Annotated in this window: 51 protein-coding genes (2 of these 51 running past the window's edge); 24 read left to right on the top strand and 27 right to left on the bottom strand. The window is 62.3% G+C overall.

Annotated features, from left to right (window positions below; all coding sequences use genetic code 11):
• From AC0IYH_RS05360 to AC0IYH_RS05410, 11 genes are all read right to left on the bottom strand, one after another.
• On the bottom strand, positions 1–512 hold the 5' portion of the coding sequence (locus AC0IYH_RS05360; protein ID WP_471833164.1) for an FAD/NAD(P)-binding protein. 883 nt of this gene lie to the left of the window's left edge; the window shows 512 of its 1,395 coding nt (coding positions 1–512); it begins with the start codon at positions 510–512; its stop codon lies off the left edge, out of view.
• A gap of 12 nt (positions 513–524) precedes the next feature.
• Positions 525–1,292 carry an ABC transporter ATP-binding protein gene (locus tag AC0IYH_RS05365; RefSeq protein WP_116629798.1) on the bottom strand — a complete coding sequence of 256 codons (768 nt, stop codon included), beginning with the start codon at positions 1,290–1,292 and terminating at the stop codon, positions 525–527.
• Between the two features lie 3 nt (positions 1,293–1,295).
• The gene (locus AC0IYH_RS05370; RefSeq protein ID WP_116629799.1) at positions 1,296–2,636 is read right to left on the bottom strand and encodes an ABC transporter substrate-binding protein; all 1,341 of its coding nucleotides are present in this window, start codon (positions 2,634–2,636) and stop codon (positions 1,296–1,298) included.
• Positions 2,637–2,653: 17 nt separating this feature from the next.
• Positions 2,654–3,703 (bottom strand): branched-chain amino acid ABC transporter permease, encoded by a 1,050-nt coding sequence (locus AC0IYH_RS05375; RefSeq protein ID WP_116629800.1) that lies wholly within the window; start codon positions 3,701–3,703, stop codon positions 2,654–2,656.
• 4 nt (positions 3,704–3,707) lie between these two features.
• On the bottom strand, positions 3,708–4,589 hold the full coding sequence (locus AC0IYH_RS05380; protein ID WP_116629801.1) for a branched-chain amino acid ABC transporter permease: 882 nt from the start codon (positions 4,587–4,589) through the stop codon (positions 3,708–3,710).
• Positions 4,589–5,359, bottom strand: coding sequence for an ABC transporter ATP-binding protein (locus AC0IYH_RS05385; RefSeq protein ID WP_471833167.1), 771 nt, complete (start codon positions 5,357–5,359; stop codon positions 4,589–4,591). The genes AC0IYH_RS05380 and AC0IYH_RS05385 overlap by 1 nt, the downstream gene beginning before the upstream one ends.
• The gene (locus tag AC0IYH_RS05390) at positions 5,356–6,252 is read right to left on the bottom strand and encodes an AMP-binding protein (RefSeq protein WP_471833169.1); all 897 of its coding nucleotides are present in this window, start codon (positions 6,250–6,252) and stop codon (positions 5,356–5,358) included. The genes AC0IYH_RS05385 and AC0IYH_RS05390 overlap by 4 nt, the downstream gene beginning before the upstream one ends.
• Before the next feature lie 112 nt (positions 6,253–6,364).
• On the bottom strand, positions 6,365–7,798 hold the full coding sequence (locus AC0IYH_RS05395; protein ID WP_471833170.1) for an LLM class flavin-dependent oxidoreductase: 1,434 nt from the start codon (positions 7,796–7,798) through the stop codon (positions 6,365–6,367).
• A complete protein-coding gene (locus AC0IYH_RS05400; protein ID WP_116629805.1) occupies positions 7,798–8,124 on the bottom strand; it encodes an acyl-CoA dehydrogenase in 327 nt (108 codons plus the stop codon). The genes AC0IYH_RS05395 and AC0IYH_RS05400 overlap by 1 nt, the downstream gene beginning before the upstream one ends.
• Before the next feature lie 11 nt (positions 8,125–8,135).
• Positions 8,136–9,332: an SfnB family sulfur acquisition oxidoreductase gene (locus AC0IYH_RS05405; protein ID WP_471833172.1), complete on the bottom strand. Its 1,197-nt coding sequence runs from the start codon at positions 9,330–9,332 to the stop codon at positions 8,136–8,138.
• A gap of 154 nt (positions 9,333–9,486) precedes the next feature.
• A complete protein-coding gene (locus AC0IYH_RS05410) occupies positions 9,487–10,050 on the bottom strand; it encodes an XRE family transcriptional regulator (protein WP_122771633.1) in 564 nt (187 codons plus the stop codon).
• A 92-nt stretch (positions 10,051–10,142) separates the two neighbouring features.
• Between AC0IYH_RS05410 and AC0IYH_RS05415 the strand changes: the two genes are divergently transcribed.
• From AC0IYH_RS05415 to AC0IYH_RS05455, 9 genes are all read left to right on the top strand, one after another.
• Complete coding sequence (locus AC0IYH_RS05415; RefSeq protein WP_471833175.1) at positions 10,143–11,072, top strand: DMT family transporter; 930 nt, start codon at positions 10,143–10,145, stop codon at positions 11,070–11,072.
• A gap of 124 nt (positions 11,073–11,196) precedes the next feature.
• Positions 11,197–14,118, top strand: a complete 2,922-nt coding sequence (locus AC0IYH_RS05420; protein WP_116629809.1) for a monovalent cation/H+ antiporter subunit A — start codon at positions 11,197–11,199, stop codon at positions 14,116–14,118.
• Complete coding sequence (locus tag AC0IYH_RS05425) at positions 14,118–14,462, top strand: Na+/H+ antiporter subunit C (protein ID WP_005789164.1); 345 nt, start codon at positions 14,118–14,120, stop codon at positions 14,460–14,462. The genes AC0IYH_RS05420 and AC0IYH_RS05425 overlap by 1 nt, the downstream gene beginning before the upstream one ends.
• Positions 14,459–16,141, top strand: coding sequence for a monovalent cation/H+ antiporter subunit D (locus AC0IYH_RS05430; RefSeq protein ID WP_471833178.1), 1,683 nt, complete (start codon positions 14,459–14,461; stop codon positions 16,139–16,141). The genes AC0IYH_RS05425 and AC0IYH_RS05430 overlap by 4 nt, the downstream gene beginning before the upstream one ends.
• On the top strand, positions 16,138–16,626 hold the full coding sequence (locus AC0IYH_RS05435; protein WP_116629811.1) for a Na+/H+ antiporter subunit E: 489 nt from the start codon (positions 16,138–16,140) through the stop codon (positions 16,624–16,626). The genes AC0IYH_RS05430 and AC0IYH_RS05435 overlap by 4 nt, the downstream gene beginning before the upstream one ends.
• Positions 16,623–16,901, top strand: a complete 279-nt coding sequence (locus AC0IYH_RS05440) for a K+/H+ antiporter subunit F (protein WP_003211751.1) — start codon at positions 16,623–16,625, stop codon at positions 16,899–16,901. Before AC0IYH_RS05435 ends, AC0IYH_RS05440 begins: the two co-directional genes overlap by 4 nt.
• Complete coding sequence (locus AC0IYH_RS05445; protein ID WP_471833180.1) at positions 16,898–17,236, top strand: Na+/H+ antiporter subunit G; 339 nt, start codon at positions 16,898–16,900, stop codon at positions 17,234–17,236. The genes AC0IYH_RS05440 and AC0IYH_RS05445 overlap by 4 nt, the downstream gene beginning before the upstream one ends.
• A gap of 93 nt (positions 17,237–17,329) precedes the next feature.
• Complete coding sequence (locus AC0IYH_RS05450; protein WP_471833182.1) at positions 17,330–17,848, top strand: dihydrofolate reductase; 519 nt, start codon at positions 17,330–17,332, stop codon at positions 17,846–17,848.
• A 451-nt stretch (positions 17,849–18,299) separates the two neighbouring features.
• On the top strand, positions 18,300–18,635 hold the full coding sequence (locus AC0IYH_RS05455) for a DUF6124 family protein (RefSeq protein ID WP_471833184.1): 336 nt from the start codon (positions 18,300–18,302) through the stop codon (positions 18,633–18,635).
• 71 nt (positions 18,636–18,706) lie between these two features.
• On the opposite strand, the gene AC0IYH_RS05460 is transcribed toward AC0IYH_RS05455, so the two are convergent.
• The 3 genes from AC0IYH_RS05460 to AC0IYH_RS05470 all read right to left on the bottom strand — a co-directional run bounded on the left by AC0IYH_RS05460 (position 18,707) and on the right by AC0IYH_RS05470 (position 22,771).
• On the bottom strand, positions 18,707–19,087 hold the full coding sequence (locus AC0IYH_RS05460; protein ID WP_471833185.1) for a hypothetical protein: 381 nt from the start codon (positions 19,085–19,087) through the stop codon (positions 18,707–18,709).
• Positions 19,088–19,666: 579 nt separating this feature from the next.
• Positions 19,667–21,049 (bottom strand): cysteine--tRNA ligase, encoded by a 1,383-nt coding sequence (gene cysS, locus AC0IYH_RS05465; RefSeq protein ID WP_471833186.1) that lies wholly within the window; start codon positions 21,047–21,049, stop codon positions 19,667–19,669.
• Between the two features lie 21 nt (positions 21,050–21,070).
• Positions 21,071–22,771 carry a glutamine--tRNA ligase/YqeY domain fusion protein gene (locus AC0IYH_RS05470; protein WP_471833187.1) on the bottom strand — a complete coding sequence of 567 codons (1,701 nt, stop codon included), beginning with the start codon at positions 22,769–22,771 and terminating at the stop codon, positions 21,071–21,073.
• Positions 22,772–23,019: 248 nt separating this feature from the next.
• Between AC0IYH_RS05470 and AC0IYH_RS05475 the strand changes: the two genes are divergently transcribed.
• Positions 23,020–23,523 (top strand): peptidylprolyl isomerase, encoded by a 504-nt coding sequence (locus tag AC0IYH_RS05475; protein WP_116629864.1) that lies wholly within the window; start codon positions 23,020–23,022, stop codon positions 23,521–23,523.
• A complete protein-coding gene (gene lpxH, locus AC0IYH_RS05480) occupies positions 23,520–24,269 on the top strand; it encodes a UDP-2,3-diacylglucosamine diphosphatase (protein ID WP_116629817.1) in 750 nt (249 codons plus the stop codon). Before AC0IYH_RS05475 ends, lpxH begins: the two co-directional genes overlap by 4 nt.
• A 130-nt stretch (positions 24,270–24,399) precedes the next feature.
• Here lpxH and AC0IYH_RS05485 read toward each other — a convergent pair whose 3' ends face one another.
• The 7 genes from AC0IYH_RS05485 to AC0IYH_RS05515 all read right to left on the bottom strand — a co-directional run bounded on the left by AC0IYH_RS05485 (position 24,400) and on the right by AC0IYH_RS05515 (position 35,384).
• A complete protein-coding gene (locus tag AC0IYH_RS05485; protein ID WP_116629818.1) occupies positions 24,400–25,929 on the bottom strand; it encodes a DHA2 family efflux MFS transporter permease subunit in 1,530 nt (509 codons plus the stop codon).
• Entirely contained in the window at positions 25,929–27,128 is a 1,200-nt protein-coding gene (locus tag AC0IYH_RS05490) for an HlyD/EmrA/EmrK family protein (protein WP_116629819.1), read from the bottom strand. Before AC0IYH_RS05490 ends, AC0IYH_RS05485 begins: the two co-directional genes overlap by 1 nt.
• Before the next feature lie 15 nt (positions 27,129–27,143).
• Positions 27,144–28,595 carry an efflux transporter outer membrane subunit gene (locus AC0IYH_RS05495; RefSeq protein WP_471833189.1) on the bottom strand — a complete coding sequence of 484 codons (1,452 nt, stop codon included), beginning with the start codon at positions 28,593–28,595 and terminating at the stop codon, positions 27,144–27,146.
• Positions 28,592–29,065, bottom strand: coding sequence for a MarR family winged helix-turn-helix transcriptional regulator (locus AC0IYH_RS05500; protein ID WP_101271828.1), 474 nt, complete (start codon positions 29,063–29,065; stop codon positions 28,592–28,594). The genes AC0IYH_RS05495 and AC0IYH_RS05500 overlap by 4 nt, the downstream gene beginning before the upstream one ends.
• A gap of 205 nt (positions 29,066–29,270) precedes the next feature.
• Complete coding sequence (locus tag AC0IYH_RS05505) at positions 29,271–32,942, bottom strand: translocation/assembly module TamB domain-containing protein (RefSeq protein WP_471833191.1); 3,672 nt, start codon at positions 32,940–32,942, stop codon at positions 29,271–29,273.
• Entirely contained in the window at positions 32,942–34,669 is a 1,728-nt protein-coding gene (locus tag AC0IYH_RS05510; protein ID WP_471833192.1) for an autotransporter assembly complex protein TamA, read from the bottom strand. Before AC0IYH_RS05510 ends, AC0IYH_RS05505 begins: the two co-directional genes overlap by 1 nt.
• A 64-nt stretch (positions 34,670–34,733) precedes the next feature.
• Positions 34,734–35,384, bottom strand: a complete 651-nt coding sequence (locus AC0IYH_RS05515) for a GNAT family N-acetyltransferase (RefSeq protein WP_471833194.1) — start codon at positions 35,382–35,384, stop codon at positions 34,734–34,736.
• A 168-nt stretch (positions 35,385–35,552) separates the two neighbouring features.
• On the opposite strand from AC0IYH_RS05515, the gene xthA reads away from it, so the two are divergent.
• Together xthA and AC0IYH_RS05525 are read left to right on the top strand one after the other, a co-directional pair.
• Positions 35,553–36,365: an exodeoxyribonuclease III gene (gene xthA, locus AC0IYH_RS05520; RefSeq protein ID WP_471833196.1), complete on the top strand. Its 813-nt coding sequence runs from the start codon at positions 35,553–35,555 to the stop codon at positions 36,363–36,365.
• 198 nt (positions 36,366–36,563) lie between these two features.
• The gene (locus AC0IYH_RS05525; protein ID WP_471833198.1) at positions 36,564–37,892 is read left to right on the top strand and encodes a substrate-binding domain-containing protein; all 1,329 of its coding nucleotides are present in this window, start codon (positions 36,564–36,566) and stop codon (positions 37,890–37,892) included.
• A gap of 132 nt (positions 37,893–38,024) precedes the next feature.
• Here AC0IYH_RS05525 and AC0IYH_RS05530 read toward each other — a convergent pair whose 3' ends face one another.
• A complete protein-coding gene (locus tag AC0IYH_RS05530; protein WP_116629826.1) occupies positions 38,025–39,254 on the bottom strand; it encodes an acyl-CoA dehydrogenase in 1,230 nt (409 codons plus the stop codon).
• Between the two features lie 151 nt (positions 39,255–39,405).
• Between AC0IYH_RS05530 and AC0IYH_RS05535 the strand changes: the two genes are divergently transcribed.
• The 3 genes from AC0IYH_RS05535 to AC0IYH_RS05545 all read left to right on the top strand — a co-directional run bounded on the left by AC0IYH_RS05535 (position 39,406) and on the right by AC0IYH_RS05545 (position 41,772).
• A complete protein-coding gene (locus AC0IYH_RS05535) occupies positions 39,406–40,341 on the top strand; it encodes a LysR family transcriptional regulator (protein ID WP_116629827.1) in 936 nt (311 codons plus the stop codon).
• 122 nt (positions 40,342–40,463) lie between these two features.
• The gene (locus tag AC0IYH_RS05540) at positions 40,464–40,856 is read left to right on the top strand and encodes a MerR family transcriptional regulator (protein ID WP_116629828.1); all 393 of its coding nucleotides are present in this window, start codon (positions 40,464–40,466) and stop codon (positions 40,854–40,856) included.
• Positions 40,857–40,872: 16 nt separating this feature from the next.
• Positions 40,873–41,772, top strand: a complete 900-nt coding sequence (locus AC0IYH_RS05545) for a hydroxymethylglutaryl-CoA lyase (protein ID WP_122771605.1) — start codon at positions 40,873–40,875, stop codon at positions 41,770–41,772.
• 597 nt (positions 41,773–42,369) lie between these two features.
• On the opposite strand, the gene AC0IYH_RS05550 is transcribed toward AC0IYH_RS05545, so the two are convergent.
• Positions 42,370–44,004 carry an AMP-binding protein gene (locus AC0IYH_RS05550; protein WP_471833200.1) on the bottom strand — a complete coding sequence of 545 codons (1,635 nt, stop codon included), beginning with the start codon at positions 44,002–44,004 and terminating at the stop codon, positions 42,370–42,372.
• Between the two features lie 150 nt (positions 44,005–44,154).
• Here AC0IYH_RS05550 and AC0IYH_RS05555 point away from each other — a divergent pair, with 150 nt between their 5' ends.
• The 4 genes from AC0IYH_RS05555 to AC0IYH_RS05570 are packed head-to-tail and all read left to right on the top strand — an operon-like array spanning position 44,155 to position 49,682.
• Positions 44,155–45,318 carry an isovaleryl-CoA dehydrogenase gene (locus AC0IYH_RS05555; protein ID WP_471833201.1) on the top strand — a complete coding sequence of 388 codons (1,164 nt, stop codon included), beginning with the start codon at positions 44,155–44,157 and terminating at the stop codon, positions 45,316–45,318.
• Between the two features lie 12 nt (positions 45,319–45,330).
• Positions 45,331–46,938: a carboxyl transferase domain-containing protein gene (locus tag AC0IYH_RS05560; protein ID WP_471833203.1), complete on the top strand. Its 1,608-nt coding sequence runs from the start codon at positions 45,331–45,333 to the stop codon at positions 46,936–46,938.
• Between the two features lie 15 nt (positions 46,939–46,953).
• Entirely contained in the window at positions 46,954–47,760 is an 807-nt protein-coding gene (locus tag AC0IYH_RS05565) for a gamma-carboxygeranoyl-CoA hydratase (protein WP_116629833.1), read from the top strand.
• A complete protein-coding gene (locus AC0IYH_RS05570; protein WP_471833205.1) occupies positions 47,757–49,682 on the top strand; it encodes an acetyl/propionyl/methylcrotonyl-CoA carboxylase subunit alpha in 1,926 nt (641 codons plus the stop codon). The genes AC0IYH_RS05565 and AC0IYH_RS05570 overlap by 4 nt, the downstream gene beginning before the upstream one ends.
• Here AC0IYH_RS05570 and AC0IYH_RS05575 read toward each other — a convergent pair.
• Positions 49,679–50,314: an XRE family transcriptional regulator gene (locus tag AC0IYH_RS05575; RefSeq protein WP_116629835.1), complete on the bottom strand. Its 636-nt coding sequence runs from the start codon at positions 50,312–50,314 to the stop codon at positions 49,679–49,681. The two genes, AC0IYH_RS05570 and AC0IYH_RS05575, sit on opposite strands and share 4 nt — an antisense overlap.
• 130 nt (positions 50,315–50,444) lie before the next feature.
• Here AC0IYH_RS05575 and AC0IYH_RS05580 point away from each other — a divergent pair, with 130 nt between their 5' ends.
• Both AC0IYH_RS05580 and AC0IYH_RS05585 read left to right on the top strand, forming a co-directional pair.
• Entirely contained in the window at positions 50,445–50,795 is a 351-nt protein-coding gene (locus AC0IYH_RS05580) for a DUF6124 family protein (protein WP_116629836.1), read from the top strand.
• A 465-nt stretch (positions 50,796–51,260) separates the two neighbouring features.
• On the top strand, positions 51,261–52,412 hold the full coding sequence (locus AC0IYH_RS05585; protein ID WP_471833207.1) for a M14 family metallopeptidase: 1,152 nt from the start codon (positions 51,261–51,263) through the stop codon (positions 52,410–52,412).
• A gap of 71 nt (positions 52,413–52,483) precedes the next feature.
• Here AC0IYH_RS05585 and AC0IYH_RS05590 read toward each other — a convergent pair whose 3' ends face one another.
• On the bottom strand, positions 52,484–53,023 hold the full coding sequence (locus AC0IYH_RS05590; protein WP_471833209.1) for a cytochrome b: 540 nt from the start codon (positions 53,021–53,023) through the stop codon (positions 52,484–52,486).
• Positions 53,020–54,102 (bottom strand): catalase family peroxidase, encoded by a 1,083-nt coding sequence (locus AC0IYH_RS05595; protein ID WP_471833211.1) that lies wholly within the window; start codon positions 54,100–54,102, stop codon positions 53,020–53,022. Before AC0IYH_RS05595 ends, AC0IYH_RS05590 begins: the two co-directional genes overlap by 4 nt.
• Before the next feature lie 168 nt (positions 54,103–54,270).
• Between AC0IYH_RS05595 and AC0IYH_RS05600 the strand changes: the two genes are divergently transcribed.
• Positions 54,271–54,777 (top strand): RNA polymerase sigma factor, encoded by a 507-nt coding sequence (locus AC0IYH_RS05600; RefSeq protein ID WP_471833235.1) that lies wholly within the window; start codon positions 54,271–54,273, stop codon positions 54,775–54,777.
• Positions 54,774–55,511, top strand: coding sequence for an anti-sigma factor family protein (locus AC0IYH_RS05605; RefSeq protein WP_471833212.1), 738 nt, complete (start codon positions 54,774–54,776; stop codon positions 55,509–55,511). The genes AC0IYH_RS05600 and AC0IYH_RS05605 overlap by 4 nt, the downstream gene beginning before the upstream one ends.
• On the opposite strand, the gene AC0IYH_RS05610 is transcribed toward AC0IYH_RS05605, so the two are convergent.
• Positions 55,508–56,483, bottom strand: the 3' portion of a protein-coding gene (locus AC0IYH_RS05610; protein WP_471833213.1) for a Csu type fimbrial protein. Its footprint extends 11 nt past the window's final position; only the last 976 of its 987 coding nucleotides appear in the window; its start codon lies off the right edge, out of view — the gene reads right to left on this strand; it ends in the stop codon at positions 55,508–55,510. The two genes, AC0IYH_RS05605 and AC0IYH_RS05610, sit on opposite strands and share 4 nt — an antisense overlap.

The following is a 56,483-nucleotide window of genomic DNA, read 5'->3' on the forward strand; positions in this document are numbered from 1 at the left end:
CGCGCCGCCGGGAACATGCCGGTGGCCAACACCGCCTGGGCGCCGCGCAGTTGCTGGCCGTTATCGAGGGTCAGCAGGGTCGCGTCGGCATCGACCTGCAGGTCGACCACCTCCGCGCGGATATGCTCCACGCTGGACGCCGACAGCGCCTTGGCTTCGGCCAGGCGCTGTTGCGTGTACAAACCAAAAATCCCGCGCGGCGGGAACAGTTCGCTGATCGGCACCGATTGCTCATGGGCCTGTGGCCAGCCGCCGGCGCCGATGTAATCGGTGAGCCATTGGGTCAGGTCGTCGGCATTGTCCGGGTCGACGCTCATGCGCGCGGCGTTGCCGTTCAGGGTGTGGCCCAGTTCGACCGCGCTGTAGGCCTCGCCCCGGCCGAGTTCGGCGCGCGGCTCGATCACCAGGATCTGCCGCTGGCCAGGCAGGCGCAGCAGTTGCACGGCGAGCATCGTGCCGCTCAGGCCGCCGCCGATGATCAAGACATCAGCGTTGCGGATGGTTTCAGTCATGCACATTCGCCCTTACTGTTTACCCAGATAAATATCATGCAGATCGCCGCGCGCCAGCAGTTCTGCGGCGCTGCCGCTCAAGGCCACGCGCCCAGTATCCAGCACGTAGCCGTGGGACGCATAGGTGAGCGCGACGTTGATGTTCTGCTCGGCGATCAGGAAGCTCACCTGCTGCTCGCGGTTGAGCTGCGCGATGATCGCGAAAATCTCCTGCACGATCATAGGCGCCAACCCCATGGACGGCTCGTCGAGCAGTACCAAAGCAGGACGGGTCATCAACGCGCGGCCGATGGCGACCATTTGCTGCTCGCCGCCGGAGGTCAGCCCGGCGCGGGTGTGGCGCTTGGTCTTGAGGCGCGGGAACCAGCTGTAGATGCGCTCCAGGTCCTGCTCCATGGCCTTGCGGCTCAGGCGCCGCACGAAGCCACCGCTGCGCAGGTTGTCTTCCACCGTGAGTTGGCCGAACACATGGCGGCCTTCCAGCACATGCACCATGCCCTGGCGCACGCGCTGGCTGGGGTCAATGCCTGCCAGGTCCTGCCCGGCATATTCGATCACGCCTCGGCTGACCTCGGCCCGCTCCGCGCGCACCAGCCCGGAGATAGCCTTGAGCGTGGTGCTCTTGCCGGCGCCGTTGGCCCCAAGCAAAGCAACGATGGCGCCCTTGGGCACGTGCAGCGACACACCCGCCACCGCCAGGATCGCGCCGTCATAGATCACTTCAATATCGTTGACCGTCAGTAACGACGGGTTCGCAGGCTCGCTGGCAGCTTGGCTCATGGCTTATTCGTCCCCGGTGCAGGTGCGTGGCGTGAGGCCTTTTTCCTTGGCGAACGCGGCGGATTTTTCATCGATCAACGGGCGCAGCAGCGCGCGGTCGGCAGCGATCCAGTCGCTGACCAGTGCCCAATTCGCGCCGTCCCATTGCTGCACCCGCGCCGAGCCGCCACCTTCATGGTCGCGGCACGACAGCTTGAGGTTCTGCATCAAGCCCAGGTAGCCCATTTCTTTCAGGCGCGCGTCGTCAATATTCAGATGCTCCAGGCCCCAGCGGCCTTCTTCGCCATTGAGCGGGCGCTTGCCGAACCTGGCCTGGGCGGTGCGGATCGCTTCCACGGCGACGGCGGCGTTCACCAGCCCGGAGTTGTAGTAGACGCTGCCGAAGTTTTTCAGGTCCTTGAGGTCGCTGTGGCCCTTGTCGAGGATGTACTGCTTGAGGCGTTTGTGGATCTCGAAATCGCTGCCTGCCGGGTAGGGTGTGAGGGCCAGGTAACCCTTGGCGGCGGCGCCTGCGGGCAGCACGTCTTCGCTGGAACTGGCCCAGATATCGCCGATGATGTGGTCCACCGGGAAGCCGAAGCGTGCAGCGGTCTTTACCGCCACCGGGGTGGACACGCCCCAGGTACGCAGGAACACCCAGTCCGGATTGGCCTGGCGCACCTGGCGCCATTGCGCCGATTGCTCATTGCCCGGGTCGGCGACCGGAATCTGGATATTTTCAAAGCCATATTTTTCCGCCAGCAACTTCAGCGGGCCGAGGGTTTCGCGACCGTAGGCCGAGTCGTGGTAGACCGTGGCGATCTTCTTGCCCTTGAGTTTGTCGAAGCCGCCTTCGCGCTGGGCGATGTAGTTCACCAGGGTCGAGGCTTCGCTGTAGAAGGTCAGCATCACCGGGAAATTGTAGGGGAACACCGTGCCGTCGGTGGCTTCGGTGCGCCCGTAACCAAGGGTGATCAGCGGGATCTTGTCGACTTCCGCGCGTTCACTGAGCGCATACGCCGCCGGGGCGCCGTTGGGCTGGTACACCGCGACCGGCGCGCCATCCAGGCCATGCTTGAAGCGCTCGTAGCACTCGATGCCCTTCTCGGCCGTCCACTCGGTTTCGCACTCCTGCCACACCAGCTTCACGCCGTTGATGCCGCCTTCGACTTCGTTGATATAACGCAGGTAGTCGATCATCCCGGCCCACACCTGCACGCCGCTGGAGGCGTAGGCGCCGACACGGTAGGTGGCCAGGGGAAAGAATTGCTGGTCCGGCGAGGCGACGGCCTGGGGCACAGCACCGGCTAGAGCGGCCAGCGCGAAGGCGGCGGAGACCAGGGAACGCTTAAAGGATGCACGCATGGGAGTTCTCTTATAAGTCAGAAACGTAGCGGCCATTGACGCAGCCGATCGCGGAGGTTGTGCAACAGGCGAATCAAGCCCTCGGGTTCCTTGATCAGGAACACGATGATCAACACGCCAAAGATGATTTTCTGCAGGTTCTGCAACTGCCCCGCATCCACCGCGCCACCGAACAGCGCCTGGCCGGCGTGGCTGAGAAAAATCGGCAGCAGGCTGATAAACGCCGCGCCGACGAAGTTGCCGGCGATGCTGCCCATGCCGCCGATAATGATGATGAACAGGATCTGGAATGAGCGATTGATATCGAAGCTGCTGGCGCTGGCCGTGCCCAGGTAGGCGAAGGCCCACAGCGCACCGGCTATCCCTAAGTAGAACGAGCTGACCGCAAACGCCAGGCGCTTGTAACGCACCACCGGAATGCCGACCACGGCGGCGGCGGTGTCCATGTCGCGGATCGCCATCCAGTTGCGACCGACCTGGCTACGCACCAGGTTGATGGCGGTCCACGTCAATAGCAGCACGGTCACCAGGGTCAGCAGGTAGCGACCCAACGGCGTATTGAGGTCATGCCCGAACAGCGCCAGCTTCGGCGCGGAGATGGTGCCGGACGAGCCGTAGTTGTAGAACCAGGGGAATTTGACGAACACCCACTCCAGGAAAAATTGCGCCGCCAGGGTGGTGACCATCAGATAGAAGCCCTTGATCCGCGAACTGGGCAGGCCAAATACCAGCCCGACCACGGCACTGATAATCCCGCCACCGAGCAGCGCCACCGGCAACCCCAGCTCCGGCAGGCGCAGCAGAAAACCGTAGGTTGCAAACGCGCCCACGGCCATGAAGCCCGCCGCGCCCACCGAGGTTTGCCCGGTGTAGCCGGTCAGCAAATTCAGGCCCAGCCCGGCCAGGGACAGCACCAGGAACGGGATCAGGATCGCATTCAGCCAATAATCATTGCCCCACAGCGGCACCACGATAAAGGCCAGCGCCAGCAGGCCGAGCAGGCCCCAGGGCAGACGCCGCTGGGTCAGCAGCAGCGGTGCGGTGTCTTGCGCAACAGGGATCGACATGGTTTCAGACTCGCTCGATGGCGCGCTCGCCGAACAGGCCGGCGGGACGGATATACAGGAAGGCCAGGGCCAATACATAGGCGAACCACGGCGTGATGCCGCCGCCGATCAACGGGCCGATATACACCTCGGCCAGGTTCTCCGCCGCGCCCACAATCAGCCCGCCAACAATCGCCCCGCCAATCGAGGTGAAGCCGCCGATGATCAACACCGGCAAGGCCTTGAGCACCACCAGTGACAGCGAAAACTGCACGCCCTGGCGTGCGCCCCACAGCAGGCCCGCCACCAGCCCGACCACCCCGGCCACGGCCCAGACGATCTGCCAGATGCGGTTGAGGTTGATGCCGATGGACAGCGCCGCCGTGGTGTCATCCGCCACCGCGCGCAATGACACGCCGATCCGGGTCTTGTTGAACAGCAGCGCCAGCACCGTCACCAGCACCACCGCGACGGCCGCCGCCACCAGGTCAAACTGGCTGAGCATCAGCGGCCCGACAAACAGCGGCACGTCGTCGATGCCCAGGTCCAGGGCGCGCACCTGCGAGCCCATCAAGCCCTGGGCCAGGCCTTCGATAATGAACGACAGGCCGAGGGTGGCCATGAACAGCGTGATCTGCGAGCGGTTCACCAAGGGCCGCAGCACCAGGCGTTCGATCAGCAACGCGCCGACGATCAGCACCAGCACCGTCAGCAGCAACGCGAGGGCAAAGGGCACGCCCTGGTCGTGCAGGCTGACGAAGGTCAGCGCGGCAAACAGCAGCATCGAGCCCTGGGCAAAGTTGAACACGCCGCTGGCCTTGTAGATCAGCACGAAGCCGATGGCGACCAGCGAGTACATGCTGCCGGCGAGCAAGCCGCCGAGCAGGGTTTCGAAGAAGAACGTCATCAGTGCGCGACTCCCAGGTAGGCGGCGATCACCTCGGGGTTGGCCTGCACCTCGGCCGGCGTGCCGTCGCCGACCTTGCGCCCATAGTCGAGCACCACCACGTGGTCGGACAGGCCCATGACCACGCCCATGTCGTGCTCGATCAACACCACCGTGGTGCCGAGGTCGCGGTTCACATCGGCGACGAAGCGCGCCATGTCGTGTTTTTCCTCGGCGTTCATCCCGGCCATGGGCTCATCCAGCAGCAACAGGCTGGGCCCGGCGATCAACGCGCGGCCGAGTTCCACGCGCTTTTGCAGGCCGTAGGAGAGGTTGCCCACCAGCACATCACGGTGGGCTTGCAGCTCGAGGAATTCGAGAATGCCCTGGCCGCGCAGGCGGAACGCCTCGGCCTCGCGCCGCGCGCGGGGCAGGCCCAGGGCCTGTTCAATAAAGCTGCTGCGCATATGCCGCGACAGGCCGGTGAGGAGGTTGTCGAGCACGCTCATTTTCTTGAACAGCGCATTGTTCTGGAAGGTGCGACCGATGCCGCGACGCGCAGCGCCCAAGGGGTCGATGCGCTGGAAGTGCTGCTGCTCGAACACGATCTCGCCGGCATCGAAGCGATACACGCCGTTGAGCACATTGAGCAGCGAACTTTTACCGGCGCCATTGGGGCCGATCAGCGCGCAGATCTCGCCGCGCTGCACTTCAAAGGACAAGGCATTGATGGCCTTGACGCCCTTGAACGACAGCGAGATGTCGCGCACCTGGAGAATGGCCTGGCTCATGCGATGTCCCGTTTGAATTCCGTGAGCCAACTCGGCTCGGCACTCGACTTGAGCGGCTGCCAGATGTAGGCCAGGCGCTGGAAGCCGAGCAGTTTGCGTACGCGGTTTTTCAGCAAGCGGCCCAGGCGGCTTTGCGGGCGGGCAATCGCCCACTCACACACGCGCCGGCGCCAGGTACCGAGGGGGGCCAGGCGGCTTTCTATATCGTCGGCCAGGTGCTGCAAGCGTTCCGGCGACAACAGCAATCCCGTGGGCGCCACTTCACTGCGATCACGCCGCGCCGACGCCGGGCTTTCCGGGAAGGCCAGCCCATGGCCGCTGCTCAGCCACTGCTCCAGCACCACTGCCAGCCCGCCTTGCCAGTGGGTACCCTCCTCGCTCCACAGCAGCGTTTCGCCGGTCGGTTGCCACCAGCGATGCAGGTGCTGCGCCGGGTCGACCGGGCCGAGTAAGTGGGCGAAGTCGAGCCGTTGGGTAAAATCCAGATCCGGCTGACGACCCTGCACGTACACGTGGCTCGGGCGAATACGCCAGAGCTGGTGTTGCAGCGCCGCAGGCTCAAGGTGGTCGGCCAGCGTCAATACCTGCCCGCCCACCGCCTGAGCCGCCAACGCCAACAGCAACAGGTTCGGCTCGAATGCACCGCTGAGCGCCAGCCGCGACGACTCGCCAAAGCCCTGCTGGCGCAAGCCATCGGCCAGGCGTTCGACATCGCGCAGCACGTCGATCCAGCGCCAGGCATGCCAACGGCCCTGGCGCTTGTGGCGCAGGGCAATGTGCAGCGGGGTGATCTGCGCCCAGTGCCGCAGTTGCTCCTGGGCTTTGGGCAGGTTGTCGAGTAACTCGGCGGGCCATTCCAGGGCCAGCGGACGCTTGAGTTCGTGCACGCTCATAGGGGTAATGCTCCTATTGGGGTGGTGTGCGTGCGGTGGTCCGCTGGCTGGGATATTCGGGACGACACAGGGCAAATGTGGGAGGGGCTTGCCCCCGATGGCGGTGGTTCAGTTAGACCACCTTTGACTGACCCACTGCTATCGGGGGTAAGCGCCCTCCCACATTGGTTTTGTGTAGGGCTGAGAGGTCGCGATAGCCGGCGCCGGGGTGGTTCGCACCCAGGCGTGCGCCGTCGCCAAACAGCTTCTCGCGCAAAGTGCCCTGGGCGTATTCGGTCTTGTACACGCCACGCTTTTGCAACTCCGGCACCAGCAGGTCGACGGCGTCGATGAAGGTTTCGTGGGTCAGCGCGTAGGCCAGGTTGAAGCCGTCCACGTCGGTGTCTTCGACCCACTCCTGCAACAGGTCGGCGACGGTTTCCGGGCCGCCGACAAACAATGGGCCAAAGCCGCCGATGCCGACCCAGTCGGCGAGTTCATTCGGGGTCCAGACCTTGTTCGGGTCTGCTGTGGAGAAGGCTTCCACCGCCGATTGAATCGCGTTGGTGTGCACGTGCTTGAGCGGTTCATCGGGTTTGAACTGGCTGAAGTCGATGCCGGTCCAGCCGGAGATCAGCGCCATCGCGCCTTCGTAGCTGACGTAGGATTTGTATTCGTCGAACTTGGCCTTGGCCTTGGCATCGGTCTCGCCGACGATCACCGTCTGCAAGTTGAAGATCAGGATTTTCTTCGGATCACGCCCGGCCTCGGCCGCGCGACGGCGGATGTCGGCGACAGTCTTTTTCAGCAGCACCTTGGACGGCGCCGCCACAAATACGCACTCGGCCTGCTCGGCGGCGAACTGCTTGCCACGGCTGGACGCACCGGCCTGGTACAGCACTGGCGTGCGTTGCGGCGACGGCTCGCACAGGTGAATGCCGGGGACCTGGAAATGTTTGCCGACATGGCGAATCTCGTGGATCTTGCTCGGGTCGCTGAAAATCCGCCGCTCGCGGTCACGCAGTACGGCGCCCTCCTCCCAGCTGCCTTCCCAGAGTTTGTAGCAGACCTCCAGGTATTCCTCGGCGTAGTCGTAGCGTGCGTCGTGTTCGGTCTGGGCCTTTTGGCCGAGGTTCTTGGCGCCGCTCTCCAGGTAGGAGGTGACGATGTTCCAGCCGATGCGGCCCTTGGTCAGGTGATCGAGGGTCGAGAGCCGGCGGGCAAACGGATACGGGTGTTCGAACGACAACGACGCGGTCAGGCCAAAGCCCAAGTGCTCGGTGACCAGCGCCATGGGCGCGATCAGCGACAACGGGTCGTTGACCGGCACTTGGGTGGCCTGGCGGATCGCCGCGTCGCCGTTGCCGTTGTACACGTCATAGATGCCCAGCACGTCAGCGATAAACAGGCCGTCGAACTTGCCACGCTCGAGGATTTTGGCGAGGTCGGTCCAGTATTCCAGGTCCTTGTACTGCCACGAACGGTCACGCGGGTGCGCCCACAGGCCGGGGGATTGGTGGCCGACACAGTTCATGTCGAAGGCGTTCAAGCGAATTTCACGGGACATCACAGCACTCCGTTGAGGTGGTAGTTGCCGACGATCTGGTATTTCCAGCGCAACGGGTCATCCAGGGTCGGCGCCAGCGCGGTGCGTTGGCCGGTGAGTTCGAATTCGGTGTTGCTGGCAAACAGCAAGGCTTCGGCGGCGGCGATCTGTGCTTCGGTGATCGCAACCGGGCTTGGGTGCGTGTCAGCACGTTCGAGCAAGGCGGTGGCGACGTCGACGCGGATCTGCCAATCGCCGAAGCGGCTGATCACATAGGGGTCGTCGCTTTTGGCAACGTGGCGGCGAGTGCTTTCCAGCAGTTGGCGCGCTTGGTTCAGGGCGGTCATGGCTAAGGTCCTCAATTCCAGGCGTGGCGTGCAGGCTTCACGCCGTTGAGCACGAAGTTGCCGATCAGGTGGTATTTCCAGCGGGCCGGGTCGTGCAGGGTGTGGGTGCGCGCGTTGCGCCAGAAGCGGTCGAGGTTGTGCTTGCCAGTGACCGAGCGGGTGCCGGCCAGTTCGAAGAGTTTGCTGCTGGCGAGCAGGGCGGTTTCGGCGGACAACACCTTGGCCTGGGCGACCACCAGTGAGGCGTGGGCGACGGTGTCTTCATTCGGTTCGGCCAGGGCTTTGTCCACTGCCAGGCCGGCTTTGGCGAGGATGGCTTCGGTGCCGTGCACGCGCCACTCCAGGTCACCGATGGCGGCAATGGTGAACGGGTCTTGCCAGCCGTGATCCTGCTGGCTGTCGATCCACGGGCGGGCCTGACGAGCGTAGATTTTCGCCTGTTCCAGCGCGCCGAGGGCGATGCCGGTGTCGACGGCGGCCTGGATGATCTGCGAGATCGGGCCATTGGCGGTGGGTTGGTCGAAGGCCTGGTGTGCGGGGATCACCGCGCTCAGGGGCACGGTGACGCCGTCGAGGGTCACGCCGCCGCTGGCGGTGGTGCGCTGGCCGAAGCCGTCCCAGCTGTCGATCACGCTGAGGCCGGGCGCGTCGCGTTCAACGAAGGCGATGAAGGCCTGGTCGTGTTCGTTGTTGCCAACCGTGGGCACGATATGCGCGAACAGCGCGCCGGTGCAGTAGAACTTCTCGCCGTTGATTTGCGCGCTGTCAGCGTGGAAACGGATCTGCGTGTCGAAGGTGCCGGCGTTTTTGCTCTTGGCTTCGGAGAAGGCATTGCCGAACCGATAGCCCGCCAGGACCTTGCCGAAGTAGTAGCGTTTTTGTTCCTCGCTGGCGGTTTGCAGCAGGATGTCGACCACGCCGAGGTGGTTCTGCGGAATCTGCCCCAACGAAGGGTCGGCGGCGGAGATCAGCTTGATCACCTCGGCCACCGTCACATAGGACACTTCGGCGCCGCCGTAGGCCTTGGGAATGGTGATGCCCCACAAGCCGCTGGCGGAAAACTCGTCGAGTTCGGCCACTGGCAGGCGGCGCTCGCGGTCGCGCACGCTGGCGTCGACGGCAAAGCGCGCGGCCAGGCGGGTCGCCACCTCGATGGCTTCGGCGTCCGAGCGGATGATATGGGCAGGGTGTTGAGGGTGGGCTGACATGGGCCGACTCCAGGCTCCGAGGGGATACTGGAGTGATTGCAGGAGTCGTGCCTGAATTTAATCGCCAATGAAATCAGGCGTTTGCTGGTGATTTACCACGGTGGACGGCGACGCAAACCAGCAAAGTGTCCATCCACTGTTGCCTGGCGGACAGTTAGATCACCACGTTGCGCACAAAGCGCACGGCGACCTCGCCGTCGTTGCGGTAGCCGTGGACGTTGCGGCTGGCGAACATATAGAACTCGCCGGCGGCGACGCGCTTTTCGTCCGCGCCCACCAGCAACGTGAGGCAGCCTTCGAACACAAACAGCTGCACGCTCCAGCCGTCCGGGTCGGGGTCGGGGCTGTAGCGGTCACCCGGCTCCAATTGCATCTCCCACAACTCGACCTCGCGCCGCGCGGTGGCCTTGGCCAGCAGCACGGCCTTGCTGCCGGGGATATCGCCGGCCCAGGCCAGTTCGTTGATGCGGCTGTGGTCGGGGGCATCCGGGGCCTGGATCAGGTCGCTGAAGGCCACGTCCAGCGCTTCGGCAACGCGGTCGAGGGTGGACAGGCTGACGTTCTTCTCACCCGCCTCGATGGCCACCAGCATGCGCCGGCTGACCCCGGATTTTTCCGATAGCGCGGTCTGGCTCAGGTCGGCAGCATGCCGCAGACGGCGAACGTTCTGGCTGACGTGCTGCAGGACCGAAGCCCGATGTGGATTTTCTTTGTGCACTATATTGCTCAATGAGTGGGTGTGCGCAGTATACTGCCCAGCGTGCGGCGCATTGTGCGGTCCGTACCCTTCCCTTGCAAGACCGAGCCGCCATGACCAGCCCGAATGCCTCCCCCCGTTTCAAGCGTTTCAGCAAAGCCGAATGCATCCTGGTGGTGATCACCATGATCTGGGGCGGCACCTTTTTGCTCGTGCAGCATGCGATGACGGTCAGCGGGCCGATGTTTTTCGTCGGCCTGCGCTTTGCGGCTGCGGCCATCGTGGTGGGGTTCTTTTCCTTGCGCACCTTGCGCGACCTGACCCTGTTCGAGCTGAAGGCCGGGGTGTTTATCGGCGTGGCGATCATGTTTGGCTACGGCTTGCAGACCATTGGCCTGCAGACGATCCTCAGCAGCCAGTCGGCCTTCATCACCGCGCTGTATGTGCCGTTCGTGCCGTTATTGCAGTGGCTGGTGCTCGGTCGCCGCCCTGGCTTGATGCCGAGCATTGGCATCATGCTGGCGTTTGCCGGGTTGATGTTGTTGACCGGCCCTGCCGGCGCCTCGCTGAATTTCAGCCCGGGTGAGATCGCCACCTTGATTGGTGCGATCGCGATTGCTGCCGAAATCATCCTGATCGGTGCGTTTGCCGGCCAGGTGGATGTGCGCCGGGTGACCGTGGTGCAACTGGCCACGGCGTCGTTGTTGTCGTTCCTGATGGTGGTGCCGATGGGCGAGGCGCTGCCGGGGTTTTCGTGGTTACTGCTGTTCAGCGCGGTGGGCCTGGGTTTGACCAGTGCGGTGATTCAGGTGGCAATGAACTGGGCGCAGCAAAGTGTTTCGCCAACCCGTGCCACCTTGATTTATGCCGGTGAGCCGGTGTGGGCCGGTGTGGTGGGGCGGATTGCCGGGGAGCGTTTCCCGCCGATAGCGATGCTGGGCGCCGTGTTGATTGTGTTGGCGGTCATCGTGAGCGAATTGAAGACTCGCGGGCAAAAGGCCATCGAACTGCAGAATGAGCGGGAACAGGAGCAGCAAGGCTAAGGTCCGAAACAATGCCAAATGGGAATTTTCAGCCTACTTTGTAGGATCCTGCCACATCTTGCCGTTTGGTGATCGAGAAAGCGGCACGTATGATGCATCCCAAACTCCCGCAGATTAGAAGCCTATGTCCCTGATAGTTCTACTGCTTCTGCCGTTCATTGGCAGCTGTCTGGCGGCCTTGCTGCCGCACAATGCACGTAACACCGAATCCCTGTTGGCCGGCCTTGTGGCCCTGGTCGGCACCCTTCAAGTCGCCTTGCTCTACCCCCAGATCGCCCACGGTGGCGTGATTCGCGAAGAATTCATGTGGTTGCCCAGCCTCGGGCTGAACTTCGTGTTGCGCATGGACGGGTTTGCCTGGCTGTTCTCGATGCTGGTGCTGGGCATCGGCACGCTGGTGGCGCTGTATGCGCGCTATTACATGTCGCCGGACGACCCGGTGCCGCGCTTCTTCGCATTTTTCCTGGCCTTCATGGGCGCCATGCTCGGGCTGGTGATCTCCGGCAACCTGGTCCAGATCGTGTTCTTCTGGGAACTGACCAGCCTGTTCTCGTTCCTGCTGATCGGTTACTGGCACCACCGCGCCGATGCCCGACGCGGCGCGTATATGGCGTTGATGGTCACCGGCGCGGGCGGCCTGTGCCTGCTGGCGGGCGTGATGCTGCTAGGGCATATCGTCGGCAGCTACGACCTGGACCTGGTGCTGGCGGCGGGCGAGCAGATCCGCGCGCATGCGCTGTACCCGGTCATGCTCGCGTTGGTGCTGATCGGCGCCTTGAGCAAAAGCGCGCAGTTCCCGTTCCACTTCTGGCTGCCCCACGCGATGGCCGCGCCCACGCCGGTGTCGGCGTACCTGCACTCGGCAACGATGGTGAAGGCCGGCGTGTTCCTGCTGGCCCGCCTGTGGCCGTCGCTGTCGGGCAGCGAAGAATGGTTCTGGATCGTCGGCGGTGCCGGCGCCCTCACCCTCCTCCTCGGCGCTTACTGCGCCATGTTCCAGAATGACCTCAAGGGCCTGCTGGCCTACTCCACCATCAGCCACCTCGGGCTGATCACCTTGTTGCTGGGCCTCAATAGCCCGCTGGCCGCCGTCGCGGCGGTGTTCCACATTCTCAACCACGCCACGTTCAAGGCTTCGCTGTTCATGGCGGCGGGCATCATCGACCACGAAAGCGGCACGCGGGATATCCGCAAGCTAAGCGGTCTGGTGCGCCTGATCCCGTTTACCGCGACCCTGGCGATGGTGGCCAGTGCGTCAATGGCGGGCGTGCCGTTGCTCAACGGTTTCCTGTCCAAGGAAATGTTCTTCGCCGAAACCGTGTTTATCTCGGCGACCAAGTGGGTGGAAATCGCCCTGCCGGTAATCGCCACTGTCGCCGGTACATTCAGCGTGGCCTACGCGCTGCGCTTTACCGTCGATGTGTTCTTCGGCCCGCCGGCGAAAGACCTGCCCCATACCCCTCACGAACCGCCGCGCTGGATGCGCGCGCCGGTGGAACTGCTGGTATTCACCTGCCTGCTGGTCGGCATCTTTCCGGCCCAGGTGGTCGGCTCGATCCTCGCCGCCGCCGCCCTGCCGGTGGTCGGCGGCGTGCTGCCGGAGTACAGCCTGGCGATCTGGCACGGCTGGAACGCGCCGATGATCATGAGCCTGGTGGCCATGTCCGGCGGCGTGGTGCTGTACCTGGTGCTGCGCAAGCAACTCAAGCTCGGCCGCTTCAAGTACCCGCCACTGATCGGCTACTTCAACGGCAAGCGCGGTTTCGAGCGCTGCCTGGTGGTGATGATGCGCGGCGTGCGCAAGATCGAAAAACGCATCAGCACCAAACGCCTGCAGACCCAGCTGTTCCTGCTGGTGCTGGCGGCGGTGATCGCGGGCTTGATCCCGATGCTCAACAGCGGCCTCAGTTGGGGCGACCGCCCGAAAATCCCGGGTTCCATCGTGTTCGTCACCCTGTGGCTGCTGGCGATTGCCTGTGCCCTCGGCGCCGCCTGGCAAGCCAAGTACCACCGGCTGGCGGCCCTGACCATGGTCAGCGTGTGCGGCTTGATGACCTGCGTCACCTTTGTATGGTTCTCGGCGCCGGACCTGGCGCTGACCCAACTGGTGGTCGAAGTGGTCACCACTGTGCTGATCCTGCTCGGCCTGCGCTGGCTGCCACGGCGGATCGAAGAAGTCTCGCCACTCCCGAGCTCGCTGCGCAAGGCGCGCATTCGTCGCCTGCGTGACTTCCTGTTGTCCACCGTGGTGGGCGGCGGCATGGCGTTGCTGTCCTATGCGATGCTGACGCGCCAGACACCCAACGATATCTCCTCGTTCTACTTGAGCCGCGCCCTGCCCGAAGGCGGCGGCAGCAATGTGGTGAACGTGATGCTGGTGGACTTCCGTGGCTTCGACACCCTCGGCGAAATCACCGTGCTCGGCGCCGTGGCGCTGACCGTGTACGCGCTGCTGCGGCGCTTCCGCCCGTCCAAGGAAAGCATGCAACTGCCTGCCCAACAGCGCCAACTGGCGCCCGACGTGGCGACCGACCTGGTCAACCCGCGCCAGGCCAGCGACACCGCCCTGGGCTTCATGATGGTGCCGGCGGTGCTGGTGCGCCTGCTGCTGCCGATTGCGTTGGTGGTGTCGTTCTACCTGTTCATGCGCGGCCACAACCAGCCGGGCGGCGGTTTCGTCGCGGGGCTGGTGATGTCGGTGGCGTTTATCCTGCAATACATGGTCGCCGGTACGCAGTGGGTCGAGGCGCAAATGAGCCTGCGGCCGATGCGCTGGATGGGCTTCGGGTTGTTCTCGGCCACGCTGACCGGGCTCGGTGCGCTGTTTGCCGGGTACCCGTTCCTCACCACCCACACCTGGCATTTGAGCCTGCCGGTGCTGGGCGATATCCACGTGGCGAGCGCGTTGTTCTTCGACGTCGGCGTGTACGCCATGGTCGTCGGCTCGACCCTGCTGATGCTTACCGCCCTCGGTCACCAATCCGTACGCGCACATAAACCGAGCAACCAGGCCAAAGTGGTTGCCGCAACGGAAGGAGCCGCCTGATGGAAGAAGTCATCGCAATTGCCATTGGGGTCCTGGCGGCCTCCGGCGTCTGGTTGGTCCTGCGACCACGGACATTCCAGGTGGTGATGGGCCTGTGCCTGCTGTCGTATGGGGTCAACCTGTTCATTTTCAGCATGGGCAGCCTGTTTATCGGCAAGGAGCCGATCATCAAGGACGGCGTGCCGCAAGACCTGCTCAACTACACCGACCCGCTGCCCCAGGCGCTGGTGCTCACGGCCATCGTCATCAGCTTCGCCATGACCGCCTTGTTCCTGGTGGTGCTGCTGGCCTCGCGGGGCCTGACCGGCACTGACCATGTGGACGGCCGGGAGCCCAAGGAATGACGTGGATGAATCAACTGATCGTCGCGCCGATCCTGCTGCCGCTGCTGACCGCCGCACTGATGCTGATGCTCGGCGAAAAACGCCGCCCGCTGAAAGCAAAAATCAACCTGTTCTCCAGCGTCGTCGGCCTGGGCATCGCCATCCTGCTGTTGTACTGGACGCAAAAAGGCGGCCCCGGCTCGATCGGCGTGTACCTGCCGGGCAACTGGCAGGTACCGTTCGGCATCGTGCTGGTGGTGGACCAACTGTCGGCGTTGATGCTGGTGCTCACCGGGATCATCGGCGTCAGTGCGCTGCTGTTCGCCATGGCCCGCTGGGACCGCGCGGGCACCAGTTTCCATGCGCTGTTCCAGATCCAGATGATGGGCCTTTACGGCGCGTTTCTCACCGCCGACCTGTTCAACCTGTTCGTGTTCTTCGAGGTGCTGCTGGCGGCTTCCTATGGCTTGATGCTGCACGGCTCGGGCCGTGCGCGGGTGTCGGCGGGGCTGCATTACATCGCGATCAACCTGCTGGCGTCGTCGTTGTTCCTGATTGGTGCGGCGATGGTCTATGGCGTCACCGGCACGCTGAATTTCGCCGACCTGGCGCTGAAAATCCCGCTGGTGCCCGAGGCTGATCGTGGCCTGCTGCATGCCGGTGCGGCGATCCTCGCGGTGGCGTTCCTGGCCAAGGCCGGCATGTGGCCGCTGAACTTCTGGCTGGCGCCTGCCTATTCCTCGGCGAGTGCGCCGGTGGCGGCGATGTTTGCGATCATGACCAAGGTCGGCGTGTACACCGTACTGCGCTTGTGGACCTTGCTGTTCTCCGGCCAGGCCGGCGCCTCGGCGCTGTTCGGCGGTGACTGGCTGGTGTACGGCGGCATGGCCACCATCCTCTGCGCCGGGCTGGCGATGCTGGCGGCGCAGCGGCTGGAGCGCATGGCGAGCCTGAGCATCCTGGTCTCGGCCGGGATCCTGCTGTCAGCGGTGGGTTTCGCTCAGCCGAGCCTGACCGCTGGCGCGCTGTTCTATCTGGTCAGCTCCACGCTGGCGTTGAGTGCATTGTTCCTGCTGGCCGAACTGATCGAGCGTTCGCGCTCGGCCAATGACCTGCCGCTGGATGAGGAAATCGATGCACTGCCCAAAGCCATGGAATCCCTGCACCCGCGCCCCGGCGTGAACCTGGATGATGAGCAGCAGGCCGTGGTCGGCCAGGTGATCCCCTGGACCATGGCGTTCCTGGGCTTGAGCTTTGTCGCCTGCGCGCTGCTGATTATCGGCATGCCGCCGCTGTCCGGGTTTATCGGCAAGCTCAGCCTGTTGAGTGCGCTGGTCAATCCGCTGGGCCTGGGTGTGAGTGTCGACGAACCGATCCGCCCGGCGGCCTGGGGCCTGGTGGCGCTGTTGATCCTGTCCGGCCTGGCCTCGCTGATCGCTTTTGCGCGCCTGGGCATCCAGCGCTTCTGGACCCCGGAGGAACGTCCTTCGCCGCTGCTGCGTCGCTATGAATGCATACCGATCTTCTTCCTGCTCGGCCTCAGTATCCTGCTGACCTTCAAGGCGGAGCCGCTGATGCGCTACACCCAGGCCACCGCCGTGAGCCTGAACAACCCGGAGAGCTACGTGATGGCCGTGATGGCCACGCGCCCGGTGCCCAGCCCTGAAGCCAAGACCGCCGCGCTGGAGGTGCAACCATGAAGCGCCTGTTACCTGCCCCGTGGTTGTCCCTGGCGTTGTGGGTGTTGTGGCTGGTGCTGAACCTGTCGGTCAGCCCCGGCAACCTGTTGCTCGGTGCGTTGCTGGGCTTTCTCGCGCCGCTGCTGATGGCGCCGCTGCGCCCGCTGCCGATTCGCATCCGCCGCCCCGGAGTGATCATCCGCCTGTTTTTCCTGGTGGGCCGCGATGTGATTGTCTCCAACCTGCAAGTGGCCTGGGGCGTGCTCACCTGTGGCTCGCGGCCGCCGCGCTCGGGCTTTATCAAGATCCCCCTGGACCTGCGCGACGCCAACGGCCTGGCGGCGCTGTCGATGATCACCACCGTGGTGCCCGGCACCATCTGGTCGGAACTGGCGCTGGACCGCAGCATCCTGCTGCTGCACGTGTTCGACCTGGAGGATGAAGCGGCGTTTATCGAGCACTTCAAAAGCGCCTACGAGCGCCCCCTGATGGAGATCTTCGAATGAGCGCCCTGCTCTCCAATGCGATCCTGTTCAGCCTGTTCCTGTTCTCCCTGGCCATGGTGCTGACCCTGGTGCGCCTGTTCAAGGGCCCGTCGGCCCAGGACCGGGTGCTGGCGCTGGACTACCTGTACATCCTGGCAATGCTGATGATGCTGGTACTGGGCATTCGGTATGCCAGTGACACCTACTTCGAGGCGGCGCTGCTGATTGCGCTGTTCGGCTTCGTCGGCTCGTTTGCCCTGGCCAAATTCCTGCTGCGTGGGGAGGTGATTGAATGATGCCGTTATGGATGGAAATCGTCGTCGCAGTGCTGCTGGTGTTGAGCAGCGTATTTGCCTTGATTGGCGCAATCGGCATGCTGCGCATGAAGGACTTCTTCCAGCGCATGCACCCGCCGGCGCTCGCCTCGACGCTGGGCGCGTGGTGTGTGGCGTTAGCGTCGATCATCTACTTTTCGGTGCTCAAGTCCGGGCCGGTGTTGCACGGCTGGTTGATTCCGATTTTGCTCTCGATCACGGTGCCGGTGACCACCTTGCTGCTGGCACGCACGGCGTTGTTCCGCAAGCGTATGGCGGGTGATGATGTGCCGGCCGAGGTCAGCAGCCGCCGCTGATAGCTCAGCAACCTATTACAAGATCGGTGCGGCACAAAACCAATGTATCTGAAGTCTTCTTCGACGTGATACAGCTCGCTGAAGGAACAGACCATGAGCCCACCCATCGCCTTAGTCGCAGGCATAGGGACCCATAATCGCTCCATTGGCAAAGCCGGTGGACTGTTACGAATGGTTCCGGATGACCTGCGCCGATTTGCCGCCAAGACTATCGGCAAGCCCGTCATCATGGGGCGAAAAACTTTCGAGTCGGTCATTGCGCTCAGCGGACGGCCGTTGTCGGATCGACCCAATATCGTGCTGTCCAGAAATCCCGAGTATGAGCACAAGCAAGCTATCGTCTGCCAGTCTTTAGCAGCAGCACTTGAACGCGCCGCCCTCTACAACCCCGACGAAATCCACATCGGTGGCGGCCCGGAGCTGTATGACCAGGTGATCCATAGGGTGGACAGGCTGTACCTGACCCTGTTCAACGATGATCACGAAGGTGAAGCCAGGTTTCCGAGTTTTGAGGACGAATTCGTTGAGGTATGCCGCCATGGCGTCCGACAGCACCAGGGGCTTGAGTATGAATGGGTGGATTACGTCAGGCGTAGATCAGCGACGGACTGAAGCGGGCACGGTGAAAAATGTGGGAGCTGACTTGCCTGCGATAGCGGTGTATCAGTCAGTATTTTTGGTGACTGGGACTTCGCAATCGCAGGCAAGCCAACTCCCACATTTGGATTGGGGGCTCCACCGGATCGGCCGCACGTCGGCACAAACGATCGCAGAAATTTCCGACAGCCTTTTAGGGTTGCCCCTCAGAAGATGGCTGCCTAATCTTCGGCGGTCGCTGCAAATTCAGCGACCGGGTTTCGCAGCCCGGTTAAACTCTAGACGCACAGCGTCCACCACAAGATAGCGGGCGCTTTTTTATGCCTAATGTTATGGCGGCTGTGCGCGGGATACCTTCGGGTATGCCGGGTGCCTAGAGTCCCGGTCTGCGAACCTGCGTACAGCTGCCACCCGGGTATCGTTTCGCAGCGATGGGTGGTGGCTCCAATACTCTAGGAGCTTTGCCATGATTAAAGACAGTCCGAATCCGCCGCTCGAATCAACCTCGTTTCATAAGTCTGCTCATCGAGCGATTAAACATTATTTGAATACCCCTCAAAGTCCAGAGCCGAACACCGAAGGAAGTTGTCTCTTTGCCGTGCGTAAAGGGTTGGAAATCGAGACCCTACTTATCAACGTATCGGAAGATCTCACATCGATTCAGGCCCTAGCGAGCCACTTGGCTTTTGAGGTTGACGGAGCGCCACGTAGTGTTGCACTTGGCATATGCCGAATATTGGAGGGTACTCAATTGTTGATGAACGACGCAGTCATCCAATGCGAGGCATCAGTTAGAGAGTAGAACTCGAAAAGGGACAGTTCTATGGTTTCAAATAGATCTGTCCCGTTTTGAGTTTTACAAAAAGTTAAGCATCAATCTGAAAGACTGACTGTAATGTGTCTTAAGTCATTACAAGCAACGTAACCTTTTCCGTTACCGGAAACTCTGAGGGTTCCAAAAACCAGAATATAAGAACCCGCAAACTCCTCTAAGTCATCCACATCAAATCGTTCATGTAAACCATCGACAATTGCAGTGTCTGCAACAACACTTAAGTTTTCTCGCCCACCACTATTCAGCCAAAGGCTATTTTCTTGCCCATATCGAGCATCAGATAGCATCCCCCAATAGCCACGATACTCGCCGACATGGCCTCTATTGGCTTCATTAAACCTTACAAAAAAATCCCTCACGCGAAACTGCCCTTCTGGCAGGCCTATTATCTGATCTGAATTTCGAAATTGCTCAGACATCATCAAGTTTCTCAGGAGGGTACTTAGCCGCCTGTGCATTACAGGGCTTCGTCTTCCACTTCCCGGGACAAAACGGCCGCCTCGACCATTTGGATCAATAGGATTGTCAGGGGTTGGGTGAACGATTTCTTGAGCCCCGTAGCCGAAATCAATTTCTATGCGCTCACCAGGATTAATCTGTTCTTCCTGATCATTCCCCGGATTCCCTCGCCTTCTACCTTCTGCAGCCGCAAACTCGCATCCTGGTATGTGAGGTCGTGCACCAAAGCATGCAGCCTGTCCACTTCGAGATTCCTTCCTAAAAAAAGCTGGGGCGCCACATTGAACACAAACCAATAGGCGCCGAAACCCCTCAATTCGAGAATCACCAAGCTGTTCAAAATTATGTGCCGTATACGTATTCCCATCAGCTATGCATCTTGCAACATCCATATCTATGACTCTCCTATTGACTTACACCGATAATGTCATAGAGCCATTATTCGTCAACCCCATCTAGGTCAAACATACTATTCGCACGCAAAAAAAACGCCCCAAACCAGTCGGGGCGTTTTTCATTCTGCGTACAGAAACCAACCGTCAGTCAGCCAACCGCCACGTTGTCCCACCCTTGCCGTCTTCCAACACCACACCCATCGCGGTCAGTTGGTCGCGGATACGGTCGGACTCCGCCCAGTCTTTGCCAGCACGCGCAGCCAGACGCGCCTGGATCAGCGCATCTACCTCAGCCGCATCCACGCGCCCTTCGGCGCCGGCTTGCAGGAAGTCATCGACTTCCATCTGCAACACGCCCAGCACGCTGGCCAGTTCTTTCAAGCGTGCAGCAAGCCCGGCCGCTGCGTCGAGATCGCTCTCACGCAGGCGGTTGATCTCGCGCACCATTTCGAACAGCACGGCGCAGGCTTCGGGGGTGCCGAAGTCGTCGTTCATCACTTCGGTAAAGCGCGCAACAAATGCCTCGCCGCCGGCCGGAGCCACGGCTGGCAGGCCTTTCAACGCGTGGTAGAAACGCTCCAGGGCGCCCTTGGCGTCCTTGAGGTTGTCTTCCGAGTAGTTGATGGCGCTGCGGTAGTGGCTGGACACCAGCAGGTAACGCACGACTTCCGGGTGGTATTTTTCCAGCACGTCGCGAATGGTGAAGAAGTTGTTCAAGGACTTGGACATCTTCTCGCCATTGATGCGGATCATGCCGCAGTGCATCCAGGCGTTGGCGTAGGTCTTGCCGGTGGCGGCTTCGCTTTGGGCGATTTCGTTTTCGTGGTGCGGGAACTCTAGGTCGCTGCCGCCGCCATGAATGTCGAAGGTCTCGCCCAGGCAGCAGGTGGACATCACCGAGCATTCGATGTGCCAGCCCGGACGGCCGGCGCCCCATGGCGACTCCCAGCTCGGCTCGCCGGGCTTGGTGGCTTTCCACAGCACGAAGTCGAGCGGGTCCTGCTTGGCTTCGTCGACTTCGATGCGTGCGCCGATGCGCAGGTCTTCGATTTTCTTGCGCGACAGTTTGCCGTAGCCCATGAACTTGGCGACGCGGTAGTACACGTCGCCATTGCCCGGGGCGTAGGCGTAACCCTTGTCGATCAGGGTCTGGATCATCGCGTGCATGCCCGGGATATGGTCCGTGGCACGTGGCTCCATGTCCGGCTTGAGGATGTTGAGGCGCGCCTCGTCCTCATGCATTGCGCCGATCATGCGCTCGGTCAGCGCGTCGAACGACTCGCCGTTTTCGTTGGCGCGGTTGATGATCTTGTCGTCGATGTCGGTGATGTTGCGCACATAGGTCAAGTCATAGCCGCTAAAACGCAACCAGCGGGTCACCAGGTCGAAGGCAACCATGCTGCGGCCGTGGCCGATGTGGCAGTAGTCGTACACGGTCATGCCGCACACGTACATGCGCACCTTGTTGCCATCCAGCGGCTTGAAGACTTCTTTGGTCTTGCTGAGCGTGTTGTAGATCGTTAGCACGATGAATCCCTTAAGACTAAATCACTGGCCCCACGAATCACGCAAGGTCACGGTACGGTTGAACACCGGCTGACCAGGTTTGGAGTCCTTGATATCCGCGCAGAAGTAACCTTCGCGCTCGAACTGGAAACGGTCTTCCGGCTGTGCGTCGCCAAGCGATGGCTCGGCACGACAACCCGTGAGAACTTGCAGGGAGTCTGGGTTGATGTTGTCGAGGAAGCTCGCGCTGTCTTCGGCCTTCTCAGGGTTCGGCGAACGGAACAGGCGGTCGTACAAGCGCACTTCGCACTCGATGCTGGCCGCGGCCGGCACCCAGTGGATCACGCCTTTGACCTTGCGGCCTTCAGGGTTCTTGCCGAGGGTTTCCGGGTCGTAGGAGCAACGCAGTTCGACGATGTTGCCGTCGGCGTCCTTGATCGCTTCGTCGGCGCGGATCACGTAGCTGCCGCGCAGGCGCACTTCGCCGTTCGGCTCCAGGCGCTTGTAGCCTTTTGGCGGCTCTTCCATGAAGTCGTCGCGGTCGATGTAGATTTCACGCGCGAACGGCAGCTTGCGCACGCCGAGGGCTTCGTTCTGCGGATGACGCGGCAACTCGAGGTTGTCGACCTTGTCTTGCGGATAATTGGTGATCACGACTTTCAACGGACGCAGCACACACATGGCGCGCGGCGCGTTGGCGTCGAGGTCCTGGCGGATGCTGAATTCGAGCATGCCGAAGTCGACCACGCCGTCCGAACGGTTGGTGCCAACCATGTCGCAGAAGTTACGGATCGACGCCGGGGTGTAGCCACGACGGCGAAAGCCCGACAGCGTCGACATGCGCGGGTCATCCCAGCCGTGCACGTGTTTTTCATCGACCAGCTGCTTGAGCTTGCGCTTGCTGGTGATGGTGTAGTTCAGGTTCAGGCGGCTGAACTCGTACTGACGCGGGTGCGCGGGTACCGGCAGGCTGTCGAGGAACCATTCGTACAGCGGGCGATGGCTTTCGAACTCCAGGGTGCAGATGGAGTGGGTGATGCCTTCGATGGCATCCGACTGACCGTGGGTGAAGTCGTAGTTGGGGTAGATGCACCACTTGTCGCCGGTCTGGTGGTGATGGGCGTGGCGGATGCGGTACATGATCGGGTCGCGCAGGTTCATGTTCGGCGAGGCCATGTCGATCTTGGCGCGCAGCACGCGGGCCCCGTCCGCGAACTCACCGGCGCGCATGCGGTTGAACCAGTCGAGGTTCTCTTCCACCGAACGGTCGCGGAACGGGCTGTTCTTGCCCGGTTCGGTCAGGGTGCCACGGTATTCCTTGGCCTGTTCCGGGCTGAGGTCGTCGACGTAGGCCTTGCCGGCCTTGATCAGCTCGACGGCCCAGTCGAACAACTGGTCGAAATACTTGGACGCGTAGCGCACTTCACCGGACCATTCGAAGCCCAGCCACTTGATGTCGCTTTCGATGGCGTCGATGTATTCCTGGTCTTCCTTGGCCGGGTTGGTGTCGTCGAAACGCAGGTGCGTGACGCCACCGAACTCCTGGGCCAGGCCGAAGTTCACACAGATCGACTTGGCGTGACCGATGTGCAGGTAGCCGTTGGGCTCTGGCGGGAAGCGGGTGACGATCTGCGTGTGCTTGCCCGAATCCAGGTCCGCCTGGATGATCGGGCGCAGGAAATTGACCGGGACGGCAGGTCCGGCCTTGGAATTCGAGGTAGGGTCGACAGTGGGCTTGCTCATAGGATCCTTGAACAGACAGGTTCGTGGCCGGGTGGGGCCAGATAAAACAAAGGCGATATCATAGCCGATGCTGTCAAGCAGCTGACAGAGCGGGGTTAAAAACTGCTGCTTTAATTACCCAAGCGGTAAAAAACCACCTCGAAATTCCTGTCGGGCACGCTAAACTGCGCGCCTTGGCCGCAGTTTGGCCAAACAGGTAAGGCGCCCAGGCGCTCAAACCCACGAATTCCCTGAAAAGAGTAATGACCATGACTCAAGTCAAACTGACCACCAACTTCGGTGACATCGTTATCGAGCTGAACGCCGAGAAAGCGCCGATCACCGTCGCCAACTTCATCGAGTACGTGAACGCCGGCCACTACGAAAACACCGTTTTCCACCGTGTTATCGGCAACTTCATGGTCCAGGGCGGCGGTTTCGAGCCTGGCATGAAAGAAAAGAAAGACAAGCGCCCAAGCATCCAGAACGAAGCGGACAACGGCCTTTCCAACGACAAGTACACCGTCGCCATGGCCCGTACCATGGAGCCGCATTCGGCCTCCGCGCAGTTCTTCATCAACGTGGCCGACAACGCCTTCCTGAACCACAGCGGCAAGAACGTGCAGGGCTGGGGCTACGCCGTATTCGGTAAAGTCACCGAAGGCACCGACGTTGTCGACAAGATCAAAGCCGTCGCCACCACCTCCAAGGCTGGCCACCAGGATGTACCGGCAGACGACGTGATCGTCGAGAAAGCCGAGATCGTTGGGTGATATTGCTGATTTCAGATTTGCATCTGGAAGAGGAGCGCCCGGACATCACCCGGGCGTTTCTGGATCTGCTCCACGGCCGCGCCCGAGGCGCCCAGGCGTTGTACATTCTGGGGGACTTCTTCGAAGCCTGGATTGGCGACGATGGGATGACACCCTTCCAGCGTTCGATTTGCGCGGCCCTGCGTGAGTTGAGCGACAGTGGCACCGCGATTTTCATCATGCATGGCAACCGGGATTTCCTGATCGGCAAGGCATTCTGCAAAGCTGCAGGCGCTACCTTGCTCAAGGACCCGAGCGTCGTGCAATTGCACGGCGAGCCTGTGCTCTTGATGCACGGCGACAGCCTGTGCACCCGCGACCTCGGCTATATGAAGCTGCGGCGCATCCTGCGTAACCCGCTTGTGCTGTTTATTCTGCGCCACCTGCCATTGCGCACCCGCCACAAGCTGGCGCGCAAGCTGCGCAGTGAAAGCCGCGCGCAAACCCGCATGAAAGCCAACGACATTGTCGATGTAACGCCCGAGGAAGTGCCGCGGGTAATGCAGCAATTCGGCGTGCGCACCCTGGTCCACGGCCATACGCACCGCCCGGCGATCCACAAGCTGCAGATCGGCGACCAGGCCGCCAAGCGCATTGTGCTGGGGGATTGGGACAAGCAGGGCTGGGCCTTGCAGGTGGATGAGCAAGGGTTTCAGTTGGCGGCTTTTGAATTTGTGAACCCGCAGTTGGCGTTGCCTGGCGCCTGATCCCATGTGAACACAGATCAAAATGTGGGAGGGGGCTTGCCCCCGATAGCAGTGTGTCAGTCAAAAACAGGCTGACTGATTCACCGTCATCGGGGGCAAGCCCCCTCCCACAGTTGATTGAGTACAACCCTTAATGGCCTGAAGCCTCCGGCCCGGCCTTGGCGCCAAACGGCGGCTTGGCCAGCCAGACCAGCAACATCAAGCCCATGAACATCCACCCCAGCAACGTGAAGTAATCCACGGTGGACATCATGTACGCCTGGCTGGTGAGGATCTGGTCCAGCTGCGCGTAGGCCTTGTGCCCTGCCCCGCCCAGTGCCTGCAGCGCGTCGCGGGTGGCCGAGTCGTAGGTGGTCATGTTTTCGCTCATGTACGCATGGTGCTGGTCTGCCCGGCGAATCCAGATCCAGGTGGTCAGCGAGGCCGCGAAGCTGCCGCCCAGGGTCCGCAGGAAGGTCGCCAGGCCAGCGCCATCGGCGATCTGGTGTGGCGGCAGGTCGGACATCAGGATGCTCAGGGTCGGCATAAAGAACAGCGCCACGCCGATACCCATGAACAGCTGCACCAGGGCGATGTGCTGGAAGTCCACCTCATTGGTGAAGCCCGCGCGCATGAAGCAACTCAAGCCAATCGCCAGGAACGCCAGGCCCGCCAGCAGGCGCAGGTCGAATTTGTGCGCGTACTTGCCCACGAACGGCGACATCAATACCGGCAGAATCCCGATCGGCGCCACCGCCAGACCGGCCCAGGTGGCGGTGTAGCCCATCTGGGTTTGCAGCCATTGCGGCAGGATCAGGTTGATGCCGAAGAAACCCGCGTAACCCAGGATCAACACAATCGTGCCGATCCGGAAGTTGCGGTAGGCGAACAGCCGCAGGTTGACCACCGGGTGCTTGTCGGTCATTTCCCAGATGATGAACACCGCCAGGGCAATCACCGAAATCGCCGCGCCAACGATGATGAAGTTGGATTCGAACCAGTCCAGGTCGTTGCCCTTGTCGAGGATGATCTGCAAGGCGCCAACCCCCACGATCAGGCTCAGTAGCCCCACGTAGTCCATCGGCTGGTAACTGGTGACCACCGGGCGTTTCTTCAGTTGCGAACGCACCACCATCACCGCAAAGATGCCGATGGGCACGTTAATGAAGAAGATCCACGGCCAGCTGTAACTGTCGGTGATCCAGCCGCCGAGGATCGGCCCGGCAATCGGCGCCACCACCGTGACCATCGCCAATAACGCCAGGGCCATGCCACGCCTGGCGGGGGGATAGACTGCGATCAGCAAGGTCTGGGTCATCGGGTACAACGGCCCGGCGACCAGGCCTTGCAGCACCCGAAAGCCGATCAGTTCGGGCATCGAGGTGGAAATACCGCACAGGAACGAGGCCAGCACAAACAGTATGGTCGCCCACAGGAACAGCTTCACCTCGCCAAACCTGCGGCTCAGCCAACCGGTAAGCGGCAAGGCGATGGCGTTGCTCACCGCAAACGAGGTGATCACCCAGGTGCCCTGCTCCGAGCTCACGCCCAGGTTGCCGGAAATGGTCGGCAACGCCACGTTGGCGATGGTGGTGTCGAGCACCTGCATAAAGGTCGCCAGCGACAGGCCAATAGTGGCCATCAACAGGCTGGGTGGCGTGAAGGAGGCGTTATTGCTCATCAGCGTTGCACAGCCTTGGGAGCGGCGACGCTGTTGTCATGGATCAACTGGGTGATCATCGCGTCAGCCTCGGCCAATTGGCGGTCATACACGTTGGTGGTGAACGAGGCCTTTTGCGGCGCCTGTTGCGCCAGCACCGGGCCGCTCTGGTCGTGCAGGTCTACATTGACGACCGTGCTCAGGCCCACGCGCAGTGGATTTTTGGCCAGTTCATCGGCATTGATGTGGATACGCACCGGCACCCGCTGCACGATCTTGATCCAGTTACCGGTGGCGTTCTGCGCCGGCAGCAGGGCAAACGCGCTGCCGGTACCGGCGCCGAGGCTGTCGACGGTGCCGCTGTACTTCACGTCGCTGCCGTAGATGTCCGACTCGATGTCCACCGGCTGGCCGATGCGCATGTCGCGCAGTTGGGTTTCCTTGAAGTTGGCGTCGATCCATAACTGGTTCAGCGGGATCACGGCCATCAACGCCGTGCCCGGCTGCACGCGCTGGCCCAGTTGCACGGTGCGCTTGGCCACGTAGCCGGTGACCGGCGCGATCAAGGTGCTGCGCGCATTGGTCAGGTAGGCCTGGCGCAGTTGTGCGGCGGCGGCTTGCACGTCGGGGTGCGAGCTGATTACGGTGTCATCGACCAACGCGTTGGTGGTCTTGAGTTGCTGCTCAAGGTTGGTCAGCGCATTCTTGGCGGCGGTCAGGCTGTCACGGGCATGGGACAGTTCTTCCTGGGAAATCGCCCCGCCGGCAGCCAGGGTTTTACGGCGGTTGAAGTTGTCCTGGGCGGTCTGCACGTCGGCTTTCTGTGCATTGACCTGAGCCTTCATGCCATCGACGTTGCTGTACAGGCCGCGTACCTGGCGCACGGTGCGGGCCAGGTTGGCCTGGGCACTTTGCAGGCCGACGGCGGCATCGTTCGGATCGAAGTTGACCAGCACCTGGCCTTCGTGGACCAGGTCGCCATCGTCGGCGCCAATGCTGACCACGGTGCCGGTGACCAGCGGGGTGATTTCCACCACGTTGCCGTTCACATAGGCGTCGTCGGTGCTTTCATTGAAGCGCCCGTAGAGTTCGTGCCAGGCCCACACGCCGACTACGGCGAGGATGACGATCAGCGCGAGGCCGATCAGCATGACTTTGCGTTTGCGCGGGTTGGTGTCTTTGGGTTGTTCGGTTGCGTTGGTGTTTTCGGCAGTGGCCATGACAAATACCTCAAATTATTCCGTGCGTGTGGCTGGGGTGGTCGCGGCCACGTTATCGGCTTGGTATCCGCCACCCAGGGCCTGCATCAATTGAATCGACAGATCGATTTGCCCGGCATTCAGGGTCGCCAGCTGACGCTGGGCCTGCAGCAATTGCTGCTCGATGCTGAGCACGTCCAGGTAGTTACCGATACCTGAGCCGTAACGCTGAACCACGGTGTCGTAAGACTGCTGGGCAATATCCGTGGCATGTTGCTGGGCCTGGATCTGCCGCCCGGTTTCGCGCAGTTGTGAAAGGGTGTTGCCGATGTCCCCCAGGGCTTGCACCAGGGTCTTGTTGTACTGGGCCACGGCCAGGTCGTAGTCGGCGTCGCGGGCATCAAGGTCGGCACGCAGGCGGCCGCCGTCGAAGATCGGCAGCGAGATCGTCGGCGCGATATTGAAGAAGCGGCTGGCCGAACCGAACATCGCATCCCCCAGCAACGACTCGGCCCCGGCACTCGCGCTCAGGTTGAGATTGGGGTAGAAGCGCGTCTTGCTGGCGGCGATGTCTTTACTCGCGGCCTCGACGCGCCAGCGCGCGGCGATCAGGTCCGGACGACGGCCCAGCAGCTCGGCGGGCAACACCGACGGCACGGCGACGGCGGCCGGTTTCAACACGCTGGGACGTGCCAGTTCATTGCCACGGTCGGGGCCTTTGCCGAGCAACACCGCGAGGGCGATCTTGGCGCTTTGCAGTTGTTTCTCCGCGTCGATCAGTTGCGACTGGGAGCTGGCTTCCAGGCTTTCGGTCTGCTGGTACTGGTATTGGCTGTCGATACCCGAGTCCAGCCGGCGTTTGCTCAGGTCGAGCATCTGACGGGTGCGCTTGAGGTCGTCGGTGGCCAGATCCCGCACGATGTGGGCCTGGCCCAGGTCGCTGTAGGCCTTGGCCACGTCGGCGGCGAGGGTCAGGCGCGCGGCCTGCTGGTCGACTTCGGCGGCGCGGGCCTGACCCAACGCGGCTTCCCAGGCGGCGCGCTGGCCACCCCAGAGGTCGAAGTTGTAGTTGAAGCTGGCGCCAATGTTGCGCACGGTCGAATACGCATCGCCCTGCCCCAGCGGGTCCTGGTCCTTGGCCAGGCGCGAACGGCTCACACCGGCGCTGGCATCCAGGGTCGGCATGCGCGCGGCATTCGCTGCATAGGCGGCGGCTTCGGCCTGGTGGGCACGGGCGCTGGCGACTTGCATGTCGGGGCTGTTTTGCAGGGCTTCATGGATCAGGCCGTCGAGCTGTGGGTCGCCGAGGCTCTTCCACCAGTCGGCGGCAGGCCAGGCGGCGTTGGACAGGGTCACACCGCTCAAGGACCTGCCGGTTTGCAGGGTATTTGCGTCGAGGCGCTGGCCCTGGGTGTCGAGGCCGCTGAAATTGGCGCAACCGGCCAGGCTCATGGCAACCAGCACCAGGCTGAGGGCACGTGTGTTCATTCTTTACCTACCCGCTGCAGGGTGATGGGGTCACCGGCAGCTATCAGAATTTTCTTGAGGATCTTTTCCAGGGTCTGCAGCTCACCGGGCTCCAGCGCACCGGCCAACTGGTTCAGGGCCTGGGCGCCGATATGCGGCAGCATGTCCGCCAGGCGCTGGCCGTCGGCGGTCAGCACCAGCTGCACTTGGCGGCGGTCCAGTTCGGAGCGCTTGCGGTCCAGCAGGCCTTTTTGTTCAAGACGGTCGAGCATGCGCGTCATCGAGCCGCTGTCCAGGGACAGGTTGCGGCACAGCTCCGCCGGGGTGTCGACGCCAAACTGCGCCATGATGATCAACACCTTGAACTGCGCGGCGGTCACGCCGTGGGGCTCCATATGGGTGTCGATGATCTTGTCTTTGAGAATCGCGGCGCGGCCCAACAACAGCCCGAGGTGGCAGTTGTGGAAGTTGTCCGGGGTGAAGTGTTTCATCGGAAGTCACCTTATTACTGCCTAGGCAGTGAATGTATGACGAGATGTTACTGCTTAGGCAGCGAATGTCAAATGGAATAATTAGCTTGCTTGGTAATGTGGGAGGGGGCTTGCCCCCGATAGCGGTGGATCAGTCACTCACGTGTTGACTGGACCATTGCTATCGGGGGCAAGCCCCCTCCCACATTTTTGACTGCGAACGGATTTAGAAATCGCGCTTGTAGAAAATATCCAGTGAGCTGGCCACGCCACTGGCCACTTCCAGGTACACCTTCTTGCTCAGCAGATAGCGCAAGGCAATCGTGCTGGCCGGCTCGAACACTCCTACCCCGTAACGCAGGCTGAGTTTTTCGGTGATCTTGCCGCTGGCCACCACCGCCGTGGTGGTGCCGCTGCCCTGGGTGTCGAGGTCGAAGTCCTGGATACCCAGCTTGTTGGCAAGGTCGGAGGTGACCCCGGCGCTTCCCATCAAGCCCAGGCCAAGGGCGGCTTGGGCGAGCATGTTGTTGTCTTCACCGGTGGAGCTCAGCGGACGCCCCAGCACCAGGTAGGACAGCGCCTGCTCCTGGCTCATGGCCGGCTCCGAGAATATCTGCGTGGTGGGCTGCTCGGCGCTGCCGCTCAGGCGGATACCGGCGACCACATCGTCGGTCTTGCGGATCGCTTCGATGTCCAGGTAGGGCTGGTCGAGGGGACCGGCGAACAATAGCCGCGCACGGCGCACATCCAGCCGCTGCCCGTATGCGCGGTAGCGCCCGTCGTTGAGCCACAGCTCGCCACGGGTGTCCATGTTGTCGCCGATATGCACCTGGCCCTGCACCTTGGCGGTCAGGCCGAAACCCGAGAAGTTGAGCTTGTCTTCGCCCACCACCACGTCGATATCCATGGCCATGGCCATCGGCGGTTTGCCTTCCTCGGTCTGGCTGCCAATGATGACCGTGTCATCCGAGACCTTGACCGTGGACGGCGGCAGCTCGCGCACAGTGATGTCACCGCGCGGGATGTGGACCTTGCCGGCAATCGCCAGCTTGTCGTTTTTCAGGCTGATCTTCAGGTCGGGCGCCACTTCCAGCACCGCGTAGGGTTCGACCGTGACCGGCAACTGCGAGCCCTGCAGGCTCAGGTCTACGGCCAGGGCCTGGCCCCAGTCGATCTGACCCTTGAGGCTGCCCTGCCCGGCCTTGCCGCTGCGCCACGCGCCGTTGAGCTGCACGCTTTCGCCGGCAATCAACGCCTGTACGTTCAGGCCTTCGAGGCTGATGGGCAGTTCCGGCCCGGAGATTTCGCCGCCGATCAGGTTGACGTTGCCGTTGACCTGTGGCGCCAGCAACCCGCCGGAAATTCGCCCACTGCCGTTGAGCTTGCCGTTGAGTTTTTCCACCATCGGCACAAACGGCCGCGCCACGGCGAGGTCGAGGCCGGTCAGGCTGAAATTGCCGGTGATCGGCTTGTTTTTCGGCAGCGGGTTGATCTGCGCCTGCAACAGCAACTCGCCGAGCTGGCCGCCGCGGAAATTCAACTGAGTGTCGATGCGCTTGGGATTGAGGGTGGTTTCCAGCTTGAGGGTGTCGTAGGGGAAATCCAGCCACTGGGCCTTGTCCTTGACGCGCAAGGTGCCGCCGCTGGCATCCACCGACACCACGCCCTTGGGGCCGCTGGCCGGCAGGTCGAGTTGCACGTCGGCGTTGAGCTTGCCCTGCCAGGCGAAGTCCTTGGGCAAAAACGCCGCGAGGCTGTCGATGGGGAACTGCTTGAGGTGGTAACGCAATTTCGGCTCGGGCATCAGACGCTGGTCTTCACCGCACAGGCTGGCCGGGCCGGACACCCAGCAGTGCGCGGCAAAGGTCAGCTTGCCGTCGGCCAGGCGTTCGATCTTCGCCGGGGCTTGCAGCTTCCAGTCCTGGCCGCCGGCCTGTACATCGCCGTTGGCCAGGCGCCCGCGCCAGTTGCCGTTGTCGAGGTTGCCGTCCAGGGCCAGGGCCAGCTTGACCAATGGGCCGGCCAGGTCCAGTTGGACCTTTTGGTTCTTGATGTCGCCCTGGGCACTGGCGGTCAGGGTGCCGACCTGGGTTTCCCCGGCCTGGATGCCGCTGCCCTTGAGGTCGATTTTTGCGCGCTGGGCGCTGTCGAGGGTGGCGTCGAGCGTCAGGCTTTGCAGGCGGTTGTCGGCAAATGCCAGTTGCTGGCCCTTGAGGTCGAGTTTGCCTTGGGGCGCCTGGAGGCTGCCGGCCACGTCGAGACGGCCATTGACCTGGCCACGTAACTGCGGCCACAACTGGGCCAGGCGCGCGAGCTTGATATCAATCTGCCCGGCCAGGCGTTGTTGCAGGCTGCCGCTGCCGTTGATGCGGTTGTCGCCCAGGCGGATATCCAGATTGGCCAGGGTCCATTGCTCGCCCGCGCCTTCTGCCTTGGCTGCCAGCGCGGCGGTTTGCCCGCGCAGGCGACCCTTGAGGTCAAGGTCGGCATTCAGTTTGAGTTGCTCGTTCTTGAACTCACCCTTGCTGCGCAGCGGGCCAGCCAGCGTGCCGGGCAACTCGGCGACCCAGTACGCCGGGTTCAGCGCCGACAGGTCCAGCGCCGTGTCCCAGGCGATACCGTCGGCGAATCGCAGGTTGAGGTGGCCCTCGGCCTTGCCTTGGCCGGCGGTCAGCTTGAGTTCGGGCAGGAACACTTGCTTGAGGTCGCCACTGAACGGCGTGACCACGTTGAACTTGCCGGCGGGGCCGTCGAGGTCGGCCTTGAGGTTGCCGAGGTAGTTGCCGTCCTTGTAGGACACCTCACCATTAAAGGTACGCAACACCACCTGCGGCTCGTCGATCAGCGGGTAGAGACGATGCCAGGGGAAGTCCAGCCAATCGATCTTCGCGTCGGCGCTGAAACCTTGCTGCCAATCCAGCTGGGCGCTGAGCTTGAGGCTCTGTTTGTCGCCGGCCGTCAGGTCTAGGCCGGCGATCTGCGCGCCCTTGGCGTCGACCTTGCCTTGCAGCAGCAAGGCCACCGGGCCTTTTTCCGCCGGCAGCACGGCCCTGCCCAGCAGTTGATAACCGCTTTTAAGGTCGCCCTTGGCGGTCAGGTCCAGTTGATTGAGTTGCAGGGTGTCGGGCAGGTCGGCGCTGGGCTTGAAGCCATCGGCGGTGATATGCAACTGGGCGGGGAGGTTCTCCGCCAGAGGCTGCAGCGCGCCGGTGAGCTTGGCCGGCAGGTAACCGCTGCTGTCGGCATCCAGCGTGAGGGTCTTGAGCAAGTCGCCATCGATCTTCAATGCCACCTGCCAGGGCGCGCCACCGGGAGCGTACGGTAGGCTCAGATTGCCGCTGGCGCTCAGCCGCCAGTCGCCGGTGGGTTGCAACAGCCCCGCCAGGTCCAGCACCAGACCGTCGCGTTGCAGGTGCACCGAGTCAATCCGCATCCCGGCGGCCGTCCAATGCGCGGCCAGTTGCAAGCCCTTGAGTTCTTCGCTGCCGTTAAACAGCAGGCTACCGACGCGAATGTCGCCCAATTGGACAGCAATCGGCAACTTCAAGTCCGGCAGCGTGATGGGGCCGCTGCTGTCTTCGGTACTCGGTGGGAATTGCAGGCTGACCTGTTCCACATCCAGCTGATCGATGCACAAGGTCGTGCGCAACAGGCAGGTGGGCGACCACTCAAACACGGGCGCCGTGAGTTCCACACGGCTGCTGCCCTGTTGCCACAGCAGGTGATCGGCGCGCCACTGGCCACCCAAATGCCCCTGGAAGTTCTCTACCGTCAAACCGGGTACGCGCCCCAATGCCCAGCGGCTGCCCGCCTGGGTGCCGAGTACCGCCCACAGCGCCAGCAACAGCACGGCGAGGATGGCCGCCAAGGCCAGCCCCGCTATTTTTACACCACGCATCACAGCTCGGGCCCCATGGAAAAGTGCAATCGAATACCGCCCGGGTCTTCCAGGGCATGGGCCAGGTCGAGGCGGATCGGCCCGACCGGCGAGACCCAGCGGATGCCGACGCCGACGCCGGTTTTCAGGCTGGGCATTTCCAGGGTGTTGAAGGAGTTGCCCTGGTCGATAAAGGTCGCGATCCGCCATTTTTCGGCGATGGAATATTGATACTCGGCGCTCAGGGCCACCATGTAGCGGCCACCGATGCGGTCGCCACGGTCGTTCTCCGGCGACAACGTCTGGTACTCGTAACCGCGCACGCTCTGGTCGCCACCGGCAAAGAAGCGCAACGACGGCGGCACCGATTTGTAGCCATTGGTGGCGCTGCCGCCGACCTGCGCCCGGGCCAGGAAGCGGTGGTTGTCCCACAGGGTGGTCAGGCCCTTGACCATGGCCGTGCCGTAAAGCAGGTTGGTGTCGGAGCCCAGGCCTTCCTTGGCGACCTTGGTGTCGAATTGCAGGCGGTAGCCGTTGTGGGGGTCGATACGGTTGTCGCTGCGCAGGTAGGAATAGGTCACACCCGGCATCACCAGGTTACTGAGGCCCGAATCGTTGCCCAGGCGATATTCTTCGCGCTGGTATTTCAATGAGATGATGCGGGTCCAGCCACTGGGCAACTTGCTGTGCCATTCGGGGCCGAGGGTGAGCAATTTACTCAGGGTATCGGTGTTGGCGATTTCTTCATTCTGATAGCCCCCGGCAAAACGCAGCTTGTCGGTGAGTGGCGGGTCCAGCGGAATGTCGTACCACAGGCCAACGTTTTGCCGGGGTGCCGACAGCTCGGCTTCCCAGCCATAGCTATGGCCCTGGGGGTTGACCCAATGGCGGGTCCAATTGGCCTTGCCACGCGGGCCGACATCGGTGGAGAAACCCAGGCCCAGGCCCATGGTGCGCGGCTTGCGGGTTTGCAGGTTGACCGCCACCGGGATCACGTCATTGGCGGAGGCGGCCGGCGCGGCGTCGACGCGCACGCCTTCGAAAAAGCCGCTGGCTTGCAGGTTCTGGTTGAGTTCGGCGATCAGTTCGGAATCGTATGGGGTGCCACTTTTGAACGGCACCATGCGTTGCAGCAGTTCTTCATCAAACGGCGTGTCGCCGGCGAAATTGACTTTGCCCAAGGTGTAGCGCGGGCCACTGTCGTAGATCAGTTCGATGTCGGCGACGCCGGCCTGTGGGTCTACCGCCAGCGTCTGGCGACTAAAACGTCCGCTGAAAAAGCCGTAGCGCGACGCCTGGTTCTGGATCAGGCGCTTGGCGTCTTCGTAGTGGCCGTGGTTGAGCACGGCGCCGGATTTGAGGTCGTCGCTGGCGGGCACGCGAAACGCCTTGAGGTTCGAGGCAGGGCCGTCGACCCGAATGGTCACGTTGCGCAAATGCACCGGTTCGCCGGGGTCGATGGTGAGGATCAGGCGCGGGTTCTTGCCGCCTTTTACATCACTCTCGATCTGTGGCTGATAGAAACCCAGAGCCTGGGCCGCCTTGCGCGCCTGCTCTTCGGCGCCACGGCTGAACCGCAGCAAGGCTTCTTCATCACGATCGCCCACCCCGCCGATATAGCCTTCGATGTTGGCTTTCAACGCGTCGTTTGAGGGCTTGATCCGCACGTCCAATTCGCTTTGCGCCATTGCGCCGCAGCTGGTGAACAGCAGAACCAGGCCGCTGGTAAATCTTCCTGGAAACTTCATAGGCGCGGATGCTACATGAGCAAGGGGGGTACTTTGAACTCAGAAAATTCTGAAAAATTCTGAGTTAAGTCGTTGCAGCACTTAGGACCTGCGGATTTGGGTGGAAAAAAACATGTTCCAAAATGGGTCCAATCGCCACCTCACCGATTTCCTCGTAGCCCTGGCGCTTATAAAACTCCAGGTAACGTGAATTGCCGGTATCCAGCACCACACCGGACGAATGCGGGTCTTCGGCGCACCAGTTGTGAATCGCTTCGAGCAGTTGCTCACCGTAGTGCTTGCCCTGGAACTGCGGGTGAATGCCCAGCAATGGCAACACGTGCACCGACTCGCTGGGCAGGCACGCCAGCACCGCATGATGGTAATCCAGATAACGCCGCGTGCCGCGCACACCGGTGCTCAGCCACATGCGCAGTTGCCAGGCCCAGCTCTCGGTGATCCCCAGACGCCGTTGCGGCGGCGCGATCAGGGCGATGCCGATCAGCCGGTCATTCACAAACAAACCGATGGCAGGCAGCTTCTGGAAAAAATGCTGTTTGACCAACTCACGCACCGTGGCGCGCACGCGTTGCTCATACCCGGGGCGTTCCGCTTCGAAGATGTAGGCGAAGGTCGGCTCATGGCGATAGGCCTGGTACAACAGGGAACGGGCCTCGCGGGAATAGCCGCTGTTGAGCAAGCGAATTTCGGCAATGTCAGTCGAGGTGTCGGGCATGCAATCAATCTCCATGGCGCCATTCAAAAGATGACGTTCTTATGGGTACGAACCTGCGCAGCAGCAGTCGTTCCCAGACATTAGCAGTGCATCTGCCCTACCGCCACGCTGGCCCCCGCCGGACTTGTCGGCTAGCATCGCCCTTTTGCCAGAACCGGACTGCCGACCATGAAAATTGTGTCTTTCAATATCAACGGGCTGCGCGCCCGCCCTCATCAGCTGGCGGCGCTGATTGAAAAACATCAACCCGACGTGATCGGCCTGCAGGAAACCAAGGTCCACGATGACCAGTTCCCCCTCGCCGAAGTACAGGCCCTTGGCTACCACGTGTACTACCACGGGCAGAAAGGCCACTACGGCGTGGCCCTGCTCTCGCGCAAGGAAGCCCTGAGCCTGCACAAAGGCTTTGCCAGCGATGAAGAAGACGCCCAGCGCCGCTTTATCTGGGGCACCTTCGCCGATGAAAACGGCCACCCGGTGACCATCATGAACGGCTATTTCCCCCAGGGCGAAAGCCGCGACCACCCGACCAAGTTCCCGGCCAAGCAACGTTTCTACGAAGACTTGCAGCAACTGCTGGAAAGCCAGTTCAGCAATGACCAGGCCCTGGTGGTGATGGGCGACGTGAATATTTCCCCGGAAGATTGCGACATCGGCATCGGCGCCGACAACGCCAAGCGCTGGCTGAAAACCGGCAAGTGCAGCTTCCTGCCGGAAGAACGCGAGTGGATGGCGCGCCTGAAAAACTGGGGCCTGGTGGACAGCTTCCGGCACCTGAACCCGGATGTTGCCGACCGTTTCAGCTGGTTCGACTACCGCAGCCGTGGGTTCGAGGACGAGCCCAAGCGTGGGCTGCGGATTGACGTGATCATGGTGTCCAACGGTTTGCTGCCACGAGTTAAGGATGCGGGTGTGGACTACGATTTGCGCGGTTTGGAAAAGCCATCGGACCATGCGCCGATCTGGCTGGAATTGAGCTGATCTGACGCCGAATAAAAATCCAAATGTGGGAGGGGGCTTGCCCCCGATAGCGATGCATCAGCTACAGATAAGCTGTCTGGCACACCGCCATCGGAGGCAAGCCCCCTCCCACATTTACCCTGCAGTGCGTCAGTCACAATGTTGCAACCTGCCTGTCTTAATCTCGCGCCACTCCCTTTGCCTTGAGAAGGTGGCGGCATGATGCTGCGCGTTCTGTTTCTGTTGACCCTGCCTCTTTATGCGATTGCCGCGCCCCTGCCCGTTCCCGACCAAGGCCCTGCGTTGCGCATTCAGGGCTCCAACACCATCGGCGCGGCACTCGGCCCCGCCTTGGTCAAGGGCTTGATGCAACAGCAAGGTCTACAAGGCGTACACAGCGAACCGGCCGAAGGCGCCAACGAACAACGCATGATCGGCACCACGCGACAAGGCAAATCGGTGACCATCGAGGTAGCCGCCCACGGCTCCAGCACCGGTTTTACCGCGCTTAAGAAATCCACCGCCGACCTCGCCGCCTCTTCACGCCCGATCAAGGACAGCGAACTGGTAGACCTCGAACCCCTCGGCGACCTGAAAAGCCCCGAGGCCGAACAGGTGATCGCCATCGACGGCCTGGCAATCATCCTCAACCCGCAAAACCCGCTGAATACCTTGAACACCGAGCAACTGGCGCAGATCTTCAACGGCGAGGTCAGCACCTGGGAGGCATTGGGCGGTGTCGGCGGGCCGATTCATTTATATGCCCGGGATGATCAATCCGGCACCTACGACACCTTCAAGGAATTGGTACTGCGCCTGCGCGGCAAGCCCCTCGCGGCGCCCGCCAAACGCTTTGAGTCCAGCGAGGAACTGTCCGACGCGGTGAGCCTGGACCCGCAGGGCGTCGGCTTTATCGGCCTGCCGTATGTGCGCCAGGCCAAGGCGGTGGCGATTGTCGATGGCGAATCCCAGGCGATGTTGCCGCTCAACAGCCTGATTGCCACCGAGGATTACCCGCTGTCCCGCCGGCTGTTCTTTTACTTGCCACCGTCGGCGCGCAACCCGTGGGCCAAGGCGCTGGTGGACTTTACCCAAACCAGCAAGGGCCAGGCGATTGTCGGGGCCAACGGGTTTATTGCCCAGCAAGTACAGGCGATGGCCGTGGAGGCGCGGCCGTCGATGCCGGAGGACTATCAAGCCATCGCCCGTGACGCCCAGCGCCTGACCGTGAATTTTCGTTTCGAAGAAGGCAGCGCCAGCCTGGACAACAAGGCCCGCCAGGATTTGCAGCGGGTGGTGGCGTACCTGAAAAGCCACGGCAAGCTGGATAAGCAGGTGACGCTGGTGGGGTTTGGCGATGCGAAGAATGACCCGCAGCGGGCTGCATTGCTGTCTAAGTTGCGAGCAATGGCGGTGCGTCGGGAGTTGGTCAAGAACGGCGTGGTGCTCAGGGATATCCGGGGGTTTGGAGCGCAGATGCCGGTGGCGACGAATGCGGCGGATGAGGGCAGGATCAAGAATCGGCGGGTGGAGGTTTGGGTGTATTGAGGCCTGGGGTTTTGGGGTGTTAATACTTGCCTCATCGGGGGCAAGCCCCCTCCCACATTGGATTGCACTCCTGCTTGAGAAACGCGGTCAAGTGTGGGAGGGGGCTTGCTCCCGATAGCAGGCGCCGCGGTTTTACTGCCCGCCGCGCATCAGCTCTTTAGGCACATACTTGCCAATCTCAAACTTGCCAATCGCCGCCCGGTGCACTTCATCCGGGCCATCAGCCAGGCGCAGGGTGCGCTGCATCGCATACATGTAGGCCAGCGGAAAATCGTTGGACACCCCCGCCCCGCCGTGCATCTGGATCGCGCGGTCAATCACCTTCAAGGCCACGTTCGGCGCCACCACCTTGATCTGGGCGATTTCGCTTTTCGCGACTTTGTTACCCACGGTGTCCATCATGTACGCCGCCTTCAGGGTCAGCAGGCGTGCCATGTCGATTTCCATGCGTGAGTCGGCGATCTTGTCGATATTGCCGCCCAACCGCGCCAAAGGCTTGCCGAACGCAGTGCGGCTGACGGCGCGTTTGCACATCAGTTCCAGCGCCCGCTCGGCCATGCCGACAGATCGCATGCAGTGGTGGATACGGCCTGGGCCAAGGCGACCCTGGGCGATCTCGAAACCGCGCCCTTCACCGAGCAGTACGTTTTCGTACGGCACACGTACATTGTCGAACAGCACTTCGGCGTGGCCGTGTGGCGCGTCGTCGTAGCCGAACACCGGCAGCGGACGCAGGATTTTTACCCCGGGGGTATCCACCGGCACGAGGATCATCGAGTGCTGCTGGTGGCGCGGTGCATCCGGGTTGCTCAGGCCCATGAAGATCAGGATTTTGCAGCGCGGGTCGCAGGCGCCGGAGGTCCACCACTTTTTACCGTTGATCACCCATTCGTCGCCCTGACGCTCGGCGCGGGCGGCCATGTTGGTGGCGTCCGAGGAAGCCACGTCGGGTTCGGTCATGGCGAAGGCCGAACGGATCTCACCGCGCAACAGCGGCTCGAGCCAGCGTTGTTTCTGCTCTTCATTGGCGTAACGCACCAGCACTTCCATGTTGCCGGTGTCGGGGGCGGAGCAGTTGAACGGCTCCGGGCCCAGCAGCGAGCGGCCCATGATTTCGGCCAGTGGTGCGTATTCCAGGTTGGTCAGGCCGGCGCCCAGTTGGGATTCCGGAAGGAACAGGTTCCACAGGCCTTCGGCTTTGGCCTTGGCTTTCAACTCTTCCATGATGGCGGTGGGCTGCCAGCGGTCGCCTTCGCTGACCTGGCGTTCGAACACCGGCTCGGCCGGGTAAACGTAAGCATCCATGAACGCGGTGACGCGTTCACGCAGTTCCTGAACCTTGGGCGAATAGGCGAAATCCATGAGCAGCTCCCTTCTTGGAGAGGTTGTTTAGGTCATGCAATCGATGCTAGAACAGCGCTTATAATTTACCTAGCCTATTCTCGGCGTGTATTAACATTCATCACCGATATATGATCGACGTATGGCCACCTAACAATAAGAGCGCAACGAAATGAATCTGAGCAAGGTCGACCTCAACCTCTTTATCGTCTTCGACGCGATCTACACCGAAGCCAACCTGACCCGCGCCGGGCAGATTGTCGGCATCACCCAGCCGGCGGTGTCCAACGCCCTGGCGCGTTTGCGCGAGACCTTCAACGACCCGCTGTTCGTGCGCACCGCCCAGGGCATGGTGCCCACGCCGATGGCGCAGAACATCATCGGCCCAGTGCGTAATGCCCTGTCGCTACTGCGTGTATCGGTGCAGGAAAGCCGCATCTTCAACCCGCAGCAGGCGGCCAAGACCTACCGCATCAGCATGACCGACCTCACCGAGGCGGTAATTCTGCCGCTGCTGTTCCAGCGCCTGCGCCGCCTGGCGCCCACCGTGGTGATCGAGAGCTTCCTGTCCAAACGTCGCGAGACCACCAAGGAACTCGCCGCCGGGCGCCTGGATTTTGCCGTGGACGCGCCGCTCAATACCGACCCGCAGGTGCGCCACGTCAAGCTGATGGAAGACCGCTATGTGTGCGCCATGCGCAAGGGCCACCCGATGGCGGGCAAGGACAAGCTCAGCCTGGATGATTACCTGTCGCTGACCCATATTCATATCTCCAGCCGCCGCAACGGCCTGGGCCATGTTGACCTGGCCCTGGGCAAGATGGGCATCCAGCGCAAGATTGCCCTGCGCTCCCAGCACTACCTGATGGCGTCGCAAGTGTTGCAGCAGACCGACATGGTCATGACCGTGCCCGAACGCTTCGCCCGCCGCCATGAACTGCACTGGTTCGTGCTGCCGGTGAACGATGTGCCACCGGTGGAAACCCATCTGTACTGGCATGAAAGCACCGACCAGGACCCGGCCAACCGCTGGATGCGCGAGCAGATGATCGAGTTGTGCCAACAGGTTACGGCCCATGAAAAGAAGCTCGATGGCAAGCAAGCCTGACCTGTAGCAGAGCCTTTGCTCCAGGTGGGAGGGGGGCTTGCCCCCGATGGGCTGCGCTGCCGCCCTTGACGTTTACGTCAACCTGCCACTAGCCTAACGCCAAGACCTTCTTGAGCGCCCCCATGAGCACCACCTACAGCATCTCTGACCTGGCCCGTGAGCTGGACATCACCACCCGCGCCATTCGCTTCTATGAAGAACAAGGCCTGCTGGCCCCCGAACGCCGGGGCCAGGAGCGCATTTACTCGGCGCGCGACAAAGTCAGCCTCAAGCTGATCCTGCGCGGCAAGCGCATCGGCTTCTCCCTGGCCGAGTGCCGCGAGCTTATCGAGCTCTACGACCCCAGCAGCGGCAACCATATCCAGCTCAACAGCATGCTCGCCAAGATCGCCGAGCGCCGTGAGCAGTTGGAGCAGCAATTGCTGGATATCGAACAGATGAAGCTGGAACTGGACACCGCCGAAGAGCGCTGCACCCAGGCCCTGGCCGAAACCATGGGCCAGATTGGCCATTGATCAGAAGGTAATCGCCATGCCCCTCCCCTCACACGTACGCCTGGTAGAAGTCGGCCCGCGCGACGGTCTGCAGAACGAAGCCCAACCCATCAGCGTGGCCGACAAGGTGCAACTGGTGGACGCCCTCAGCGCGGCGGGCTTGAGTTATATCGAAGTCGGCAGCTTCGTATCGCCCAAATGGGTGCCGCAAATGGCCGGCTCCGCCGAGGTGTTTGCACAGATTCAGCGCAAGCCCGGCGTGACCTACGGCGCCCTGGCGCCGAACCTGCGCGGGTTTGAAGATGCGCTGGCGGCGGGCGTGAAGGAAGTCGCGGTGTTTGCGGCAGCGTCCGAGGCGTTCTCCCAGCGCAACATCAATTGCTCCATCAGCGAAAGCCTGGAACGGTTCGAGCCGATCATGGACGCTGCCCGCCAGCACGGCATCAGCGTGCGCGGCTATGTGTCGTGTGTGTTGGGTTGCCCTTACGAAGGTGAGGTCGCCCCGGAGCAAGTGGCAGCAGTCGCCCGCGAGTTGTACTCCATGGGCTGCTATGAAGTGTCCCTGGGCGACACCATCGGCACCGGCACGGCGGGCGCCACGCGGCGATTGTTCGAAGTGGTTGCGACCCAAGTACCACGGGACAGCCTGGCGGGTCACTTTCATGACACCTACGGCCAGGCGATTGCCAATATCTACGCCAGCCTGCTCGAAGGCATCAGCGTGTTCGACAGCTCTATCGCGGGCCTCGGCGGCTGCCCGTATGCCAAGGGCGCCAGCGGTAACGTCGCTACCGAAGATGTGGTGTACCTGCTCAATGGCCTGGGGATCGACACCGGTATCGACCTGGAAGCCCTGATTCGCGCCGGCCAACAGATCAGCCACGTGTTGGGCCGCCCCACCGGCTCGCGCGTGGCCAAGGCGCGTAACGCCAGTTGAGTAGCGTAGCCGTGACAATGTGTTACCGCAGCCCTACACATCGAGTAACACGGGAACATATTTTGTCGTATTCGCCGTAGGCCGTTGCTCACATAAAAATCAAACCATTGATTTTAAAGGACTTTAAAAAGTTGGCACGCCTTCTGCTATCTCTATTGCATAACAAGAATAAAAAGCGCCAAACCTAATAAAAATAAGACGAAACGACTCTGACATAACAAAAACAACACGGCAGAGACGCAGCTAACAGATTTTTTTGAAGAAGATGTGCTTCGCAGGGTACGGCGTGCCGCAACCCGCAACCGGTTAGAGAAAAATAAAACTACCTCAGGTAGCTGCCACTGGTTGGATCGGTCATGAAGAAGCAGATCAGCGTTCAAAAAAATACGTTTGCTCTTGACCCCGCATGGGGGTCGCCAAAAACAGCGGTAAAGGGTCACGGCTGCCAAAAACAACAACAGGCCGCCCCTCAATAATAAAAAAAGAGCACGCAACGACAAATTAAAGGGGACCTTCGGGTCCCCTTTGTGCTTTCTGCGGTTTCTTACCTGACTGACTCACTGCAGTAAAACTGTGGGAGGGGGCTCTGCGGTGTGACTACGGCTGCATTTTCAGCTCCTCTATGGAGATCTCGCGCATGCGGAATTTCTGGATCTTGCCCGTCACCGTCATCGGAAACTCATCCACGAACTTGAAGTGCCTGGGCGTCTTGAAGTGCGCAATGCGGCCCTTGCACCAGGTTTGCAGCTCCAGTGCGTTGGCCACATGGCCGGGGTGGAACTTGATCCAGGCGACGATTTCTTCGCCGTAGCGCGCATCCGGAATGCCGATGATCTGCACGTCGGCCACCGCCGGGTGAGTGAAGAAAAATTCCTCCAGCTCGCGCGGGTACACGTTTTCGCCACCGCGAATGATCATGTCCTTGTTGCGCCCGGCGATGCTCACGTAGCCGTGCTCATCCATGCTCGCGAGGTCGCCGGTGTGCATCCAGCCGGCGGCGTCAATGGCCTCGCGGGTGCCTTCAGGGTTGTTCCAGTAGCCGAGCATCACGCTGTAGCCACGGGTGCACAGTTCGCCGATTTCACCGCGCGCGACGGTGTTGCCCTCAGTGTCGATGATCTTGCTTTCCAACTGCGGCTGGGTGCGGCCGACCGTGGTTACGCGGCGCTCCAGGTCGTCATCGGCACCGGTCTGCAGCGACACCGGGCTGGTTTCGGTCATGCCGTAGGCAATCTGTACTTCACCCATGTGCAACTCGCTGATGACCCGGCGCATCACCTCGATCGGGCAGGTGGCGCCGGCCATGATGCCGGTGCGCAGGGTGGCCAGGTCGAACTCGCCCCGGCGCGGGTGATCGAGCATGGCGATAAACATCGTGGGTACGCCGTACAGGCCGGTGGCGCGCTCTTCGGCGACGGTGGTGAGGGTCAGCAGCGGATCGAAACCGTCGTCGGGGTAGATCATGGTCGTGCCATGGGTGATGCACCCCAGGTTGCCCATCACCATGCCAAAACAGTGATACAGCGGCACCGGGATCACCAGGCGGTCGTGGGCGGTAAGGCCCAGGCTTTCGCCGACCATGTAGCCGTTATTGAGGATGTTGTGATGACTGAGGGTCGCGCCCTTGGGGAAGCCGGTGGTGCCGGAGGTGTACTGGATGTTGACCGGTTGATCGAAATGCAGGCTGGCCTGGCGGCTGTGCAGTTGCTCGGCCGGGACGCCTGCGCCAAGCGCCGCCAATGCCGACCAGGGCATGAAACCCGCAGGCGGGCTGGGGTCGAGGCTGATCATACCGCGCAGATCGGGTTGCAGCTCCTGCAACATCGCGTGGTAATCCGAGGTCTTGAACGACCCGGCACACACCAGCCACTGACAGCCGGATTGTTTGAGCACGTAGTCCAATTCAGTGCTGCGGTACGCCGGGTTGATGTTGACCAGAATCACGCCAACCTTGGCGCTGGCGACCTGGCTGATGCACCACTCGGCGCAGTTGGGTGCCCAGATACCCAGGCGGTCACCGGTTTGCATGCCCAGGGCCAGGAACGCGCGGGCGTGCAAATCAACCGTCTCGGCCAGTTGCCGCCAGGTGTAGCGACGTTGCTGATGGCGCACCACCAGGGCTTCGCCATCGGGATAGTGCGCCACGGTGTGATCGAAGGCCTGGCCAATGGTCGTGGCCAGCAACGGCTTGTCCTGAGCGCCACGGCTGTAGCTCTGATTCGGTTGATCCATAACGACCCCTGTTGTCTTTTTTGTAGGTTGACGTAAACGTAAACTACGATTGACAGCGCCGCAACGCAAGCTTACGTTAACGTAAAGGTGAGCGCCCTCCCCTGGCGCGCCAACCCCACAACAACAAAGCTCACATTAAGGTGCCTGTCCATGAGTTACCCGTCCCTGAACTTCGCCCTCGGTGAAACCATCGACATGCTGCGCGACCAGGTGCAGTCCTTCGTGGCCAAGGAAATCGCGCCCCGCGCCGCGCAGATCGACGTCGACAACCTGTTCCCCGCCGACCTGTGGCGCAAGTTCGGTGACATGGGCCTGTTGGGCATCACCGTGGCGGAAGAATACGGCGGCGCCGGCCTGGGCTACCTGGCCCACGTGGTGGCCATGGAAGAGATCAGCCGCGGCTCGGCCTCGGTGGCGTTGTCCTACGGCGCCCATTCCAACCTGTGCGTGAACCAGATCAACCGCAACGGCAATCACGCGCAAAAACTCAAATACCTGCCCCAACTGATCAGCGGCGAACACGTCGGCGCCCTCGCCATGAGCGAGCCGAACGCTGGCTCCGATGTGGTCTCAATGAAACTGCGCGCCGACAAACGCGGCGACCATTACGTGCTCAACGGCAGCAAGACCTGGATCACCAACGGCCCCGACGCCAACACCTACGTGATCTACGCCAAGACCGACCTGGAAAAAGGCGCCCACGGCATCACCGCGTTCATCGTCGAACGCGACTGGCAAGGCTTCAGCCGCAGCAGCAAATTCGACAAGCTGGGCATGCGCGGCTCCAACACCTGCGAGCTGTTTTTCGATGACGTGCAAGTGCCCGAAGAAAACATCCTCGGCGTGCTCAACGGCGGCGTCAAAGTGTTGATGAGCGGCCTCGACTACGAACGCGTGGTGCTCTCCGGCGGCCCCACCGGGATCATGCAATCGTGCATGGACCTGATCGTGCCCTACATTCACGACCGCAAGCAGTTCGGCCAGAGCATCGGCGAATTCCAGCTGATCCAGGGCAAAGTCGCCGACATGTACACCCAGCTCAACGCCAGCCGCGCCTACCTCTACGCGGTGGCCCAGGCCTGCGAGCGCGGCGAGACCACGCGCAAGGACGCCGCCGGGGTGATCCTCTACAGCGCCGAGCGCGCCACGCAAATGGCTCTGGATGCGATCCAGATTCTCGGCGGCAACGGCTACATCAACGAATTCCCCGCCGGGCGCCTGCTGCGTGATGCCAAGCTGTACGAAATCGGCGCCGGCACCAGTGAGATTCGGCGGATGCTGATCGGTCGCGAACTCTTCAACGAAACCCGCTGAAGGAGCTCGCCCATGGCCACCTTGCACACCCAACTCAACCCGCGCTCGGCGGAGTTTGCCGCCAACAGCACGGCGATGCGCCAACAGGTCGACGCCCTGCACACTTTGCTCGCCCATGTGCAGCAAGGCGGCGGCGCCAAGGCCCAGGAGCGCCACACCTCGCGGGGCAAACTGCTGCCGCGTGAGCGGATCAATCGCCTGCTCGACCCTGGCTCGCCATTCCTGGAACTCAGCCAACTGGCCGCTCACGGCGTGTATGGCGAAGACGTGCCCGCCGCCGGGGTGATTGCCGGCATCGGCCGGGTGGAAGGCGTGGAATGCATGATCGTCGCCAACGACGCCACGGTGAAAGGCGGCTCCTACTACCCGCTCACGGTGAAAAAACACCTGCGCGCCCAGACCATCGCCGAGCAGAACCGCCTGCCGTGCATATACCTGGTGGACTCCGGTGGCGCCAACCTGCCGCGTCAGGACGAAGTGTTCCCTGACCGCGAGCACTTCGGGCGCATCTTCTTCAACCAGGCGAACATGAGCGCCCAGGGCATCCCGCAGATCGCCGTGGTAATGGGTTCGTGCACCGCCGGTGGCGCTTACGTGCCGGCCATGGCCGACGAAGCGATCATGGTGCGCCAGCAAGCCACCATCTTCCTCGCCGGCCCGCCGCTGGTGAAGGCGGCGACGGGTGAAGTGGTGAGCGCCGAAGACCTCGGCGGCGCCGATGTGCATTGCAAGATATCCGGCGTGGCCGACCACTACGCCGACAGTGACGAACACGCGCTGGCCCTGGCCCGGCGCAGCGTAGCCAACCTCAACTGGCGCAAACAGGGCGAGTTGCTGCAACGCCCGCCGGTCGCGCCGCTGTACAGCAGCGAAGAGCTTTACGGCGTGATCCCCGCCGATGCCAAGCAACCGTTCGATGTGCGCGAAGTGATCGCGCGGCTGGTAGACGCCTCAGTGTTCGATGAATTCAAGGCGCTGTTCGGCACCACCCTGGTGTGCGGGTTTGCGCACCTGCATGGCTACCCGATTGCGATCCTGGCCAACAACGGGATTCTGTTCGCCGAGGCCGCGCAAAAAGGCGCGCACTTTATCGAACTGGCTTGCCAGCGCGGGATTCCGCTGCTGTTCTTGCAGAACATCACCGGGTTTATGGTCGGGCAGAAATACGAGGCCGGCGGCATCGCCAAGCATGGCGCCAAGCTGGTTACCGCCGTGGCCTGCGCCAAAGTGCCGAAATTCACCGTGATCATCGGCGGCAGCTTTGGCGCCGGTAACTACGGCATGTGCGGCCGCGCCTACGACCCGCGCTTTTTGTGGATGTGGCCCAACGCGCGCATTGGCGTGATGGGCGCCGAACAGGCCGCCGGGGTGCTGGTGCAGGTCAAGCGCGAGCAGGCCGAACGCGCCGGCAATGCTTTCAGCGCCGAGGAAGAAGCGGCGATCAAGCAGCCGATCCTCGACCAGTACGAAACCCAGGGCCACCCCTACTACTCCAGCGCGCGCTTGTGGGATGACGGCGTGATTGACCCGCTGCAAACCCGCGACGTGCTGGCCCTGGCCTTGTCCGCTGCGCTGAATGCCCCCATCGAGCCGAGCCGCTTCGGCGTGTTCCGCATGTAAATGGAGCTGTACCCCATGAGCGATTTCAACACCCTCGAACTGATTACCGACAGCCGTGGTTTCGCCACGCTGTGGCTCAGTCGTGAAGCCAAGAACAACGCGTTCAACGCCGAGATGATCCGCGAACTGATCCTCGCCCTCGACCAGGTGCAAGGTGACCCGGCCCTGCGCTTTTTAGTCCTGCGCGGGCGCGGCAAACACTTCAGCGCCGGCGCCGACCTGGCCTGGATGCAGCAATCGGCCGAGCTGGATTACCACACCAACCTGGACGACGCCCGCGAGCTGGCAGAGCTGATGTACAACCTGGCCAAGCTGAAGATCCCGACCCTGGCCGTGGTGCAAGGTGCGGCCTACGGCGGCGCGCTGGGCCTGATCAGTTGCTGCGACATGGCCATCGGCGCCGATGATGCGCAGTTCTGCCTGTCGGAAGTGCGCATCGGCCTGGCCCCGGCGGTGATCAGCCCGTTCGTGGTGCAAGCCATCGGCGAACGCGCGGCGCGGCGCTATGCCCTGACCGCCGAGCGTTTTGGTGGCCAGCGCGCGCGGGACATCGGCCTGTTGGCAGAAAGCTATCCGGCCGGCGAGCTGGATCAACAGGTTGAACACTGGGTCGCCAACCTGCTGCAAAACAGCCCGGCCGCCATGCGCGCCAGCAAGGACCTGCTGCGTGAAGTGGGCAACGGCGCCCTCACCCCGGCCCTGCGCCGCTATTGCGAAAATGCCATTGCGCGCATCCGCGTCAGCGCCGAGGGCCAGGAAGGCTTGCGCGCCTTCCTGCAAAAACGCGCGCCAAGCTGGCAACCACAGGAGCCGCGTTCATGAGCACACTGACCACTGTATTGGTGGCCAACCGTGGCGAAATCGCCTGCCGGGTGATGCGCACCGCCAAGGCCATGGGGCTGACCACCGTGGCGGTGCACAGCGCTATCGACCGTGATGCGCGCCACAGCCGTGAAGCGGATATCCGCGTCGACCTGGGCGGCAGCAAGGCCAGCGAGAGCTACCTGCAAATCGACAAAATCATCGCCGCCGCGAAGACCAGCGGTGCCCAGGCGATCCATCCGGGTTACGGTTTTTTGTCGGAAAACGCCGGCTTTGCCCGCGCGATTGAAGCCGCCGGCCTGATCTTCCTCGGCCCGCCCGCCTCGGCCATCGACGCCATGGGCAGCAAATCGGCGGCCAAGGCGCTGATGGAAAAAGCCGGTGTGCCGCTGGTGCCGGGTTACCACGGCGAAGCCCAGGACCTGGACACCTTCCGCGACGCCTGCGCACGCATCGGCTACCCGGTGTTGCTCAAGGCCACGGCCGGTGGCGGCGGCAAAGGCATGAAAGTGGTCGAGCATGTCGACCAACTGGCCGAAGCCCTGGCCTCGGCCCAGCGTGAGGCGCTGTCCTCGTTCGGCAACAGCCAGATGCTGGTGGAGAAATACCTGCTCAAGCCACGCCATGTGGAGATCCAGGTGTTTGCCGACCAGCACGGGCACTGCCTGTACCTCAATGAACGGGACTGCTCGATCCAGCGCCGCCATCAAAAAGTCGTGGAAGAAGCACCCGCGCCCGGCCTGAGTGCCGAACAGCGCAAGGCCATGGGCGTCGCCGCCGTGCGCGCGGCCCAGGCCATCGGTTATGTCGGCGCGGGCACCGTGGAGTTTTTGCTCGATGCGCGCGGCGAATTCTTCTTTATGGAGATGAACACGCGGCTGCAGGTGGAGCATCCGGTGACCGAGGCGATTACCGGCCTGGACCTGGTGGCCTGGCAGATTCGCGTTGCCCAGGGCGAGGCGCTGCCGATCACCCAGGACCAGGTGCCGCTGATCGGCCATGCGATTGAAGTGCGCTTGTACGCCGAAGACCCGACCAATGATTTCCTGCCCGCCACCGGGCACCTGGCGCTGTACCGCGAATCCACACCGGGCTTGGGCCGCCGCGTGGACAGCGGCGTGGCGCAAGGCGACAGTGTTTCGCCGTTCTATGATCCGATGCTGGGCAAACTGATTGCCTGGGGCGAGGACCGCGAACAGGCGCGCCTGCGCTTGCTGAGCATGCTGGATGAGTTTGCCGTCGGCGGGCTGAAGACCAACCTCGGCTTTTTGCGGCGCATTATCGGGCATCCGGCGTTTGCGGCGGCGCACCTGGATACCGGGTTTATTCCGCGCTATCAGGATGAGTTGTTGCCGACGCCCGGGGTGCTGAGCGATGAGTTCTGGCAGGCGGCCGGCTCGGCATTTATGCAGAGCTTGCCGGCGGGCGACGGGCCGTGGGCCGATACACGCGGGTTTCGCGCGGGGTTACCGGCCGAAGTCTCGCTGCATTTGAGCTGCGGCGGGCAGGATCGACTGGTCACGCTGGCTCAACCCGCAGCGCAGTTGCACGCTGAACAGTTGCTGATCGAGCACCAGGGTGTCCGTCGCGCCCATCTGGCCGTGCGCAATGGCGGCACGCTGTTTTTGCGCTGGGACGGCGAGATGCACGGCGTCAGCCTGTTCGACCCGATTGCGGCCGTGGAGGCCAACCAGTCGCACCAGGGCGGCCTCACGGCGCCCATGAATGGCAGCATCGTGCGGGTGTTGGTGGAGGTCGGCCAAAGCGTGGAGGCCGGCACGCAATTGGTGGTGCTCGAAGCGATGAAAATGGAGCACAGCATCCGTGCGCCCCACGCCGGGGTGGTCAAGGCGCTGTTCTGCCAGGAAGGCGAAATGGTTGCCGAAGGTTGCGCGTTGGTCGAACTCGAAACGGCCAGCTAGAACCTGGCCGTGGCCTGCACCACCACGCCGAGGATGCGGCAACCTTCGGTAAACAACTGCTTGGGGTAGGTTGGATTGAGCGGCACCAGGTACAGCTGGCCGCTCTCTTCCAGTAACTGGCGGAAGGTGGCCTGGGGGTTGTCGGCCCACTGCGCGACCACCAGCTTGCCGGGTTCGGCGGGAATGGCCGGGTCCACCAGGATCAGCATGCCGGCACTGATGCTCAGCCCGCTGGGGGCGGTCATCGCGTCGCCGGTCACCGGCAGCCAGAACGCTTCGCCCTGGGCGTGGTAGTCCGTCAGTTCAAAGCGCGCGGCGCCATAGGTGGCGCGTTCCTCGCGCACTTCGCAAGCCCCTTTCCAGTCGCTGACCGGGTAGCGGAAATACGGGTTGTAGTGGGTTTCCAGGGCCGGTAAGTCGGCCGCCCGCTCGCGTATCTCCAGCGCGACCTCCAGGTACCCCAGCCCCAGCTCCGCCAGCACCCGGTTCATGTCCGCCAGGCTTGGCACACGACGTTTGTTGAGCCAATGGCCAACGCCGCCCTGGGACATGCCCAAGCGTTCGGCCAGTTCATCCTGCGTGACCTTGCGGTCTTTCATGTTGGCTTTGACCAACGCTATCCAGTTATCCATGGGCGCTGACAATACGGGGTGGATTTTTCAGGGCAATAAACAGTTTGTAGTAATCCATAAAGGGACATAAATACGATACGTACTATTATCGAGCCTAAGGTTTTGCCCCCCACTCCAGAGTAGCGCCTTTATGACGACCAGCCCGTACCTCCTGCCCGACACCCCCGAAAACGATGACCTGCACGGCCTGCGCAGCAGCGGTGCGGCCCAGCGCGCATTGGATTTTTACTTGAGAGAAAACCTGTCGGCGCCCGACCCGGATGGGGTGCTGTTCGCCATCAAGCCGGGCGTCAGCCAGGAGGAAGCCCTGGTACACGCCTCGGACTTGCTGCGCAGTGCGGCGGCCACGGCCTATGAATCGGCGAGCAGCCATCAAGGCAACCACCGCGACCTGGCGTTTTCAGTGGTGTATTTGATTGATATGGCGAAGGCCATGGTGGAGCGGTCGTTGCAAGCGCCAGAGGCTCAGGCAAATGTGTAACAGGCGGTAGGAAAAATATTTCTATCTCATGGATAAAAACATTTGACTTGCAAATGATAATGATTATTATTGGACCTAGCTGATCGCGAGATCAGTCGATAGACCAAGGGACCTTAGGTCGGACTCTTGGAATATCTCCTCATCAGGCTAATCACGGTTTTTGACCCGGCTCTTTGGCCGGGTCTTTTTTTTGCCAGTTTTCCTGGCATGGCTTCAGGCTAATGAAGACTGTGTGTTGCTCGATGGCGCGCATGGTAGCAAATGACCATCGCCAAAAGAAAGCCAGTCGAACGCTCTAGCCCACATCTCTACGAAATAGCGCTTGAGAATCAATCTCATAGACCCTAAGCTGCGGCCGCGTCATGGACGACGCCCCCTCCCCCTCTGCAACAATTTTGCATCCAGCCTTTACCAGACTCCTGTGTAAGATAGCCGCCACAACACTCATAATCAGGCAACCAGACTATGACCGTGGCCTTGACCTCCATCAAGATCAGCACCGACTTCGACAGTGGCAATATCCAGGTACTCGATGCCAGCGATGCCTATCAGTTGCTGCTGGCGATCAACCCCGACACCCGTAGCCAACATTTCCAATGGTTCCACTTCAAGGCTGAAGGCATGCACGTGGGCCACACCCACACCTTCCGCCTGAGCAACGCGGGCAAGTCTTCCTACAACCACGCGTGGAGCGGCTACAACGCCGTGGCGTCCTACGACCATATCAACTGGTTTCGAGTGCCCACGCGCTTTGACGGCGACACCCTGCACATCAGCCTCGAGACCCGTGAGAAGCACGCCTGGTTTGCCTACTTCGAACCCTACAGCCGCGAGCGCCACGACTGGCTGATCGACCAGGCCCTGAACCGCGCCGGTACCCAACTGCTCGCCACCGGTAAAAGTGTTGAGGGCCGCGATATTCAACTGCTGCGCCGTGGCAAGGGTGGCGAAGGCCGACGCAAGGTCTGGATCATCGCCCAGCAACACCCTGGCGAGCACATGGCCGAATGGTTTATGGAAGGCATCATCGAACGCCTGCAACAGGACGGCGACGCCGAGCTGAAAAAACTGCTGGCGGTGGCTGACCTCTACCTGGTGCCCAACATGAATCCGGACGGCGCTTTCCACGGCCACCTGCGCACCAACGCCATGGGCCAGGACCTCAACCGCGCCTGGCAGAACGCCAGCCAGGAGATCAGCCCGGAAGTGCTGTTCGTGCAGCAGCAGATGGCACAATACGGCGTCGACCTGTTCCTCGACATTCATGGTGACGAAGAAATCCCCTACGTGTTCGCCGCCGCCTGTGAAGGCAACCCAGGCTATACCCCGCGTATCGAAGCCCTTGAAAAACACTTCCGCCGCCATTTGAGCGCGCTGACCCGCGACTTCCAGACCACCCACGGCTACACCCGCGACCTGCCGGGCGAAGCCAATATGACCCTGGCCTGCAACGCCGTGGGCCAGAAGTACGATTGCCTGTCCCTGACCCTGGAAATGCCGTTCAAGGACAATGACGACGCACCCAACCCAAAAACCGGTTGGTCGGGTGATCGCTCGAAACAACTGGGCAAGGACGTGCTGAGCACTGTGGCCGATATCGTCGATAAGCTGCGCTAAGCGCTATGGGGCTTGTTGTGGCGAGCGAGCTCGCTCGCCACACAAGCCCCTCACCACAAATCAGACCGGCATCAGTCTTTGCTACCGGTCATGCTCTGCAAAACCCCATCCCGCCGAATCAACCCATGGAACAACGCCGCTGCCAGGTGCACCAGCACGGTCAAAAACAGCAGGTAAGCCAGAAACCCATGGGCCTTGCGCAGTACGGCAAACAACGGTGCATTCGCCCCGACCAGCGCCGGCAGCTGCACCGAACTGCTGAGCATCACCGGGTCACCCGCCGCCGAAATCATCGCCCAGCCCAGCAGTGGTAACACCAGCATCAAGGCATACAGCACCAGATGCGACGCCTTGGCCGCCAGCACCTGCCACAGCGGCAAGTCGGCGGGCAACGGCGGTTGGCGCGTGGAGAAGCGCACTACCAGGCGCACGATCACCAGCGCCAGGATCGCGATCCCCAGCGGCTTGTGCAGGTGAATCAACCATTCATGCCGTTCGGACACCGAGGCCGCCAGGCCCGCGCCGATAAACAGCATGGCGATCACCATCAGCGCCATCAGCCAGTGCAGCAGGCGCGCCAGGGGTGCGAAAAACCGGGGTTGGGCATTCATGGCTGCGACTCCTGAGGGGCGCTGTGCAGCGGGCTGACTTCACCGGCACGGCGCAGGTACGAACTGGCGTAGGCGGCCGAGCGCGCGGCCAGCAAGGGGTCATTCGAGGCTTCGATGCCGCTTGGCAACACCAGCGGGTCGAAGTTGATGTCACGGCAATCGCCATCCGCCTGCGGCTGGCTGCTTTGCACAACCAGGGTGCCGGCGTTCAGTACCTTGTGCTCGCCGCTCCAGGGCTTGCTGGCGTCATCCAGCGGGTCGCCGGGGTTGGCCAGGGTCATGTTCAACTGCCAGCGTACGGGCCCTGCGGCCAGGCGCTGAACCAAATCTTGCTCGAGAAAATCGTTGCCCGCCGGCGCGCTATCGCCCGGGGCATCCTGGCTCTGCGGTACCACGCCCCAGCGCACGGCCTGGCGTTTGCCATCGGCGCCCACCAGATAAAACGCGTTGATGCCGTTATAGGTTTCGGTCGCATAGCTGGCCGAAGGCTTGGCGGTTTTGACCCACGCCAGAAACGCCGCCGTCTCGGGATGGGCGGCGAAAAACGCCGGCATGCTGGCGGGGTTCGGCTTGCCGGTGGCTGGGTCTGGCGCGCCGGCCTTGAGCATCTGGTAGAACGCCTCGGGCGTGCCCACCGGGAACACCGGCATGCTGTTCATCCCCGTGCGCCACTGCTGGCCGTTGGCCTGACTGAATTGCACGGCAAAACTGCGGATCGGCACGCTGCTGTCCGGCGCGTAGGGGTTGCCGCTGGGCAGGGCCAGGCGGCCAATCACCGGGGTTCTGGCCGCACTGAACACCTGCGCGCTGGAGTAGCCGCGCGCCTCGGCGGTGCTCTCGAAATACCCGGCCACGCACACGCCCTTGGCGTGGTTACGGCGGAATCCCGGGTGCACGCCGTTATTGGTTTCCAAGGCATTGACCAGGGTTTTCGGCCGCAGGCGTTGTGGGTCGAGGGTGCCATTGACGTAGGCAAATGCCCCGGCAACAACGGCAACCACGGCACCGATCCCCGCGAGTCGCGCGATCAGGCTCGCAGTGCTCAACGGAGGACGGGGCGGTGATGAGTGATCTACCATGCAAGAACTCCAGGGCCAGAGGCCTTAGGGGTGGAACATAAGGTCGGAGCAATAAGACGAACGCCGATCCGCTCTATTCCCTGGCCACGGATTTATTTGCAAACAAAGGGAATAACCTTCAACGCCGGACGTCTCTCTAGTCCCAGCGTAGTGACCAGCCAGATGACCATGCATGAACTCGACGAACAGTTACGCGAACTCATCCCCAGGCTGCGGCGTTTTGCCGTGTCCCTGACCCGTAACGCCAGCAGCGCCGACGACCTGGTGCAGTCGACCCTGGAACGGGCGATTACCCGCTGGGACGACAAACGCACCGAAGGCGACTTGCGTGCCTGGCTGTTCTCGATCCTCTATCGCCAGTTCCTCGATGCCCACCGCCGCAGCCGCCGGTATGCGCGCATGCTGGAATTTTTTACCGGGCGCGATGATGCGCAGCCTTCGGTGGAGCGCACGGTGATCGCCCAGTCAACCCTGCAGGCCTTCGACCAACTCAACACCGAGCAGCGCGCCCTGCTGCTGTGGGTGTCGGTCGAGGGCCTGAGCTACAAGGAGGTGGCCGAGATTCTGGACGTGCCCCTCGGCACCGTGATGTCGCGCCTGTCCCGGGCGCGCCAGGCCCTGCGTCAACTCAGCGATGGCGAAATTGCCAGCCCTTCCCTGCGGATACTCAAATGATCAGCCTGCCCCCCAGCGAACGCGATTTGCATGCCTACGTCGACCACCAACTCACGGAGAGCGATCGCCGCGTGCTTGAAACCTATTTGGCCGCGCACCCCGACGTCGCGGCCCAGGTCCACGCCTGGCAGCAAGACGCGCAATTGCTGCGCGCCGCGCTGGGCGGCGCCCTGCAACAGCCGGCCAACCCGGAACTGGACCCGGCGCTGATTCGTCAGCGCATCAAGCACCAATCGCGTCGCCACTTCGCCACGGCGGCAGTGCTGCTGCTGGCTGTGAGCCTGGGCGGTCTGGGCGGCTGGCACGCGCGTGAGGCCACGCAGCCGCCCATGCAGCCGATGGCCGACGCGATGCAAGCGTTCCGCCTGTTTGCCCAGGACGGCATCATGCCCGCCGACTACAACACCCAGGGCGGCGGCACGATGCAGGCCTGGCTCGATCGCTATTTCAACCAGGCCCACCGCCTGCCGGACTTGAGCGCGGCGGGCTTCACCCCAGTGAGCGGGCGCCTGCTCACCACCGAGCAAGGTGCGGCCGCCATGGTGCTGTATGAAGACCCGCAAGGTCGGCGCATCAGTTTCTACATTCGCCCACCGGGCCCGGAAAACGGTTTCCTGCCGCCTGGCAGCCGCAGCGCCGACGGGTTGCAGGCGCAATACTGGTCTGGTGCGGGCTACAACTACGCGGTGGTCAGCCCGGTGGATCAGCCTGCCCCGTCGTTGCTGAAGTTCTAGAAACCGACGTCCAGCACCACATTGTCGATATAGGTGCCCCCCGGCGGCGTGGCCTGGTCGGTGTAGATTCTGGCGTTGTAGTTGAATACCTGGCTGCCGGTGCCCAAGCCGTTGCCGGGGTTGATGTCGGCCGTGGCGCTGGCACGCCGCGCCGCGCCGACACTGCCCCAGCGCGTGGTGCCGGCGCTGACGAAGATGTCGTAGGCCAATAAATTGCTACCGGAAATCATCTGCCGCCTTCCGCCGGCACTCACCGGGTGCTGGCCATCGCTGAGGCCGACGGTGTAGGCGCTACCCTTGGTGCAATTGACGCTGGCCTGGCCCGTCACGGTGGAAAAACCACTGACCACCGGCGCGCTGCCAAAAGCGATGGGCGGTGTGGTGATCTGGCAGTCGTTGGTCACCAGCATGCTCACGGTCAATGTGCTGGTGCCGCTTTTGGTGTCGCGCCCCAGGCAGATACCGATCAGGTTGATGCCGGAGCAATAGTCCCAGTTCCAGATAATGCTCAGGGTTTCGCTGTACAGGCCCGCCGCCACATTGCTGCCGGTGAGGCTGGCGAAGTACAGGGGCAAGGTCTTGGTGCCTGGCCCGAAGACCAGCCCATAGGTCTGGGCAATGCCGCCGGTGCCGCCAAAGTCGAAGCGGGCGCCGCGCGTTATCGGGTAGGTCGTGGAGTTGTTGCCATAGATGGAATAGCCGATCACATCGCCGGTCGGCCCGACCATCCCGCCCTGAGTGGAGCCGGTGATGGTTGCGTAGAAATGGTCACCCGAGCCCAACACCGACAACACCAGCGGTGTGCAACTGAGACCCGCATTGGTGGTGGAACTGGCCTGCGCGGTGGTGCGCACCGTCATCGAACTCACCGAACCAAAGCTCGCCGGCGCGGTGGCGACTGCGCTGCACGCGCCCTGCGCCTGCGCCGCCGTCCCCAGGCTCGCCAACAGCAACAGTCTCCACAGCCACGCC

This window comes from Pseudomonas sp. AC463 (genome assembly GCF_979253585.1).

Excerpts from the sequence above, each read along its gene's own strand:
- AC0IYH_RS05365 (WP_116629798.1), bottom strand. The coding sequence starts at position 1,292 with ATGAGCCAAGCTGCCAGCGAGCCTGCGAACCCGTCGTTACTGACGGTC.
- AC0IYH_RS05370 (WP_116629799.1), bottom strand. The coding sequence starts at position 2,636 with ATGCGTGCATCCTTTAAGCGTTCCCTGGTCTCCGCCGCCTTCGCGCTG.
- AC0IYH_RS05375 (WP_116629800.1), bottom strand. The coding sequence starts at position 3,703 with ATGTCGATCCCTGTTGCGCAAGACACCGCACCGCTGCTGCTGACCCAG.
- AC0IYH_RS05380 (WP_116629801.1), bottom strand. The coding sequence starts at position 4,589 with ATGACGTTCTTCTTCGAAACCCTGCTCGGCGGCTTGCTCGCCGGCAGC.
- AC0IYH_RS05385 (WP_471833167.1), bottom strand. The coding sequence starts at position 5,359 with ATGAGCCAGGCCATTCTCCAGGTGCGCGACATCTCGCTGTCGTTCAAG.
- AC0IYH_RS05390 (WP_471833169.1), bottom strand. The coding sequence starts at position 6,252 with ATGAGCGTGCACGAACTCAAGCGTCCGCTGGCCCTGGAATGGCCCGCC.
- AC0IYH_RS05395 (WP_471833170.1), bottom strand. The coding sequence starts at position 7,798 with ATGTCCCGTGAAATTCGCTTGAACGCCTTCGACATGAACTGTGTCGGC.
- AC0IYH_RS05400 (WP_116629805.1), bottom strand. The coding sequence starts at position 8,124 with ATGACCGCCCTGAACCAAGCGCGCCAACTGCTGGAAAGCACTCGCCGC.
- AC0IYH_RS05405 (WP_471833172.1), bottom strand. The coding sequence starts at position 9,332 with ATGTCAGCCCACCCTCAACACCCTGCCCATATCATCCGCTCGGACGCC.
- AC0IYH_RS05415 (WP_471833175.1), top strand. The coding sequence starts at position 10,143 with ATGACCAGCCCGAATGCCTCCCCCCGTTTCAAGCGTTTCAGCAAAGCC.
- AC0IYH_RS05420 (WP_116629809.1), top strand. The coding sequence starts at position 11,197 with ATGTCCCTGATAGTTCTACTGCTTCTGCCGTTCATTGGCAGCTGTCTG.
- AC0IYH_RS05425 (WP_005789164.1), top strand. The coding sequence starts at position 14,118 with ATGGAAGAAGTCATCGCAATTGCCATTGGGGTCCTGGCGGCCTCCGGC.
- AC0IYH_RS05430 (WP_471833178.1), top strand. The coding sequence starts at position 14,459 with ATGACGTGGATGAATCAACTGATCGTCGCGCCGATCCTGCTGCCGCTG.
- AC0IYH_RS05435 (WP_116629811.1), top strand. The coding sequence starts at position 16,138 with ATGAAGCGCCTGTTACCTGCCCCGTGGTTGTCCCTGGCGTTGTGGGTG.
- AC0IYH_RS05440 (WP_003211751.1), top strand. The coding sequence starts at position 16,623 with ATGAGCGCCCTGCTCTCCAATGCGATCCTGTTCAGCCTGTTCCTGTTC.
- AC0IYH_RS05445 (WP_471833180.1), top strand. The coding sequence starts at position 16,898 with ATGATGCCGTTATGGATGGAAATCGTCGTCGCAGTGCTGCTGGTGTTG.
- AC0IYH_RS05450 (WP_471833182.1), top strand. The coding sequence starts at position 17,330 with ATGAGCCCACCCATCGCCTTAGTCGCAGGCATAGGGACCCATAATCGC.
- AC0IYH_RS05455 (WP_471833184.1), top strand. The coding sequence starts at position 18,300 with ATGATTAAAGACAGTCCGAATCCGCCGCTCGAATCAACCTCGTTTCAT.
- AC0IYH_RS05460 (WP_471833185.1), bottom strand. The coding sequence starts at position 19,087 with ATGTCTGAGCAATTTCGAAATTCAGATCAGATAATAGGCCTGCCAGAA.
- AC0IYH_RS05470 (WP_471833187.1), bottom strand. The coding sequence starts at position 22,771 with ATGAGCAAGCCCACTGTCGACCCTACCTCGAATTCCAAGGCCGGACCT.
- AC0IYH_RS05475 (WP_116629864.1), top strand. The coding sequence starts at position 23,020 with ATGACTCAAGTCAAACTGACCACCAACTTCGGTGACATCGTTATCGAG.
- AC0IYH_RS05485 (WP_116629818.1), bottom strand. The coding sequence starts at position 25,929 with ATGAGCAATAACGCCTCCTTCACGCCACCCAGCCTGTTGATGGCCACT.
- AC0IYH_RS05490 (WP_116629819.1), bottom strand. The coding sequence starts at position 27,128 with ATGGCCACTGCCGAAAACACCAACGCAACCGAACAACCCAAAGACACC.
- AC0IYH_RS05495 (WP_471833189.1), bottom strand. The coding sequence starts at position 28,595 with ATGAACACACGTGCCCTCAGCCTGGTGCTGGTTGCCATGAGCCTGGCC.
- AC0IYH_RS05500 (WP_101271828.1), bottom strand. The coding sequence starts at position 29,065 with ATGAAACACTTCACCCCGGACAACTTCCACAACTGCCACCTCGGGCTG.
- AC0IYH_RS05505 (WP_471833191.1), bottom strand. The coding sequence starts at position 32,942 with ATGCGTGGTGTAAAAATAGCGGGGCTGGCCTTGGCGGCCATCCTCGCC.
- AC0IYH_RS05510 (WP_471833192.1), bottom strand. The coding sequence starts at position 34,669 with ATGAAGTTTCCAGGAAGATTTACCAGCGGCCTGGTTCTGCTGTTCACC.
- AC0IYH_RS05515 (WP_471833194.1), bottom strand. The coding sequence starts at position 35,384 with ATGCCCGACACCTCGACTGACATTGCCGAAATTCGCTTGCTCAACAGC.
- xthA (WP_471833196.1), top strand. The coding sequence starts at position 35,553 with ATGAAAATTGTGTCTTTCAATATCAACGGGCTGCGCGCCCGCCCTCAT.
- AC0IYH_RS05525 (WP_471833198.1), top strand. The coding sequence starts at position 36,564 with ATGATGCTGCGCGTTCTGTTTCTGTTGACCCTGCCTCTTTATGCGATT.
- AC0IYH_RS05530 (WP_116629826.1), bottom strand. The coding sequence starts at position 39,254 with ATGGATTTCGCCTATTCGCCCAAGGTTCAGGAACTGCGTGAACGCGTC.
- AC0IYH_RS05535 (WP_116629827.1), top strand. The coding sequence starts at position 39,406 with ATGAATCTGAGCAAGGTCGACCTCAACCTCTTTATCGTCTTCGACGCG.
- AC0IYH_RS05540 (WP_116629828.1), top strand. The coding sequence starts at position 40,464 with ATGAGCACCACCTACAGCATCTCTGACCTGGCCCGTGAGCTGGACATC.
- AC0IYH_RS05545 (WP_122771605.1), top strand. The coding sequence starts at position 40,873 with ATGCCCCTCCCCTCACACGTACGCCTGGTAGAAGTCGGCCCGCGCGAC.
- AC0IYH_RS05550 (WP_471833200.1), bottom strand. The coding sequence starts at position 44,004 with ATGGATCAACCGAATCAGAGCTACAGCCGTGGCGCTCAGGACAAGCCG.
- AC0IYH_RS05555 (WP_471833201.1), top strand. The coding sequence starts at position 44,155 with ATGAGTTACCCGTCCCTGAACTTCGCCCTCGGTGAAACCATCGACATG.
- AC0IYH_RS05560 (WP_471833203.1), top strand. The coding sequence starts at position 45,331 with ATGGCCACCTTGCACACCCAACTCAACCCGCGCTCGGCGGAGTTTGCC.
- AC0IYH_RS05565 (WP_116629833.1), top strand. The coding sequence starts at position 46,954 with ATGAGCGATTTCAACACCCTCGAACTGATTACCGACAGCCGTGGTTTC.
- AC0IYH_RS05570 (WP_471833205.1), top strand. The coding sequence starts at position 47,757 with ATGAGCACACTGACCACTGTATTGGTGGCCAACCGTGGCGAAATCGCC.
- AC0IYH_RS05575 (WP_116629835.1), bottom strand. The coding sequence starts at position 50,314 with ATGGATAACTGGATAGCGTTGGTCAAAGCCAACATGAAAGACCGCAAG.
- AC0IYH_RS05580 (WP_116629836.1), top strand. The coding sequence starts at position 50,445 with ATGACGACCAGCCCGTACCTCCTGCCCGACACCCCCGAAAACGATGAC.
- AC0IYH_RS05585 (WP_471833207.1), top strand. The coding sequence starts at position 51,261 with ATGACCGTGGCCTTGACCTCCATCAAGATCAGCACCGACTTCGACAGT.
- AC0IYH_RS05590 (WP_471833209.1), bottom strand. The coding sequence starts at position 53,023 with ATGAATGCCCAACCCCGGTTTTTCGCACCCCTGGCGCGCCTGCTGCAC.
- AC0IYH_RS05595 (WP_471833211.1), bottom strand. The coding sequence starts at position 54,102 with ATGGTAGATCACTCATCACCGCCCCGTCCTCCGTTGAGCACTGCGAGC.
- AC0IYH_RS05600 (WP_471833235.1), top strand. The coding sequence starts at position 54,271 with ATGCATGAACTCGACGAACAGTTACGCGAACTCATCCCCAGGCTGCGG.
- AC0IYH_RS05605 (WP_471833212.1), top strand. The coding sequence starts at position 54,774 with ATGATCAGCCTGCCCCCCAGCGAACGCGATTTGCATGCCTACGTCGAC.